The following is a 56670-nucleotide window of genomic DNA, read 5'->3' as shown; positions in this document are numbered from 1 at the left end:
GCTCCGCGGGCGGCCAGTCGCCACATGGCCTGGCTGCCCATGCTGCCGGCACCGATCACGGCGACGCGCTTCGGAATGCGCATGAGATCGCTCCGCTCGATGGTGTGGTCTGGGTGGAAGTCGCCCCAGCACGCTGCGGATACCGCGCGGACCTTTGCAGTTCGGATCCTGCTGGGGATGGCGTTCACTTTCCGCCCCGCGGAACCCGCAGGTCAACCCACACTGTGTTCCGCTTCAAGGCCTTCTCGAGACGGTCTGTCACTGCGGACGACCGGACTGCCCAAATGACGGCCCGCCTCTTGTCACGATGAGTGGCCGGTGCGAAGGTGAGCCCGATTCCCTCGGATGAAAGACCCCCTATGCCGCCCAGACACCATGCAATCGGGCACTTCCCCACCCTTAGGGAGGTACTGGGCCTGCCCGTGCTCGTCGAGGGGATGCCTCGCGTGCTGGCAGGCGAGTCGCGACTGGACAGCCCGGTGCGCTGGGTGCATGTCACCGAGCTGCTCAACCCCGCGGACTTCCTGGAGGGCGGCGAGCTGATCCTGACGACCGGTGTGCCGCATCCAGAGGACGCCTCCGAGCTGCGCGGCTACGTCGACCAGCTCGCGGACGTCGGCGCAGCCGGCCTGGTCGTGGAGCTCGGTTACCGGTACCAGAAGGTGCCCCAGGAGCTGGTGGCGGCGTGCCGTGCCCGCGATGTGCCGCTGGTCGAGCTGGCCCGTGGCGTCCGGTTCATCGACGTCACGCAGACGGTGCACGCGCTCATCCTCGACGCCCAGGGGGCCCTGCTGCGCCGCGGGCGGGACATCCAGGACATCTTCACGGCCCTGACGCTGCGGGGCGCGGACCCCGAGGAACTGGTGCACACCACCGCGGAGCTCACCGGAGCCCCCGTGGTGCTGGAGGATCTCACCCACCGGGTCCTGATGTGCGAGCTGCTCGGCCGGCCGTACGAGCCGGTGGTGTCGGCCTGGTCTCGGCGTTCGCGGGCCGCCCCGACGCCGGAGAGGCTCACGCCGAGCGGCCCGGAGGGGTGGCTGATCGCGCCGGTGCAGGACCACCACGGCCCGTGGGGGCGGCTGGTCCTGCTGGAGGACCGGCTGAGCGCCGAGCCCGACCCGGAACACGTCCTGGTGCTGGAGCGTGCGGCGGTCGCGCTGACCATGGCGCGTCTGGCGGGGCAGGCCTGGTGGGAGCGCCGGGCCCACCGCTCCGTACTGCGGGACCTGTACGAACGGCGTTTCCGCTCCCCCGCGGACGCCCGCGCCCGCGCCGAGGCACTAGGACTGCCCACCCTCGGACACCGCCTGTTCGCCGTGGTCATCCGCCACCCGTACACCGGCGCCGAGGGGGAGCACCTGGACGAACGGATCGCGAAGGCGCTGACGCACACCGGTGTCCGCGCCCTGGTCGGCGAGACGGCCCCGGGCCGCATCGGTGTACTCATGGCTCTGGCACAGGCAAGCGCCTGGCAGCCGGTCGCCGAGCAGATCGGCCGTCTGACCCGGGAGGAGCTCGGACCGCGGGCCGTCGTCGCCGTCGGTCCCGGGGTGACCGACCTCGGCGGGATCGCCCGGTCGTGGCAGGAGGCGGAGCAGACGGCCGAGGCCATCACACCGGCCTCCCCGGAGCGGTGGTTCTACGTCCCCGCCGACGTCCGGCTGCCGGAGCTGCTGGGCGTCCTTCGGGAGGACACCCGTCTTCAGTGGTACGCGGAACGGCACCTGACCCGCCTCATCGAGCACGACGACCGCAACGGCGGCGATCTGCTCCAGGCACTGCGCGCCTATCTGGCGGCAGCCGGGAACAAGTCGGTCGCGGCGAAACGCGCCGGCATGTCCCGGCAGGCGTACTACCAGCGCCTGCACACCATCGAGCGGCTCCTCGGCTGCGACCTGGAGTCAGGTCTGGAGCGCACGTCCCTGCACGTCGCGGTGCTGGTTCTGGACGCGGGAGAAGCAGCTGCAGAGGGCGCGCGGGGATGACTGGTGGGCGGCGTCGTCCCTGCCGCCCACCGCGGAAGAACATGGCTCAGAGGAACTCGATCAGCCTGTCGGTGAACTCGGCGGTGGTCGCGGTTCCGCCCAGGTCACGGGTGCGGGTATCGGTCTTGGCCAGGACCGAGGCGATCGCATCCGTGATGTCCATGGCCGCGGCCGGATGGCCGAGGTGGTCGAGCATCATGGCCGCGGACCAGATCGCGCCCAACGGGTTGGCTATGCCCTGGCCTGCGATGTCGGGTGCTGAGCCGTGCACGGGCTCGAACATCGAGGGGAAGTCACCCTCGGGGTTGAGGTTGGCCGCCGGGGCGATACCGATGGATCCGGCGACCGCGGCCGCGAGGTCGCTGAGGATGTCACCGAAGAGGTTGGAGGCGACGACGACGTCGAAGCGGGCGGGGTCGAGGACGAACTTGGCCGCCAACGCGTCGATGTGCTCCTGGTCCCAGGTGACGCCGGGGTGTTCGGCGGCCCGCTCGGCGATCAGCTCGTCCCAGAACGGCATGGTGTGGATGATGCCGTTGGACTTGGTGGCGGAGGTGAGCTTCCCTCGGCGGCGGGCGGCGAGCGAGAACGCGTAGTCGGCGATACGGGTGACCCCGGCCCGGGTGAACACCGCTTCTTGGACGGCCAACTCCTCGGGCGTGCCCTGGTTCAGCCGTCCGCCGATCTCGCTGTACTCGCCCTCGGCGTTCTCCCGCACGACGACGAGATCGACCTCGCCCGGCTGTGCGCCGCGCACCGGACTGTCGATGCCTGCGAAGACACGGACGGGCCGGAGGTTGACGTACTGGCGGAAGCTGCGCCGTATCGGGATCAGCAATCCCCACAGCGAGACGTGGTCCGGCACCCCCGGGTAGCCGACGGCGCCCAGCAGGATCGCGTCCTTGTCGCGCAGCTGGTCGATCCCGTCGGCGGGCATCATCGCGCCCTCCCGCAGGTACCGCTCGCACGACCAGTCGTACGACGTGTAGGACAGGCTGAAGCCGTGGCGGCGGCCGAGAACATCGAGCACCTGCTGTGCTGGGGGCAGTACCTCGGCGCCGATGCCGTCGCCGGGGATCAGGGCAATGCGGTGGTTGGTTGTCATACCGTCGATTGCAGCAAGGCGGTCCGCGGGGCGTCCAAGACGCAAAGCGGATCTCCCTTATAAGCGGCGCCTATCAGCTGCCGGCGGCCGAGAGGGCGGCCGTGACGAACGCGGCAGCCGCCGGCGACAGGCTGCCGCGGCGGCTGACGAGAGCGATGTCCAAGGTGCTCTCCGGCTCGATGTCCAGGACGCGGGCGCCCAGCTGCCGCGCGAGGTCCCGCCAGGAATCCATGACCACCGCGAGCCCGACCCCGGCCAGCACCAGGGGCATGAGCGACACCCGGTGCTCGGTCTCGGCGGCGACGGTGAATTCGATGCCCTGTTCCCGCAGCGCGTCGACGTAGGCGCGCATCCCGGTACCCGGCTGCCCGACGATCAGCCGTTGTCCCGCAAGCTCCTGGCACTGCACCGCCGTCCGATCAGCGAACGGGCCGTCGGCCGGCACCATCAGCACAAAGCGCTGCCGCCCCAGCGCATGGCAGACGACCTCCTTGTCGGAGAGCGGCCGGGCGGACGCCAAGAGCCCCAGTTCCACGGCACCCGTGCGCACCATGTCGATCACATCACGCGAGGTGAACGCCGCTTTGATGGCCACGGAGACGCCGGGATACCGGTGGCTGAAGGCACTCACCAGACTCGTCAGCGGCTCCACCGCCTGCGAGGGCACGGACGCCACGTCCAGGCGCCCCTCACGCAGCTCATGCACCGCCGCGACACTCGCCCGCGCCGTCTCCAGACTCCGCACGGCCTCTCGGGCGGGCTCGATCAGAGCCCTTCCGGCCTCCGTCAGCACTGCCCTACGCCCGATGCGATGGAACAACTCGGAACCGAGATCACGCTCCAGTGCCCGCACGGCCTGCGACAGTGACGGCTGCGACACGTACAAGGCCGAGGCCGCACGGTTGAATCCCCCACGATCAACGATCGCAAGGAAGTACTCCAGCTGCCGAATGTCCATTGCGCACCCTCTGCCCCTCAGCAAAGCAGCCGACGACTCGATGGTCCCGACCATGGTTGCGTGAAGGACAGCCTCGACGAAGCACGGACCCCCGATGCGGTGACCGTTTCTGTCACCGAAGCGCGGTGACAGCTGGTTGAGGCGCTCGTCGCCACCATGCGGGCCCGTTGCGGCTCGGACTCCGTCACTGGCCTCCCCGAGGGCCGTGCCTGGTGGTATGTCGAGTTCGACTGCGACGACGCGGACGCGGTGAAGGCCCGCGCCTCCGGCGCTGCTGGACGTACGGCAGCGCCGGAGAACCCGGCTGCTCACCTGCGCGACTTCGCAAGCTCCTGACTCAAGACGCGAGGGAGCGGTGTTGAAGCCTGTGGGGTCGCCACCAGGCGGACCGTTGCCGCGGTGACGACCGCACAGGAACCCTCGGTGCGCGCAGGCCGGTGCTGCCGGATAAGGACGGCACCCCGGCCCGACAACGTCATCGCCGCGCCGCTCCCGATGTGCCGGCCTCCACCGCGGCCGCCCATGCCTGGAGTCCCTGGTCCACCGCCGTCTCGTCGATCACCAGGGCCGGGATCATCCGCACGACCTGGTTCCAGGCACCGCACAGAAGCAGGAGCAGGCCCTGGTCGACAGCGGCGCGCTGCACACGGGCGGCAGTCTCGGGGTCCGGACTGCCGTCCTCGGTGACGAACTCCGTGGCGAGCATGAGCCCGAGGCCGCGTACGTCGCCGATGCCTGCGGTCCGGTCGGCCACGGCCTCCAGGCCCTGGCGAAGGCGCTTGCCCATCGCCTCGGCGTTCTCGACGAGCCTCTCGTCGCGGACAACGTCGAGGGTGGCGCAGGCCGCGGCGCAGGCGACGGCGTTGGCGCCGTACGTACCGCCCTGCGAGCCGGGCCACGCCTTGGTCATCAGCTCCTCGGAGGCGGCGATTCCTGACAGCGGGAAGCCGCTGGCCAGGCCCTTGGCGGTGACGAGGATGTCGGGCGTGACGCCGAAGTGGTCGTGACCCCAGAAGCGACCGGTGCGGCCGACGCCCGTCTGTACCTCGTCGAGGATCAGCAGGAAGCCGTGGCGGTCTGCCCGCTCCCGCAGGCCCTGCATGAAGGCGCGGTTGGCGGGGACGTATCCACCCTCGCCGAGCACCGGCTCGACGATGATCGCGGCCGTGTCGGCGGGCGAGGAGATCGTCTGGAGCGTGTAGTCCAGCTCCTTCAGGGCGAAGCGGGTCGCGGTCTCCTCGTCCCAGCCGTACCGGTACGCAGACGGGAACGGAGTGACGACGACACCGCTCATCAGCGGGGAGAAGCCGGACCGGAAGCGGGTGCCGGAGGTCGTCATGGAAGCGGCGGCGACCGTACGGCCGTGGAAGCCACCGTGGCAGACCAGGATGTTCGGCCGACTGGTGGCTTGCCGGGCCAACCGCAGCGCCGCCTCCACCGCCTCGCTGCCGGAGTTGGTGAAGAACAGGCTGTCGAGCCCCTCGGGCAAGACCTCGCCCAGCTTGTCGACCAGCCGCTGCAGCGGCTGGTGCATGACTGTCGTGTACTGGCCGTGGACGAGGGTGCCCACCTGTTCCTGGGCGGCCGCTACGACCTTGGGGTGGCAGTGCCCGGTGCTGGTCACGCCGATGCCGGCGGTGAAGTCGAGGTAGCGGCGGCCGTCATCACCGTAGAGGTGGACGCCCTCTCCCCGGACCGCCACCACGGGCGTGGCCTGGCGAAGGTGCGGCGACAGTGCAGTCATGTTCGTCTCCCGGCGGGTCGTCGGTCTGGCTCCGGTCCGGTCGAGCATCTCCGCGTACCTCGATGACGCCAATGCTCGATCTGTCCGCCCGCGCCCCGGCATCTGGACGTTGTGTCAGCCGCACCGGGCATCACGCCCCGCTCGCCCTGCTCACAGCAGCCCTTTGAGAGCTCTTGCGCAGGTCAGTGAGGATTGTCAGGGTGACGGAGCACCCAGGGAGGTCCCATGAGCGAGAAGCACCACACGGCCGCAAGGTCCGTCACCGACGGTCCTGACGCCTCCGTGGCCGGCCCGGGCATGGCCACCGCCGGCCATCCGCTCACCGTGGCCGACGTTGTGACCCTTCCCGTCCTCGCCGCCGGGCAGCCGCAGGTCGTCACCGGAGCAGACCTGCTCGACCGCCCCGTCCGCTGGGTTCACATGACCGAGCTGACCGACCCTGCCTCGTTCCTCAAGGGCGGCGAGCTCGTCCTGACCACCGGTATGCCCCTGCCCGACGAGCCGGCCGGTGTACGCCGCTACGTGAACGAACTCGCCGACATCGGCGCGGCGGCCTTGGTCATCGAGCTGGTCCGCCGTTATCACCGCCCGCCGGACGCCCTGGTCCATGCCTGCGAGGCCCGCGGACTCCCCCTCGTGACCCTGGCCAAGGACGTCAACTTCCTTGAGGTCACACAGGTAGTCCACGCTCTCATCCTCGGCAACCAGGCCGAGGAGCTGCGCCGGACCCAGCGCATTCACGAGGCGTTCACCGCCCTCACCTTGCGCGGCGCTGTGCCCGAGGAGGTCGTACGTGCCGCCGCTGAGATGAGCGGCCACACCGTCGTACTGGAGAACCTGGCCCACCAGGCACTGATCTGCGCGCCCTCCGCAGGCACGGTCGAAGCAGCGCTCAGCGACTGGGAACGGCGCTCACGAGCGACACCTTCCGCCGGCCGCACATCCGTGTCCGGACCCGACGGCTGGCTCGTGACATCTGTGGAGTACCAGGGCGAAAGATGGGGCCGGGTGGTCATGTTGTCCGCCCCGTCACGCCGGCCCACTCCCTCGATATTCGGCCCCACCGCTGTGACGGTCCTGGAGAGAGCTGCGATGGCCCTCACCATCGCCCGCGTCATCCACCCCGTGCCCTGGGAACGCACGGCACACCGCAATCTCCTGCGCGACCTCGTCGGACAACGCCACCACTCCCCTACGGACGCCGAGGCCCGGGTCGCCGCACTGGGTCTGTCCACCAAGGACTGCAGCTTCATGGCCGTGCTCGCGGACTTTCCTCAAGAGACCGACGCGACGAAAAGCGAAGCGCTCCTCTGCGAAGAGCTGAGGAAGCAAGGGACACAGGCACTCGTCGGCGTTCTCAGCCCGACGCGCCTCGGCATCCTCCTGTCCCTGCGCCCCGGCCAGCCCTGCCCACCCGTGGTCGAACACCTGAGCCGCACCGTACTCGAGTTGGCGCCGGGGGCCACCGTCAGCGCAGGCAGCGAGGCGACGGACCTCTTCGATGTCGCCCGATCCTTCCGCGAGGCGACCCGCGTCACCGAAGCCACCGAACCCGGCCGGCCGCTCCCGCCGGGACGCTCATACCACAAGCCATCCGACATCGGCCTGCGCCGCCTGCTCTTCGCGCTCCGGGAGGATACCCAGATCCAGGACTTCACCGAGCGCCGACTAAGCCGGCTCCTCGACCATGATGCCCGCCACGGGACGGACTTGCTGACGACCTTGCGCCACTACCTTGACGCCGCAGGCAACAAGACCCTGGCAGCCCGCTCCGGCCGTCTGTCCCGCGAGACCGTCTACCAACGTCTGCGCAGCATCGAGCGGATACTCGACTGCGATCTCGAGTCCGGCGAACACCGCACCGAACTGCACGTGGCACTCACAGCGCTCGACGTCCTACGAGCCGGGTGAGCCGGAAGCCAGCCACTGCACGCACTCCCATATGGCGTCGGGAGCGTGACCCGGTGCCTGCGTACGGACGGGCAGCCTGCCCCCCGTCCTGCTGTCCTTCCTCCCGCCGCGCCTCCCGGACTTCCGGTGACCATGGCGGCACTGGCTGGTCAGCGTATGCCGCCGAGCGCAGGTTCGGGTGTCCGCCTGACCCCGGCAGGGGAGGCCTTCGCCGGGCAGGCACGCCTGATCGTTCGCGAGATGGAGACAGGCCGCGCCGTGGTGAAAGCCGTATCCGGGCTCGTCACAGGACGACTGGACCTCATCGCGCTGCCCGGCGTACTGCTCGACCCTCTCGCCGCGGTGATCGGGCAGTTTCGGTCGCGTCATCCTCAGGTCCGGGTCCGCGTCACCTCGGCTGAGCGCCCCGAAGAAGTCCGCGAGGCGGTTCGCTCCGGCGCCGTCGAACTCGGCCTGACGGACCGCCTCGACCCCACCGAACGAGACCTGACCGGCGAGCTCGTCACCGAGCAGGACATGGTGCTCGCCCTGCCGCCCGGCAGCACCCCGCCTCCGGGTGGCGTCGTGGGCGTGCCCGACCTGCTCGACCTCGAAATGGTCACCGGTGTCCGTGACATGGTGGTCGACATGCTGGCCGGGGCGGGCGTCGACAGCGCTGCCGCGTTCACACCCGCCGTGGAGACCGAGTTGCGCGGATCCTCTCTCTACCTGGTCCTCGCCGGTGCGGGTGCCGCCGTCCTCCCCCGCACACTCGCCGAACTCGGCCGCGCGGGCGGGGTCGTCATCGTCCCCTTCGACCCGCCCCAGAGCCGCCACTCGTACGTCCTGCGCCGCGCCGCGCCCCTGTCCCCGGCGGCGCAGGCCCTGCACGGCCTGCTGCGCCGAGGGAACGACCGCAGCGGCGGGACGGTGTGATCGCGCGAGCCAGAGCGGCGCCGTGACAACCGCAGCAGGACGCACTGGTCGCCGCAGTGATCCCGCCGGCCACGGGCAGCCGGGCTCCCGGCACCACCAGCGACGCTTGTGCCAGCGGAACTCAGGTCCGCTCTCGCCGTACGGCCGATCGCGGGGCAAGGTGGTCGCGGAGCCCTTCACCCGGGTGGCGAAGACTCCGCAGGCCGGGCAGGCCCGGGCCGTCTCATCGGCGGTGACCAAGTGGACTCGGCGTGTCCCATCCGCCAGCCGCTCGACCCGGGCGACGGACACCCCGTCGAGACCGAGCAGCACCGTCGTATCGTCTAAAGCGGGGGTCGCAGGTTCGAAACGTGCCGGGGGCACAGAGAAACACCTGGTCATGGGCCCTTCCGTCCGACGGACGGGAGGGCCCTCGTACTCGCAGTACACATCAGTCCGCCGACAGCCGCGGTTCCTCCCAGTATCTGGAGGAAGCGGCGCCGACTGGCTCCGGAGTGAGCCGCTGCCTGCTGCAGGGGTTGGTGAGGACAGGACACATGCGGAGGGTTCTTCCTGGTGGCGGGGTCAGCTGTGGGGGACGGAGAGCGCCATTCCCACCTCCGGTTCGGTGCGCTCGCGGACGTCCGAGGGAGACACGTCAGGAGCGAGTTCGACCAGAGACAGGCCGTCGGCCGTGATGTCGAGGACGGCGAGGTCGGTGATGATCCGGTGGACGCAGGCGCGCCCGGTCAGCGGGAGCGTGCACTCGTCGACGATCTTCGGTGAGCCGTCCTTGGCGGTGTGCTCCATGAGGACGATGACCTTGCGGGCACCGTGCACCAGGTCCATGGCACCGCCCATGCCCTTGATCATCTTGCCGGGTACGGTCCAGTTGGCAAGGTCACCGGCTGCGGAGACCTGCATGCCGCCCAGTACGGCGACGTCGATGCGGCCGCCGCGGATGATCCCGAAGGACCGTGCGGAGTCGAAGAAGGAGGCACCGGGCAGCACGGTGACGGTCTCCTTGCCCGCGTTGATCAGGTCGGGGTCGACCTCGTCGTCGTACGGGTACGGGCCGGTGCCCAGGACGCCGTTCTCCGAGTGCAGCACCACGTGGACGCCGGGCGGGAGGTGGCCCGGGATGAGGGTGGGCAGTCCGATGCCCAGGTTGACGTAGGAGCCGTCGGGCAGTTCGCGGGCGGCGCGGGCCGCCATCTGGTCGCGGGTCCAGGTCATCAGTGCCGCTCCTGACGCGTGCGGACGGTGCGCTTCTCGATGCCCTTGTCGTCGGCGGGGACGGGGCCCACGACCCGGTCGACGTAGATGCCGGGCAGGTGGACGGCGTCGGGGTCGATGGCGCCGGGTTCGACGAGTTCCTCGACCTCGGCGATGGTGGTCCGGCCGGCCATGGCTGCGAGGGGGTTGAAGTTGGCGGCACTGCGGTGGAAGACGAGGTTGCCGTGCCGGTCGCCGCGGGAGGCCCGTACCAGGGCGAAGTCGGTGGTAATGGCCTCCTCCAGGACGTACGCCCGGCCGCGGAAGGTACGTGTGGCTTTGTTCACGAGAAGCGACAGCAGATATTCACCATTTCCGGAGGCGGTCACGAGGGCTGCAGCGTTCGAATTGTTCACGAGCTGCGGCAGCGCCATTGCCGATCCTCAGTGGCGGTACGCGGCTGTCGCGATCTTGATGAATGATCGGGTCAACGGGTTGGTGTCTCCTTCGTTACACACCGCCACCACTCGGCTCGGCGCCATGTCGATCAGCGGCACCACGGTGAACTCCGCGGGCAGGTCGTGTCCGAGCGGGGCCAGGCCGACCGTGCCGTTCCACAGCACAGCCTGCAGGCATTCCTGGACGGCGCGCACCACTGGTCCCTCCCGCGGCCTGCCACCGTTCCAGTACGACTGCCAGATGGGGTCTGTGCCCTGCGGGAACTGGAACCACCGGCGGTCGCGCAGCTCGGCCAGCCGCAGCTCATCGCGGCGGGCCAGCGGATCGTCGGCACGCAGGACCACGCCGACCGGATCGGTCCGCAGCGCACGCACCGTCAGTGCGGTCTCGTCGAACGGTGCCCGGGTGAGGGCGACGTCGACCAGTCCAGCGCGCAGTCCGCACGTCGGGTCAGTCAGATCGGTGTCGCGGATGCGGATGTCGACTCCGGGGTGGTTTCGGCGGTAGGCCGCGGCCAGCCTGGCCACTCCCGGGTCGGTGCCGTCGCCCAAGATGCCGACGGTGATAGTCGCGACGCCGACTGCTGCGCTCACACGTACCCGGACGCGGTCGGCGTGGTCGAGTAGGGCTCGCGCCTCGTCGAGCAGCACCGCGCCCACTGGAGTGAGCGTGACGCCGGTGGTCGAGCGGGCGAAGAGCAGGGCCCCGACCTCGGCTTCCAACTGCTTGATCGCCCGGCTCAGCGGCGGCTGACTCATATGCAGTCGGGTGGCGGCCCGGCCGAAGTGGAGTTCCTCGGCGACCGCCACGAAGTAGCGCAAGGTCCGTAGCTCCACGCTGCAACGATACCCATGAGGTATCGGCTCTGCTGAATGGGTCTTGGACACCGGCGAGGTCCCGGCGGTGCACTCGTGACCATGACCGAAAAAGCGAAGACCAGCGAGCCGCAGGCCGACCCCGCCGTATCGGTGGTGGGTCCCCACGAGGGCGAGACGATCGTTCTGGGCGCCACACGCATGCGCGTTCTGGAGGACGGCAGCCACACCGGGCACCGCCTCGCGATCGCCGAGTCCGTCCTCGCCCCGCACACGCAGGGCCCGCCGCAGCACCGCCATGGCCAACACGACGAGGGTTTCTATGTCCTCTCCGGCACCGTGCGGTTCACCGTCGGGGACGAGGACTACGACGCCGCCGCGGGGACGCTCGTCATGGTTCCGCCCGGCACCCCGCACACCTTCGCCAACCTGACCGACCAACCCGCCGTCATGCTCAGCACATTCACACCCGACCTGTATGTGCAGTACTTCCGAGACCTTCATGAGGTGCTCGCATCCGGACAGCCGCTGACGCCACAGGCCAACATCGACACAATGAGCCGCTACGCGACACAGCCCGCGACCGACCTCGCCTGAAGTCGGCGGGACGGAACGGCCCGGCCGCCCTCCTTTCGGCCTCTGGGGCCGTGGCGCTCCCGCCTTTCGCGTCCGAACCCTCGGACGACGGACCGGCCGTCTCCAGGGGCTTCCCTGGCACTCGACGCAATCGACAGGACCCCGCGAACCGGGGCCCCCGTGAACGGAAACCATGAACATCGCCTACTGGATCGTCGCGGGACTGCTCGCGCTCTTCTACTTCTACGCAGGCACGCTGAAGGTGATCCGCAGCCGCGATCAACTCCGACCGATGATGGCTTGGGTCGACCGTATTCCCCTGCCCGCCCTCAGGGCGCTGGGGGCGGTCGAAATACTCGGCGCGGCCGGTCTGGTCCTGCCACCGCTGACCGGTACCGCTCCTTGGCTGGCGTCGGCCGCAGCCATCGGCTTCGTACTTCTGCAGACCGGTGCGATCGCCGTTCACCTGACCGGAGAAGACCGCCGGATCACACTCAATGTCGCACTCACCGCCACCGCGGCCGTGACCGTCTGGTTGGCCACCAGGCCGTGACCGTGGCGCAGTCCTCGACCGGCGGAGGCGACTGCTCGGCCAGCCGCCTCACGGCCGCTGTCACTTCTCATGAACATCGAACACGCCGCCGTCCACGCGCTGCGCGGTGAGGCGTACATCTGCTGTCGAAACTCGTGAACAAAGCCAGTACGTGTCTCCTTGGGCGGCGAGGCCACCGCGACGCTGCCGTCGGGGTCGTAGCGCCAGGGCAGGCCACTGTCGGCGACCTGAGTGCCGACCCCGGCCGGGGTGTAAAAGGATGGGATGCCGGTGCCGCCTGCGCGCAGTCGTTCGGCGAGGGTGCCCTGCGGGGTGAGTTCCACCTCCAGTTCACCGGCGAGGTACTGGCGGGCGAACTCCTTGTTCTCGCCGACGTAGGAGCCGGCCACTCGGGCGATTCGGCCGGCCGCCAGCAGGACACCGAGGCCCTGGCCGTCCACGCCGCAGTTGTTGGAGACCACGCGCAGTCCGCCGGCGCCCTGGGCGTGCAGGGCGTCGATGAGCACGGTGGGTATGCCGCACAGCCCGAAGCCGCCCACCGCCGGCGACGCCCCTTCCGGTATGTCGGCGACGGCCTCGGCGGCCGAGGCCATGACCTTGTCCACGTTGTTCATGCCTTCCGGCTGCCTCCGCTTCGACTACGAACTCGAAGTGGCCGCCGTCATCGTGGTCAGCGCTGCACGCCGGCCGCGCCCAACCCCCCGTGACCGACCAACCGGTCAGCGTCCAGGACTACCCGTGTACGGCACCCGCTTCGGCGCCTCCGGCCGGTCGGTGAGCCGAAGCCGCCGAAAACCCGGTTCCTGCGCCTGTCGCGTGCGCAGTGCTTCGCGCACAGGAACGGGACCACCACGACACCGCCCCATCAACTCACTCGAAGGAGACCATCGTGACCACCGGCGGCCACCAGCCGACGCCCTCCCAACCGGCGGCCGGGAATTGGAGGGCCGCCGGCCCAGCGCGTGGGGAGTGCGGGGCCGGGCGGCACCGGTCGGCGGTCAGGCTCCGGGGTGCAGTCCGAGCCAGCCCGGTGAGGGGTCTCCCTTGACCTCGCCGAAGTACAGGGCGAAGGTCTGCTTCCAGCGCTCGATCGCCGCGCGGTCGGCCATGAAGCGCGGGAAGCCGTCGAGGTTGCCGTTGGGGTACTCCCAGACGGGCTTCAGCCCGGTCGGCGGGGTGACGTCGGTGCGGACCGACCAGCCGTTGGTGGCGGCCTTCTGCTGCTCGACGGAGAGCCGCCAGTTCAGGTACAGCTTGGCGGCGGTGGGGTTCTCGGCCTGCTTGAGGATCGCGGCCCGCTGTCCCCAGGACATGAACGGCGCCTCCTCGGGCAGCACCCACTTGACCGACCCGGTGGACAGCGGCGCGCCGGATCCGCCGATGCCGATGGCCTTCTGGCCGCTGGTGACGGCCGCGCTCGGGGTGTAGCTGCCGCGGGCGAACTGAAGGTCCTGGGTGGCCAGTCGAGCGAGCCAATCCCAGCCGTACTTCTCCACGTAGAGGGTGTAGAGGTAGAGGACCGCGTCGTCGTCGTGCGGGTAGGAGGAGGCGATCTTCCCCTTCCAGCGGGCGTCGGCCAGGTCGAGCGGGCCGCTGGGGATGTCGGAGCCGACCGCGGCGGGACCGTACATGTAGCTGAAGGCACTCACCTGGACGGCGACCCACGCGCCGTGCGGGTCCTTGAAGGGAGCGTAGAGCTTGGAGAAACCGGCCGGCTTGTAGGCGAGCAGGCGGCCCTGCTCCTTCCAGCGCACGAAGTCCTGAACGGTCTGGAGCTGTACGACGTCGGGTATCAGGGTGTCGGTCGCGAACTGGTTGTCGACGCGGACGTCGTGGTACTTGCTGTAGTCGACGACCACTGTCAGGTCGATGTCCGGGAACCGGCTCTTGAAGCCGTTGCGGATTCCGTCCGCCTGAGTGGAGATGTCACCACCGGCGTAGAGCACGAGCTTGCCGCCCTCCGCGAGGGCCGCCTGGTAGAGCTCGTCAAGAGTCCGCTTCTCCTCGCCGCCGCCCGTCCACGCGCCCCGCAGAGGCTTGGCCGGTGGCGGCCTGAGCGGGGGTGACGGAGGCAGTGGCGACACCGAGACCGAGAGCGGCACCCGCTCCGGTGGCAAGCAGGCGGCGTCGGCTGGGAAGGCTGGTCATGGTGGGGGGAGCCTCTCTATCCGTTCTGTTCTGTTCGGTTGTCTGTGTGGTGCGGCTGGACCACGGCAGCGGAGCAGCACGGCGCCCGGGTACGGCACCCGTGCCGTACCCGGGCGCCGTGCTGCTGCTGTGGGGTCAGAACATGGTGTTGTCGTTGGCGCTCTTCTCGGGCACCTCCTGGATCACGTCCCAGTGCTCGACGATCTTTCCGTCGGCGACGCGCCAGAAGTCCGCTACGGCCATGCCCCGGTCGCCGGGCTTGAGGTGCAGGTTGCTGTGGGTGACCACCAAGTCCCCTTCGGCGATCACACGCTTGATGTCCAGGCGCAGGTCGGGGAACTGCCCGCGCAGCCAGTGCACATAGCCGACGAAGGCACCCGGGCCGTCCTGCGCCTCGGGGTTGTGCTGGGTGTAGCTCTCGCCGAGGTGTGCGGTGGCGGCCGCCTCGGGCTGATAGTCGTTGAACGCCTGCTCGTAGAAGGCAGTCACGAGTGCCTTGTTGTCCGCAGCGGACATCTCTGTCTCCTGCCTCTCGGTGGGTGCGGTACGACTCAGTCGGCCATGGCCTCGCGGACGAGCGCCGTGTCGACGAACTGTTCGAAGCGGACGATGAGTCCGCCGCGTACGACGAAGTGGTGCGCCACACGGACGTCGATCGGCTTGCCGGTGGCCTTGTTGACGGCGGTGTAGCGGGCGAGGACGACGACGTTCTCGCCGTCGACGACGTAGGTGTCGTCGTGGGCGGCCCAGCCGTCCCACTCCTTGCCGAGCTGCTCCATGACGTTCAAGGTGACGCCCTCGGGCGTGCGATAGGTCCCGGCCAGCGGGAAGCCGGCCATCTCCGTCCACTCCACGTCGGGGGCGAGGGTGGCGCGCAGGGCGTCCAGGTCGCCGGCGGCCGAGGCCAGGTACTGGCGGCGCACGACGTCGGCGGGCGCGGTGGAGGGGGCGAACTCGCTCATGGTCAGCCCCACTTCATCTCGCCCTTGGCGACCTTCGAGCCGATCTGGGCGGCGGTCACGATCCGGCACAGGTCGGCCCAGCCCCGGGCGCCGTCGCGGGCGAGGAAGGTGACACGGGGGGTCGACTCGTCGACGAAGGCGCCGCCGCGCACGGGCGGGCGGTGCCGGTCCCGGCGTACGTCGCTGTCCTGCCGCGCGGACCCGGCGGCGACCGCCAGGTCCACCCCGAACAGCGGCCGCACACCCGCCTTCGCGCAGGCCTTGGCGAAGCGGACCGTGCCGGCGGGGGTGTCGCGGTCGGTGAGGGCGAGGGCGTCCATGCCCCGCTCAAAGGCGCGCTCGGCCAGCCGGTCCGGGTGCGAGGCGCCGTAGCGCAGGGAGAACCCGGAGACGGTGTGCAGATGCGTGAACCCTGGCACACGCACCTCCCGCGATCCCACTCTCGAACATCAGTTCCCTAAATCCCTCACCCCTCACCATAGACCCATTCTCGAACATCTGTACGACAGTCGTTCGAACCCCTCTCACCTGCGCAAACGCCGGCCGACTCCGCCGGGTGCAGCGATCGCGAGGAGTGCGGTGCGCGCGGACTCGCACAGTTCGTCGCCCCCGGGACAAAGCGAGTCCGCCCGGTGGGCACCGCCCCGTTCGGCGAACGGCGCGATCGCCCGGACGGGGCGCGCGGGGCGTCAGCCGATCTGTGTGCCGGTCGCCGACAGGGCCTCGGTCACCGGCTGGAAGAACGTCTCTCCGCCGGAGGTGCAGTCGCCGCTGCCGCCCGAGGTCAGGCCGATGGCGCTGCTGCCCGAGAAGAGCGAGCCGCCGCTGTCGCCGGGCTCGGCGCAGACGTCGGTCTGGATCAGACCGTTGACGATGTCCCCGTTGCCGTAGTTCACCGTGGCGTCCAGTCCGGTGACCGTGCCCGAGTGGACGTGGGTGGTCGAGCCGCTGCGGGTGACCTTCATGCCGACGGTGGCCCCGGCGGCGCCGGTGATCCGCTGGGCCGAGCCGTTGTAGAGGTCGACCTCGCTCGGGTGGTCGACGTCGGCGGTGTACTTGACCAGGCCGTAGTCGTTGCCCGGGAAGCTGGAGACCTCGTTGGCGCCGAGCTGCGCGCCGGAGGAGTCCGACCAGGTGGAGATGGCGTCGGTGCAGTGCCCCGCGGTCAGGAAGTACGGCTCGCCGCCCTTGACCACGTTGAAGCCGAGCGAGCAGCGCCCGCTGCCGCCGGTGATGGCGTCGCCGCCGGCGATGAAGGGTTTGAACTCCCCCTTGGTGCGCTGGAGTTCGGCCACCTTGCCGAGTCCGTCGACGACCTTGGTGAGCTTGGCCCACGCGGCGTCGGAGACGGTGCGGTCGGCGGTCACGACGACCTTGTTGGCGGTCGGGTCGGTCACCACGGCGGTGCCCGGGACGGTCGCGTCCGCCTTGAGCGTCGTACGGGCTCCGGTCAGTTCGGCGAGGGAGTTCTCGACGAGTCTGGCCTTGGCGCCGGCCGCCTCGACGGTCTTCGCGGCGCTCTCGTCGAGGACGTTCACCACGAGGCTCTTGCTCTGGGCGTCGTAGTACGTGCCCGCCGCGTCGACGCCGAGGGCCTCGCCGAGCGTCGAGGCGAGCTTTCCGGCCGCGAGGACCGAGAGGGTGGCGGGCTGCGGGGTCTTCGCAGGTTCGCCGGCGTTCGCAGTCTGGAAGCTGACTCCCGCCGCGACGAGCGCGGCGACACCCGCTCCCGCCATGACCGTCCGCCGCCTGGGTATACGTCGGTGCTTCAACTCGCGTCCTCCTGTGGGGGTCGGCCCGGACGGTTGTGGGGACCGCGCGGGGCCGGAAGGCTGGTTGGCGGGCGCCTACTCTTCCGAACGGCACAGGGAGCACACAAGGTCGCCTTCGGGACGCGCACAGGGTGAGCACCGCGCGCCCTTCGCGCCTTCACCACCCCGGCGCCACAGAAGAACCCACAGGAGGGTTGAGGATTCGCACTGCAAATGCTACGTGCGAGTAATCGCGTACGGACGGGCGAGGTCTAGTCCTGACCGGATTTCATCTCCGGTGCGGCTGGCCCGGATGCGGCCGGCCCGGATGCGGGCGTTCCCGGTGCGGGCGGCGCGGGCAGCGGCTGCTGGGCCCGTTCCAGGAACCGCAGCAACTCCACCGGGAACGGCAGCACCAGAGTCGAGTTCTTCTCGGCGGCCACCGCCACCACCGTCTGCAGCAGCCTCAGTTGGAGGGCGGCCGGCTGCTCGGACATCTCCTTGGCGGCCTCGGCGAGCTTCTTCGACGCCTGGAGTTCGGCGTCGGCGTTGATGACCCGGGCCCGTCGCTCACGGTCGGCCTCGGCCTGCCGGGCCATGGACCGCTTCATCGTCTCGGGCAGGGAGACGTCCTTGATCTCGACCCGGTCGATGGTCACGCCCCATTCCACCGCCGGGCTGTCGATCATCAACTCCAGTCCCTGGTTGAGCTTTTCGCGGTCGGCGAGCAGATCGTCCAGCTCGCTCTTGCCGATGATGGACCGAAGGGAGGTCTGGGCCATCTGGGAGACCGCGAAGCGGTAGTCCTCCACCCGGACGACCGCCTCGGCGGCGAGGTCACCTTGAATTGAAGTGCTCTCCCGGCTGAGGCCGGGAGATTCCCACCTACCTTGCGGTGGCGGGCTTGACGCTAGGTGCGCGCCTGGCGACTGCCCTCCCGGCAGCCGGGATCGCCACGAGGCCGATCCGGTACAGGTGCAAGATGTTGCGGGCCGCGTTCCAGTCGGCGTTCGCCTCGAAGCCGCAGCCGGGATTCTTGCACACGAACGTGGCCTGGTCCTCCCGGCTGCCAGGCGTGGTGACGCCGCAGGCGGAGCAGCGCAGGGAGGTGCCGGGGGCGGGGACCTTGTGCAGGGTGCCGCCGCGCTGGGCGAGCTTGTACGCCAGCATCGTGACCGTGCGGCCCCACGCCTCCTGGCTGATGGAACGGTTCAGCCCGGCCTTTTGCGCGACATTCTTCCCCGGTTCCCCGATGCTGCCCCGGGCGGACTTGACCATGCTCGTGATGTTGAGATGTTCGACCACCACGGTGCCGTACTGGTTGGCGATGCGAGTGGTGGTCTTGTGCTGCCAGTCAACGGCCCGGCGCGTGGCTGTTGCGCGGAGCTGTTTGATCTGGTCGTAGGTGCTCCGCAGGCGGTTGGAGGTGTGCTCGCCCCGTTTGCGGAGGCTCTTGCGGTGTGCGGCGCGCTGCTCTAGGCGCAGGAGTGTGGCCTTCTCGTGTTGGTTCAACCATTTGTCGCGGTCGGCTGCTTTGTCAGGGCGGCGCGCGGCGCGGCCGTGGTCGAAGTGGTTGCCGTCGGAGAGGGCCAGCGGCAGGTTCACCCCTGCGTCGATGCCGACCTCAGCCCCCCGATGCGGTTCCGGCTTGGATTCGATGGTCTGCACGCGGAAGGCGATGTGCCAGCCCAGTGCATCCTTCACCAGCCGCGCGCCGGTGATCCGGTTGCCCTTGTCGGCCCTCTTGCCCGCCGGGAGGTCCTTGGTCCAGCGGAAGCGGACCCGGCCGACCTTGGGGAGGTTGACCATGCCCCAGCGGCGGTGCACACGGACGACGTTCAGGTCCCGGCCCTGGGGGATGTCCACCGACATGACGGAGCGGATGCGGGACTTGAAGTTCGGTGCGCCGGCACGTTTGTCCCAGCAGTTGCGCCACGCATGGAAGTACGTCTTCAGGACCGCCTGGGCTGCCTGCGCGGGCAGGACGGCGAGCCAGGTGAGGTCCTTGCGGGCCTGCCGGATCGCGGCATCGGCAGCGACCAGCGAGCGCTTGTCGCTCGGCAGCATCGTCCACCAGTCGTGCAGCAGGTTCCACATGGTGCGGGCCGCATGCGCCTGGTCGTCGACGGCCCGGACCTGCGCGGGGGTCAGCGCAAGCCGGGCCCTATGCCCGAACTGCCGCTTCACCCATGCGCTTTCCGTAGTCACGTGATTACTATACGGTTCGAGGCCGTGCCACCCCGGTGGAATCCAAATCCCGCCGTACCGACTGACCGTCGCGTCGTCCACACCCTTCATGCCCAATTGGCTTTCGTCACCAGGAACCGGCGCGGCGTGTTCACCGATGTCATGCTCACCAGGTGCAAAGAGATCATGCGCGACGTGTGCACGGACTTCGAAGCGGAGCTGAAGGAGTTCAGCGGCGAACAGGACCACGTACACCTGTTCGCGCACTACCCGCCCAAGGTCCAGCTCTCCAAGCTGGTCAACAGCCTCAAGGTGTTGAGCAGACGCTTCTGGTCCGGCTCGTACGTCGCAGGAAGCTGCGGCGGCGCGCCGCTGACCATCGTCAAGCAGTACATCGAGCAGCAGCAGCGCCCCGTGACCTGAGGTCAACAGCGCGGACCCGTGCTCACGCGTGGACGGAGCGGTCTTGAGATGCGCTTCACCTCCGCTCTGAAGGACTCTTGACGTTGTCCCGGGTGATGCCCTCCTGCACCGGCACCGGCACCGTGACGATCTGCATTGGCCTTCCGGAGCCGGTCCACGCCCGAAACGATCAAGGTGAGCCTGGGTCCGCGCACCTCGGATCCTGTACTCCGGACGGTAACTCCGCCCCACGGACAAGAGCGAGCCCCCGCACGCCGGTTGCGTACGGGGGCCCGCCCCTCAATCGCGAAGCTCGTGGAACCTGTGGAACTCGGGCGACACGCCGGCCGGGACCGTCAGCCGACGCTCACGCCGTAGTAGCTCAGCGCCTCGGTGACCGGCTGGAAGAAGGTCGTGCCGCCGGAGCTGCAGTTGCCGCTGCCGCCGGAGGTCAGACCGTAGGCCACGCTGCCCCCGTACAGCGGGCCGCCGCTGTCGCCGCCCTCGGCGCAGACCGTGGTCTGGATCATGCCGTAGACGACGTCGCCGCCGCCGTAGTTGACGGTGGCGTTCAGGGCGGTGACCCGGCCGCTGTGGGTGCCCGTCGTGGAACCGCGGCGGTAGACCGTGGTGCCGACGCTCGGGGTGGCCGCGCTGGAGATCGTCTGGCTGCCGACCGAGCTCGGGTGGGCCACCGACGAGTTGGTGTACCGCACCAGGGCGAAGTCGTTGGTCGGGAAGCTGTAGCTGACGTTCGTGCCCAGCGTCGAGCTCTGGCCCGAGTTGGAGTACCAGGTGGAGGCGACCTCACCGCAGTGACCGGCGGTCAGGAAGTAGTAGGTGCTCCCGCTGTGCACGTTGAAGCCGAGCGAGCAGCGGTAGCCGCCGCCGTAGATGGCGTCGCCGCCGGTGATCAGCTTCTTGAACTGGCCCGGCGTGTGCTTGATCGTGAGCGCGCCGGCGTTGCTGCCCGCCTGCTCCTTGATCTTCGCGATCTCGGCCTGCGACACCGTACTGTCGACGGTGACCACGAGCCGGTTGGTCTTGCTGTCGACGGCCCAGGCGGTGCCCGGGACGTCCGCGTTGAGCACCGAGGTGCTCGCGCTCTTGAGCTGCGCGGTGCTGAAGGTGGCGGTGTCGGCCGCGTTCGCGTTGGGGATCGCGATGGCGGCCGCGGCCACGAGTCCGGTCGCTACGGCGGTCAGCCGGATCCGTCTCGAGATGCCGCTCGTGGGGGTGGTGGGGGTGGTGCGCTTGATCCTCACGTTTCGTTCCCTCCCAGGGGAAGTCGGGGGCCCGTCGTGTGGGGTCGGGGCCCGTGAGGCGCAGCCAGGACCGACGTTCGTCCGGATTCCGGACACGCCGTGACCCTGACAAGCGCTGAGGGGGAGTATTCGGCCGAACGGCCGGTCGGCGCAAGGGCGCCTTTCGGCCGTCAGACCTTGAACGAACTGCGTGAGTTGAGTCCACTCGCCGCCCTCCTGCAGCCCTCTTGCCCCAGCTCAGACGGGGTTGCGCTCTCCTGCCTCGACCACCACGTCACAGGTGTTCCCCGGCGACGGGGCGGCACAGCCCAATGGGACGGCAAGGCGCACGGAGGCAGTACAGAAGGTTGACGCCCGCCCTCGCGCATCCGTCCGTGTCGGGTGCGCCGGGGCGCGCGGCGCCGGATGTCCGGAAGTCGACCGTCCGGATAGCTCTCCGGGCGGGACCGGCGCCGGGACGATCTCGGGCAGCGGCCCGACCTCATGGCGCTCCTCCCACGTACTGGTGGGCGGGCCGAATCAGCCCCAGGTGCTCGCGGAGCGTGCTGCCCGGATAGAAGGTGCGGAACAGGCCACGGTGTTGCAGCAGCCCCACCGTGCCGTTGACCAGGCGCTCCAGGTCGCGGCGCGGTTCGACGGGGGCGAGGTGGAAGCCGTCGACGGTGCCGTCCTGGTGCCAGGAGGCGATCAGGTCGGCGAGGTCGACCGGGCCGCCGCGGTAGAGCGGGCCCCGCGCGGTCGGCCGGGGGCCGCCTCCGCCGTGGCCGGGTTCGGCGGCGTGCTCGCCGTCGCCGAGGTCGATCAGCAGGCTAGCCGTACAGCGAGAGTACGGGGGTGTTTCCCCTCACTGTCAAGGCTGCCCGAACGGTGAGCGTTACGTCTCAGCTCAGTTGACGGGTAATCGGAGACCTGTTCCACATGGCCCATGCATCCGCAGCAGTGGCTGGTCACCCGCTCCCACATCGACTTCGGTCGCGTGTGGTCCTGTTCCTGTTGAGCTGACCCACTGCGCGCCCGGTTTCCGGGCGCCTCTTCGCGTTCCCGCCTCGCCAGTTCCGCCTTCACCCACGCGCCACTCCTGCCTCACCCTCCCCTCATCCTCATCCTCGCCCTCCCCTCATCCTCGCGCCACCACAGCCCGACGCCGGGGCGCGGCCCGCGCCCCGATCACCCGATCCATCAACGCGCCCAGCACATCGCGCACGGACCCCCGCTCCCGCGCGTCGCACTCCAGCACGGGAACGTCCGCACCGAGCCCCAACGCCTCCCGCACCTCCTCCAGTTCGAACCGTTCGGCGCCGTCGAAGCGGTTCACCGCGAGGACGAACGGCGCGCCGTGGGCCTCGAAGTAGTCGAGCGCGGGGAAACACTCCTCGATGCGCCGGGTGTCCGCGAGGACGACCGTTCCCAGCGCGCCCTCCACCAGGTCGTCCCACAGGAACGAGAAGCGGTCCTGTCCGGGCGTCCCGAACAGATACAGCGCGATGGTCGGATCGAGTCTGATCCGCCCGAAGTCCAGCGCGACGGTGGTCGTCGTCTTGGACTCCACGCCCTCGAGCGAGTCGACCCCCACCGACACCTGGGTCATCGCCGCTTCCGTGTCGAGCGGCTCGATCTCGGAGACGGCCCCGATGAAGGTGGTCTTGCCGACCCCGAGGCCCCCGCTCACCACTATCTTCACGGCGAGCGGAACGGTCTTGTCAGAGCGCCCGGGCATGGTCCCTGGTCCTTTCGAGCGTCCGCGTCCTTGGCGGGAGATACGTCCCGGGGATGCTCACTGCTCACCGTGACGGCATCCGCGACGGACGATGAGCACCCGCACACGGGACGTGACGCCACGTCAGCACGAGCAGTCGCAGGCACAGCACTCACAGCATTCGCACGCCTCACAGCAGCCGCAGCCGCAGTCGCAGCCGTCGCGGCACCATCCGTCGTGCTTCTTCCGCGACCACGGCCCCTCGAACTCGTCGGCGCAGCACACCTTGCAGGTGCAGCACAGGCCGAGCGCGACCGCGCATCCGGCCCAGAAGCCCCGCTTGTCGGGGCGCGGCGGCTCACCGCCGAAGGGGTTGCCGTGGGGAGGGCCGTAGGGGTTGCCGGGGGCGTTCGGATCCGCCGGCCCCTGGGGGGCGTACGGGCCGATGGGCGGGCCGAAGGCTTGCTGCGGGCCGTGCGCGTGCCCGCAGGAGGAGGTGCCGAACGCCCGGTCCACCGACCGTCCCAGCTCGTGCGCGAGCAGCAGATGCGCCAGCCTGCCGTCGGTGAACTCCACGTCGCGCAGGGCGAGCCGGATGCCGTGCAGGGCGTCGTCGGCGAGCCGGCGGGCCTCGGGGAGCGGGGTGGCCGTGGCCGTCAGCGGGTTCCAGGCGCCGGCCGCCGCATCCGCCGTCCGGTCCTCGACGGCGTCCAGCAGATGCGCCAGCCGTCCGAAGAGACGGCCGGCCTCGGCGAGCGGCGCGGCGTTGCCCGGCCGGCCCGCCAGGACCGCGGTGTGCGCGAACGCGGCGGCGGTGGCGGTCTCGGTGGGCTCGGTGACGGCCAGCAGCGAGGTGCCCGGCCCGGCGAGCGCCTCGATGCCGACCTGCCGGTCCACCGCGTCGAGGAGGACGGCGGTGTCGAACCCTACGGCGGCCCCGCCGCGTTCCCCGGCCCGCCCCCAGCTCGCGGCGACCCGGCGCGCGGCGACGGCGACCGGCCGCCGCGCCAGCAGCCCGTCCCCGTCGGCGATGTGGTCGCGCACCTTGGCCGAGGCGAGCACCAGCGAGACGGCGGCCGCGAGCCGGGCGCCCTCACCCTGCGCGACGGACGCGGTGCGCATCCCGCGCAGCGGACACGGTCCCGCCGTCCGCCGCCATCCACCGCTGACGACCCGCTCGGCCTGAGCCTCCGTCAGAACCGATATGAGCAGACCGTCGTAGTTGGTGACCACCCGCGCGAACTGTCCGTGGTCGCCGCGCAGTGCGAGACAGAGCCCGCACAGGTGCGCCATCCACTGGGCCTTGAGGCTCTCTCCGAGCCGGTGACTGCACGGCCTGACAATTCCGAACACGACAACCCCCGTCGTCTTTGGGACATTGAGCTGCCGCATGCTATCGGCATGCCATCGACCGATTGTCATGTCGGATCGGGGGCACTCGGTTCACCCGGACGCACCGTGCGTCACCCATCCGCCACGAAGAATCATATTTCACTCACAGTCAGCAGCCGTATGCGGTACGACCCTTGGGAGACGCGGGCTCTCGACGGATTCGCTGTGCACCAGTACCGTCACAAACCCCCCGCGCGGCGTCTATCCACTTGGCGCGACATCCGCATCATGGACGACCATGGGGAATGCGGAATGCAGAAAGACCGCTGTGAGAGGAGGCGTCCATGGGATCGGTGCGCAAGGCGAGTGCCTGGCTTGGCCTCGTCGACGACAACGATGACGAGCGTTACTACGACGACGACTATTCCGAGGGGACCGACTCCGGGGACGCCTGGGTCACCGACCCCCGTGTGAAGGTGGCCACGGACACGGCCGAGGAGAAGGGCCGCCGGATCGGCACCGTCACCCCGGACAGTTTCCGGGACGCGCGGGCGATCGGTGAGCTGTTCCGCGAGGGTGTGCCGGTCATCATGAACCTCACGGCCATGGAGCCCGGCGACGCCAAGCGTGTCGTCGACTTCGCGGCCGGGCTGATCTTCGGCCTGCGGGGTTCGATCGAGCGGGTCTCCACCCGGGTGTTCCTGCTGACCCCGTCCAACACGGAGATCGTGAACGGCGATCCGGCCGGACGCCGGACGGACGGTTTCTTCAACCAGAGCTGAGGCAGGGCCGCTCACCGGCCCTGCCCCGGCCCCTGGGGTCGGGTCAGCGGAAGGCGTCGAGTCCGGTGAGCGCCTTGCCCAGCACGAGCTGGTGCATCTCGACGGTGCCCTCGTAGGTGAGCACCGACTCGAGGTTGGTGGCGTGCCGCATGACGGGGTATTCGAGCGAGATCCCGTTGGCGCCGAGGATGGTACGGGCGGTCCGGCAGATCTCGATCGCCTCCCGTACGTTGTTGAGCTTGCCGAAGCTGACCTGCTCGGGACGCAGGCGGCCGGCGTCCATGCGCCGCCCCAGATGATGGGCGAGCAGAATCCCCTTGTGCAGCTCGACCGCCATGTCGGCGAGCTTGGCCTGGGTGAGCTGGAACCCCCCGATGGGCCGCCCGAACTGCTCCCGGGTCTTCGCGTACTCGACGGCGGTCTCGAAGCACGACCGCGCCGCACCCATCGCGCCCCAGACGATCCCGTAGCGCGCGTGGGACAGACAGCTGAGCGGGCCGCGCAGCCCGGTGACCTCCGGCAGGACGGCGTCGGCGGGCAGCCGTACGTCGTCGAGGACGAGTTCGCTGGTCACACTGGCCCGCAGGGACCACTTGTGCTTGATCTCGGGGGCGGCGAACCCGGGGGCGTCGGTGGGCACGACGAACCCGCGGATCCCTTCCTCGGTCTGCGCCCACACGACGGCGACGCCGGCGACGGACCCGTTGGTGATCCACATCTTGCGCCCGCTGAGCACCCAGTCCCCGCCGTCGCGCTTGGCGTACGTCCGCATGCCGGCGGGGTCGGACCCGTGATCGGGTTCGGTGAGCCCGAAGCACCCGATGACCTCGCCGGCGGCCATCCGGGGCAGCCACTGCTGCTTCTGCGCCTCGGAGCCGAACCGGTGGACGGCGTACATGGCGAGGGATCCCTGCACGGACACGAGGGACCGGATGCCGGAGTCGGCGGCTTCGAGTTCGAGACAGGCGAGGCCGTACTGCACGGCGCCGGCGCCCGCACATCCGTACCCGGTGAGCGACATCCCGAGCGCGCCGATCCCGCCGAGCTCGCGTGCGAGCTCCCGGATGACCGGCAGCTCCCCGCGCTCGTACCACTCGGCGACATGGGGCAGCACCCGGTCCGCCGCCCAGCGCCGCACGGTGTCACGGACCGCGAGATCCTCCGGCTCCAGCAGATCGTCGATCCCGAGCGGGTCGGCGGGGTCGAAGGGCGGCAACGTCGAGGACGCGGACATGAGAAAGCCTCCGAAAAACTAGCACCGCTAGTCACACCATCCCCCGAGACGTTACGACCCAGCCCCCCACAAGTCCACCCCACGCCCCACCCACCAGCCAGGACCACCCACGGCCCTGCGGCGGCCGATGGTGGGCGAGTCCCGCGGGCGACGTTCTCTACACGGAGACGCGGGACTCCGCGACTTCCCTGGGCTTGGGCAGCTCCACCGCAGGGACCTCGCACTGCATGACCCGCGGCAACCGCAACGCCATCACAGCCCCCAGCAACAACAACCCCGCGCTCACCCACAACGTGACATGCAGCCCGTGCACAAAGCTGTCCCTCGCGACCCGCCGCAGCGCAACCCCGGCCGGCCCGCCCAACTGTCCGGCGACCTCATACGCCTCGCCCAGCGAATGCCCGGCCGCCGCCGACGCGGACGCCGGCACCCCGGGCACGGACGCCAACCCGGGCGAATACGCCGCGTTCATCACGCTTCCGAGCAGCGCGATCCCGATCCCCGCCCCCAACTGGTACGACGTCTCCCCGATCGCCGCCGCGCCGCCCGCCTGCTCCGACGGAGCCTCGCTCAGCATCGACTCGTACGCCGCGAACAACGTCGTCTCCAGCCCGAAGCCCAGCAGCACGAACCCGGCCAGCAGCAGTCCCGCGTTGTCCGACCCGCCCATCGCGGTGAGCGTCAGCACCGCGACCGCGGTGAGCACGAACCCCCCGCACACCATCCGCCGTGGCCCGAACCGCCGCAGCAGCCGCGCCCCGGCCAGCCCCGCCGCCATCGCGGCGAAGGTCAGCGGCAGCAGCCGTAGCCCTGTCTCCAGCGGGGACAGTCCCAGCACCAGCTGCAGGTACTGCGCCGCGATCAGCTCCAGCCCCACCAGCGCCAACATCGCCAACACGATGCACCCCACCGACGTACTGAACGCCGGCCGCCCGAACATCCGCAGGTCCACCAGCGGATGGACGCGACGCCGCTGACGTCGTACGAACCACACGAGCAGCATCGCGCCCACCGCCAGCGGCAGCACGGTGAACGGACCCACTTCGCCGGCGCCGAGCCGCTTCACGCCCAGGACGACGGCGAACAGCCCGGCAGCCGCCGTCAGCGCGCCGACGACGTCCCACGGGCCGTCCCCCGGGCCCCGCGACTCGGGCAGCAGCAGCCTCCCCACCGGCAGGCTGACCAGCATCAACGGGATATTGACGAGGAAGACCGAGCCCCACCAGAAGTGTTCGAGCAGGAAGCCGCCGAGCAGCGGACCCACCGCCGCGCCCACCGCCGCCACCGCGCTCCAGATGCCTATCGCGAGCGCGCGCTCACGCCGGTCCGGGAACACCTGCCGCAGGATCGACAGCGTCGCCGGCATGATCATCGCGCCGCCGACGCCCAGCAGCGCCCGCGCCAGGATCAGCACCTGCGCACCCCCGGCGAACGCCGCCAGTGCGGAGGCGACGCCGAACAGGGCGTACCCGAGCAGCAGGATCCGTCTGCGGCCGACCTTGTCGCCGAGCGTGCCGAAGAGGATCAGCAGCGAGGCGCAGACCAGCGGATACGTGTCGACGATCCAGAGCAGTTCGATGCCGTCGGGACGCAGGTCCTCGGTGACGGCGGGCACCGCCACGTGCAGCACGGTCGCATCGACGGCGACCAGGAGCAGGCTGACGCACAGCACCACCAGGACGACCCAGCGGTTGGCACCGGCCCCGGCCGCCCGCCGGCGCAGCGCAGCGGCGGCCGTGGTCGTCCCGGACATGTACGTACCTCCCAGGTGATCCCTCGGTCCGGCGGGCTCACGGGGTGGGGACTCCCCGCGACTCGGCCGGAGAGGAGCGGTGGTCTCCGGCCCGCGCAAACGAACACGAGTGGAACGCAGCGTACGCGAGTTCGCGCCACGGCCACGTGGCGGACCTCTCACCGTCCACGGCCAACCATGTGGCGTACGCCACTCTCCGTCCCCTCTCCCGCTCCCTCTCCGTCCCCTCTCCCGCTCCCTCTCCGCTCCACTCCTCGCGCCGCTTTCCGCGCCGGCCCGCGCGCCCCGGCGGTCCCCGGCACCGAGCACGCCGTCGATAATCGAGCCCGTGACCGATCTTGCGACGCGCGTGACGCCCCCCGGCTCCGCGACCCTGCGCCGGGCGGCCCCCGCCCTCGTGGGGTACGTGGCCGTACGCGCCCTGGGTCTGCTGGCCCTCGCCCTGTGGAGCTCCGCCGGCGACAAGAACGCGTACACGCTGCTGACCGCCCGCTGGGACGCCCTCTGGTACACGAGGGTCGCCGAGCTGGGGTACGGCTACGAGGTCCGCCTCCCGAACGGCGACGTCCACTCCAACCTCGCGTTCTTCCCGCTGCTGCCCTGGCTGGAAAGACTTCTGCACGCGGCGACCCCGTTGTCGTACGCCGACGCCGGTTTCGTCGTGTCCCTGCTCGCCTCGCTCGCCGCGGCCGGGGGGATCTTCGCGGTCGCCGACCACGTGTACGGCCGCCGGGCCGGGGTGTGCGCGGTGCTGGTGTGGGCCGTCCTGCCCGTCGGGATCGTGCAGTCGATGGCATACAGCGAGTCGCTCTTCACCGCGCTGGCCGCCTGGTCGCTGTACGCGGTACTCACCGGCCGCTGGGTGACCGCGGGCGCGCTCGCGTCGTTGTCCGGACTGACCCGCCCGGTGGGGCTCGCGGTGGTCGCGGCGGTGTGGGTCTCGGCGGCGGTCTCGTTCGCGCGAACCCGCAGCACGGCGCTCGAACCGGGCGCGCACGCCGCCCGCCGCGCCCTCGGCGTGCTGCTCGCCCCCCTCGGCGCCGTCGGGTACGTCCTGTGGGTCGGCCACCGCACCGGAAAGGGCCCGCTCGGCTACCTCGACGTCCAGGCGGGCTGGCGCAACGGCTTCGACGGCGGGTACGCCTTCGCCCGCTTCGTCGCCGACAAGTTCACGTCGTTCCCGTCGGCCCTCGCCGGTCTCGGACTGATCGTCGGCGTCGCCCTGCTGCTGTGGCTGTACGTCGTCTGTGTACGCCAGGCTCAGCCGCTCCCGCTGCTGGTGTACACGGGTGTCGTCCTCGCGCTCGCCCTGTGCGCGTCGAGCTACTTCGGCTCCAAGCCGCGCCTGCTGCTGCCCGCCTTCCCGCTGCTGTTGCCGCTCGCCCTGGCCCTCGCCCGGCTGCGGACGTCCAGGTCGGCGCTGGTGGTGGGGTGCGTCGCGGCGGCTTCGGCCGTGTACGGCGCGTGGTGGCTGAACGGCTCGGGTCCTCCGTAAGAGAAGTAAGAAAACTCCTGCTTTTCGGTGAATTCTTTCATGAGTTCCCTAAAGCCACCGCGTGGAATGATCAAAGGAATTACAGGGACGATGACCGGGCGATTAGTGATTCCAGAGGAATTAACACCCCTTTGAGAGCAATCCCACATCACATCGTCATCACAAACCGACGGAATCGGCCGGGTCTCGAGCTCACTCGCTGTAACGTCGTTTAGGTGCGTACCGAACAAAACCTCACCCGTCTGGACCGGGTGTTCGCGAGGCTCGACCGTGAGCCGGAACGACCGGCCCACATCGATGTGCCGAAGATGAGCAGGCACCGGGTCGCCCTGCTCGTCGCGACCCTGGCGTTCTATCTGGCGATCGTGTGGCTCGTGGTGATCACCTCGTGGCTGGTCCGCCTCGACTGGCAGGTCATGTTCTTCCGGCCGTACCAGCAGTGGCCGGAGATCCACGCGTTCCTCGACTACTACGTGGTCCTGGGCCAGCGCGGCCCGACCGCCGTGATGGTCGCCGCCTGGCTCGGCTGGAGATCCTGGCGTCAGCACACCCTGCGCCCCATGCTCACGCTGGGCGCCTCGCTGCTGCTGCTGAACATCACCGTCGGCGCCGCGAAGCTCGGCATGGGGCGGCTCGGACCGCACTACGCGACCACCATCGGCTCGAACGAGATGGGCCTGGGCGGCGATATATTCCCCAGCGGCCACACCGCCAACGCCGTGGTGACCTGGGGAATCCTGGCGTATCTGGCCTCCACGCCGAGGGCTCGCCGCTGGCTGTCCGCCACGTCCGCGGTGGTCTCGCTCGGCGTCGGCCTCACCACCGTCTACCTCGGTACGCACTGGCTGAGCGACGTGGTGCTGGGCTGGGCCGCGGGTCTGCTGGTCCTGCTGGCGCTGCCCTGGTGCGAGCCGCTGATCGCTCGCGCCGAGGTCTCGATCCTCGCCCTGCGCGACCGCCGGCGTGCGCGCCGCGCGGGCACGCTCCCGACTCCCCTTCCGGTTCCGGCGGCCCCTGCCCCCGTCGCCGTGTCCGTGCCGCTCAAGCCGCGCACCACGGTCCCGGACGAGCCGCCCGCGACGCACGAGCCGGTCGCTCCGGCGCGTGCGCCGCGCGCACCGGTCTACCTGGCGCCCGGCCCGCACACGACCCGCTCGGAACGCACCCCGGTCACCCCGGCCGGCAGCCGCCGCCCCCCGCACGCCGACCGCCTCCCGCGCGGCACGGCGGCCTCGGCGACGGCCGCCCGCCCCCTGACGGGCGGCTGACCTACGCGAACGCCGCCCCACGACGGCGGGACCCCGGTACGCACAACCCGGTCCCGCGCACGAAGGCCCCGGTTCCCAAGCCAGGAACCGGGGCCTTCGCCGTACCTCTCTCAGCGCTTCGCCGTACCTCTCTCAGCCCTTCCAGGCGCGGGTCACGTGGCCGTCGCTCACCTCGAAGTTCAGCCGCCCGAAGCGGTACTCCATGGTGACGATCGTGCCGGGCGCCAGCGAACGCACCGTCGACCACCCCCGTTCACGCGCGAGCCGCTCGGCGTGTGCCGCCTCGAGGCCGACGTACCCGTCCGGATTGTCCTGGGGCTCCGCTGGCGGAGTGGGATTCGGTGCCATACCGCCACGCTAGGCCGCCAGCCACGCTCCGGGAACCCCGGACCGGTGCCGTGGATCACTCCGGTCACACTTCTGTCACAGGATCACGACACGCGTTTCGACCGCCGGAACATGAGTTCCTGCGCGGCGGTCCATCACACCTACGGGCGGTTCCGTAGGCCTTCCGCGTGTATTCGAACGCAATTCCCGCGTGTCGTGCTGCCGCCGCGAATAACCCGGTGGAAAGCGCGCGGAGAACTGTCTGCGGACCCCGTCGCATTTCGCTTCCGGGCGGGATCCCGGAGCTGACTGCTCATAGGAAATACACGGTGTCCCCACACAGCCTCCGTACCCCGTCGCCGCCGCGCCGGACCAGCGCGCAGCACGGCCGTACAGCCGCGGTGGCCCCATCCGGTCGTCGAACCGGATGGGGCCGCCTGGTCCCGATGGGGGGGTCAGAGCACGAGGCGCTGTCCGGGCACGATCAGGTCGGGGTCGCCGCCGACGACGGCCTCGTTGGCGGCGTAGACCCGCTGCCAGGTGAGCCCGTGCCGGGCCGCGATGGTGCTGAGGGTGTCGCCCTGGCGGACGGTGTAGTGACCGCGGGACGTACCGCGCGAGGTCTGGCTAGTCGAGCGCTCCGCCGCCGTCGAGGAACGCGACGACTCCGACGAACCGGACTTCGAGGAGCCGGAGTAGGACTTCGAGGAACCCGACGACTTCGAGGAACCGGACCTGGAGGAGCTCGACTCGGCCGAACTCGACGTACCGGAGGACGAACCGTTGGACGGAGCGCTGCCGGACGCTCCGGCGCGCGCCGAACACGTCGGCCATGCGCCCCAGCCCTGTGCCTTCTGCACCTTGGCCGCGACGGAGATCTGCTGTGCCTTGCCGGCCTTGTCGGCGGTGGACGCGTAGGCGGTTCCGCCGTACGCGGCCCAGGTGGAGGCGGAGAACTGCAGACCGCCGTAGTACCCGTTGCCGGTGTTGATGTGCCAGTTGCCGCCGCTCTCGCACTGGGCGATGCGGTCCCACACCCCGCTGTCGGCCGCCGCGGCGTTGCCGGTCGCGGACAGCAGTCCGAGGGGGGCGAGCAGGACCGCCCCGGCGAGGACCGCCGTCTTGAGCGACGACTTGCGGGTGTGGTTATCGGCACATTCGGACATGTAGATCCCTCTCTACGGACCCGGGCTTCCCCCTGACCGGAGCGCATCGGCCGCGCAAGGACGCGGTCGTCGCACTCCGTCCCGTCCGCCGACGGTCGTGCTGCGCGTTGTCTGGCTCTGCGCGGCCGGCGGACGTACCCGAGCGGTGCTCGTTGCACACGGCGGAGCAATCTAGGGACCCTGACGACCCGTTATCAACCAACTCCCTGTCGTCCCAGGCCAGTTGATGGTTACCGCCGGTAGCGGCCAATTCCGGCCACCTACTTCATTCGCTCATTTCGTGATTTGTCGACCAGGCACTCGAACAAACTGTGAGTCAGTTCACCGGGCCAAGTTCCGTAACCTCGCCGTTACTTGACATGGAGTAATGGATTCCGTACACGATGTGACCAGTCGTGCAAGATGGTTCGATTCCGTTCGCCGTGCAGCGTGACTCCCGCCACAGATCTCCCGTTGTCTTCTTCATGAGCCGGGGGTCGACCCGGACCACGAGCCGGAGCCACCCGGCCTCGCCCACGCACCGCATCCGAGGGAGCCACCCGTGCCGCGCATGCTCGACGTCAGCGACGAGGTACGCGCCGAGATCGGCGACGAAGAAGCCGACCGGCTGCTCGCCGGAGACAACGCCCCTGGCAGTTACGACTGCACGTCCTGCCGCACCCCGGGCGACTCCGAGAACGAGCGCACCAGCACCGTCCTGTTCATCGGGGACGAGACCGCCGTCCTCGCCTTCGCCCACGCGACCTGCCTGCCCTCGCAGGTCGTCCAGGTCACCGAGGCGCAGCTCCAGGGCGCGGTCCGCTCCATCAGCGGCGACACCGTCGACCTGGACCCGGACAAGGTCGTACCCGAGCAGGCCGTGCTCGGCGTGACCAGCGGACTCGTCCTGATCGCCGGGGAGTTGCACCCCGCCCTGGTCGTCGAGCCGACCGCGCCCATCGTGCGGCCCGGCACGACCGGCGCCGGCGACGACTTCCTGCCCCTCCTCATCGAGCAGGGTTTCATGCCGCTGAGCGAGCTGACCGAGGTGCCGCCGGTGCAGCACGGCTGGTCCGTGCTGCTGGCGATGGGGCAGCTGCACGCCGTCCTCCAGCCCTCGGCGACCGGCGGGCAGCCGGTCGCCTGGTGGCAGGCGCACCAGCCGCTGCAGGTGACGCAGGGGTGGCGGGCCGCCGCCAACAAGCACCAGCAGGTGCTGATGTTCGCGGCGCCGGTCGGCTCGATCGGGCGCCAGCCCAGGGAGGACCTGCTGCGGGACGCGCTCGACAAGGCCGCGGCGAACGGGCAGTTGGTGGGAGCGGCTCTTCCTCTCGCCGGTACCTGAGTCCGCCCACGGGGCGGGGACCGGGCGGGGGCTGCGCACGCACGGCGGCTGAAAGGCCGTCCAAACCGCAGCCCCGCACCCCTTCGGGTGCACCGCACAACCGCATCTCTTCACGTCACGCGTCGTTTGGACATACGTGCACACCTACGACGTTCCCCGCCGCCCGTCCTACCAGTCGATCCCGTCCGCACGACCGGCTCAGGACTCCCAGGGCGGCCCATCGGCCACGCCGATCTACGACGCTCTCTACGCCGAGTACGTCAAGACGTTCCGCTCGCTGCCGGGTGACCGCAGCGGCGAGGACGATCTGGGGTTCACCGCCTTCGGGAACATCCCGCACGGCACGGGCTCGTACGCGCCGCCCCGCCCGGGATCGTTCAGCAGCTCGTACAGCGCCTACAGCGCGGGGGCGCAGAGCGCCCGGCACGGCATCGGGCAGCAGTCCCAGTGGCAGCGGGTCGGGCAGATCGGCCAGCAGCCCACGCCCACCGCGATGCACCACGTCCCGGCGGCTCTCCCGCCGGCCCCGAGAAAGACCTTCTGACAAGGCCCTACCAGGGCCTACCAGATCGTTCGGGGCCTTGCGGGTCCGTGCGGTCCGAACGTGGGGGGGGGGGGGGGGGGGGGGGGGGGGGGGGGGGGGGCGGCGCCCGGGGGCCCGCGGCCCCCCCCCCCCCCCCCCCCCCCCCCCCCCCCCCCCCCCCCCCACGTCACCGCTACTTCTTCTTGTTGCCGCCACGCTTCTCGCGCACCCGCACCGAGATATGGATCGGCGTCCCCTCGAAGCCGAACTCCTCGCGCAGCCGGCGCTCGATGAAGCGCCGGTAGCCCGCCTCGATGAAGCCGGAGGCGAAGAACACGAACCGCGGCGGCTTGGTGCCGGCCTGGGTGCCGAAGAGGATGCGCGGCTGCTTGCCGCCCCGGATCGGGTGCGGGTGGGCGGCGACCAGCTCGCCGAGGAAGGCGTTGAGCCGGCCCGTCGGGACGCGGGTCTCCCAGCCGGCCAGGGCGGTCTCGATCGCCGGGACCAGCTTCTCCATGTGCCGCCCGGTGCGCGCCGAGACGTTCACCCGGGGCGCCCACGCCACCTGGCCGAGCTCAGTCTCGATCTCGCGCTCCAGGTAGTAGCGGCGCTCCTCGTCGAGGGTGTCCCACTTGTTGTAGGCGACGACGATCGCGCGGCCCGCGTCGACGGCCATGGTGACGATCCGCTGGTCCTGGACCGAGATGGACTCGGAGCCGTCGATCAGAATGACCGCCACCTCGGCCTTCTCGACGGCGGCCGCGGTACGCAGCGAGGCGTAGTAGTCGGCGCCCTGCTGGAGGTGGACGCGCTTGCGGATGCCCGCCGTGTCGACGAACTTCCAGGTGACGCCGCCGAGTTCGATCAGCTCGTCGACCGGGTCCCGAGTGGTGCCCGCCATCTCGTTGACGACGACCCGCTCCTCGCCCGCCACCTTGTTCAGCAGCGAGGACTTGCCGACGTTCGGACGGCCGATGAGCGCGATGCGGCGCGGCCCGCCGACCGCGGTGCCGAAGCTCTGCTCGGGCGCCTCGGGCAGCGCCTCCAGGACGGCGTCCAGCATGTCGCCGGTGCCGCGGCCGTGCAGCGCGGAGACGGGGTGCGGCTCGCCGAGACCGAGCGACCACAGGTAGGCCGCGTCGGCCTCGCCGCTCGGGCCGTCGACCTTGTTGGCGGCGAGCACGACGGGCTTGCCGGCCTTGCGCAGCAGCCGGACCACCGCCTCGTCGGTGTCGGTGGCGCCGACCTTGGCGTCCACGACGAAAACGACGGCGTCGGCCGCCTCGATCGCGTACTCGGCCTGCGCGGCCACGGAGGCGTCGATGCCGAGGACGTCCTGCTCCCAGCCGCCGGTGTCGACGACCTTGAAACGACGGCCCGCCCACTCGGCCTCGTACGTGACCCGGTCGCGGGTGACGCCCGGCTTGTCCTCGACGACCGCCTCGCGCCGCCCGATGATCCGGTTGACGAGGGTCGACTTGCCGACATTCGGGCGGCCGACGACGGCGAGGACCGGCAGCGGCCCGTGGCCGGCGGCCTCGATCGCCCCCTCGACGTCCTCCAGGTCGAAGCCCTCGATCGCGGCGAGCTCCATGAACTCCGCGTACTCGGCGTCGCCGAGCGCCCCGTGATCGTGCTCGAAGCCGTCCGAGCCGTCGGGCTGGGTGTGGTCGTTCATGAAGTCCGTACCTCGTCGTTCATTCGTGGTGATCGGTGGAGCACCCGTTTCGTTCGGGTTGATCCACTACTCGGTATTCAGTGTCGCTCAGCGCCCGGTGAGGCGCCTGGCGTTTTCCAGGTGAGCGGCCAGCTGCTTCTGGATGCGTTCGGTGGCCTCGTCCAGCGCCTTGCGGGTACGCCGTCCGCTGCCGTCGCCCGCGTCGAACGGGTCGCCGAAGACGACGTCGACGCGGGAGCGCAGCGGGGGCAGCGCCTTTATCAACCGTCCGCGCCGCTCGGAACTTCCCAGCACGGCGACGGGCACGATCGGCGCGCCGCTGCGGACGGCGAAGTAGGCGAGCCCGGCGCGCAGGGCGGCGAAGTCGCCCTCGCCCCGGGTGCCCTCGGGGAAGATCCCGAGGACCCCGCCGTTCTCCAGCACACCCAGCGCGTGGGTGATGGCCGTGCGATCGGTGGTGCCGCGGTCGACCTTGATCTGGCCGACGCGGGTCATGAACGGGCCGAGCGGGCCGACGAACGCTTCCTTCTTGACCAGGAAGTGCGACGCCCGGGGCGCCACGCCGATGACCATCGGGCCGTCGACGATGTGGGAGTGGTTGACCGCGAAGATCACCGGGCCGCTCGTGGGTACCTTCCAGGCGCCCAGCACGCGCGGCTTCCACAGCCCGTACATCAGGCCGACGCCGATCCGCCGCCCGATCTCGGCGCCCCTCTCGGTGGGCAGTTTGCTCACTTCGCGGCCCGCTTCTCCTCGACGAGGGTGACAACGCACTCGATGACCTGGGTCAGCGTCAGCTCGGTGGTGTCCACCTCGACGGCGTCGTCCGCCTTGGCGAGCGGGGAGGTCCTGCGGGAGGAGTCGGCCGCGTCCCGCCGGATCAGCGCCTCACGGGTGCTGTGGACGTCCGCGCCCTTCAGCTCGCCGCTGCGGCGGGCGGCGCGGGCCTCCGGCGAGGCGGTGAGGAAGATCTTCAGGTCGGCGTCGGGCAGCACGGTCGTACCGATGTCCCGACCCTCGACGACTATCCCGCGGTCGGCGGAGGCCGCCAGCGAACGCTGCAGCTCGGTGATCCGGGCCCGCACCTCCGGCACGGCGCTCACCGCGCTGACCTTGGCGGTGACCTCCTGGGTGCGGATGGGCGCGGCCACATCCGTGCCGTCGACCGTGATGGTCGGGGCGGCCGGATCGGTCCCGGAGACGATCTCGGCCTTGCCGGCGACGGCGGCGATCGCCGTGGGGTCCTCGATGTCGATCCCGTTGTTCACCATCCACCACGTGATCGCCCGGTACTGAGCGCCGGTGTCCAGGTAGCTCAGCCCGAGCCGAGCGGCCACGGCCTTGGACGTGCTCGACTTGCCCGTGCCGGAGGGGCCGTCGATGGCGACAATCACGGGCTGGGCGGCGCCGTTTTCCACGGGGGGACACCTTCCTGGTGCGAGGCGGTGGAGGTACGGGGCGCGACTGTGCCCCGCACAAGGTTACCGGCCACGGGTCACTCGTCCGGCCGCGGCTTCTTGCCACCGCCCGACGCCACCCGACGCCGCCGACCCGTCTGCCACTTCTCGACGCCGGTCCGGCACCACCGGGCGCCTACTGCCGGATCGCCCAGCCCCTCTCCCGCAACGCCGCCGTGAGAACCGGCGCCGACCTCGGCTCGACCATCAGCTGCACCAGGCCCGCCTGCTGCCCGGTCGCGTGCTCGATACGTACGTCCTCGATGTTGACGCCCGCCTGCCCCGCGTCCGCGAAGATACGGGCCAGCTGACCCGGCTGGTCGTCGATCAGCACCGCGACCACCTCGTACACCCGCGGAGCGGCCCCGTGCTTGCCGGGGACCCGGACCTGGCCCGCGTTGCCGCGGCGCAGGACGTCCTCGATGCCGCCGGCGCCCTCGCGGCGCTCGGCGTCGTCGGAGGACTGCAGGGCGCGCAGGGCCTGCACCGTCTCCTCCAGGTCGGCGGCGACGTCGGTGAGCAGGTCGGCGACCGGCCCGGGGTTCGCGGACAGGATGTCGATCCACATCCCGGGGTCGGAGGCGGCGATCCGGGTGACGTCCCTGATGCCCTGCCCGCACAGCCGTACGGCGGCCTCCTCGGCGTGCTCCAGGCGCGCGGCGACCATGCTGGAGACCAGATGGGGCATGTGGGAGACGAGGGCCACCGCGCGGTCGTGGGCGTCCGCGTCCATGACCACCGGCACGGCCCGGCAGTGCGAGACGAGCTCCAGGGCGAGGTTCAGCACCTCGGTGTCGGTGTCCCGGGTCGGGGTCAGCACCCAGGGCCGGCCCTCGAAGAGGTCGCCGGTCGCGGCCAGCGGTCCGGACTTCTCCCGCCCCGACATGGGGTGCGTGCCGATGTACGCCGACAGGTCGAGGCCGAGCGCCTCCAGCTCACGGCGCGGCCCGCCCTTGACGCTGGCCACGTCCAGGTAGCCGCGGGCCACCCCGCGGCGCATCGCGTCGGCGAGGACCCCGGCGACATGGGCGGGCGGGGCGGCGACGATCGCGAGGTCGACCGGGCCCTCGGGCTGCTCGTCGGTGCCGGCGCCGAGCGCGGCGGCCGTGCGGGCCTGCTCGGGGTCGTGGTCGGCGAGGTGGACGACGACGCCCCGCTGGGCGAGAGCCAGCGCGGCGGACGTGCCGATCAGCCCCGTACCGAGGACGAGCGCGGTCCTCACTGGGCGATGTCCTTGCGCAGGGCGCCCGCGGCGCCGAGGTAGACGTGGTGGATGTCGGCGCGCGGCCGGTCGGACTCGATGTGCGCGAGGATGCGGACGACCCGTGGCATGGCGCCCTCGATGTCGAGTTCCTGGGCGCAGATCAGCGGCACGTCGACGATGCCGAGCCCCCGGGCCGCGGCTGCCGGGAAGTCGCTGTGCAGGTCGGGCGTGGCCGTGAACCAGATGCTGATCAGGTCGTCGGCGCTGAGCGAGTTCCGCTCCAGGACGGCGGTCAGCAGGGCCGCGACCTGCTCGTCCATGTGCCCGGCCTCGTCGCGCTGAAGTTGGACGGCTCCCCGGACCGCTCGTACCGCCACGGCGCTGCTCCTCGCTGAAGTGCTGATCTACGGCTCTTGGCACGTCCAGCCTAGTCAGCCCACGCGGGACCGGTGTGCGTCGCCCGACCGCTGAGACACTCGCCATGAAACGCGCGTCATATGGCGCTCCGTCCCGGGTTGCTTCACCTTCGGCGCCTTCGGTGCCAGGATGCTGCTGCTCCGTTCGGAGCGACTCCCGCCGGCCTCGGCCCTCTGCTCTTCCGCACCTTCGGAGTGACGACATGACTCTCCCCGCGACACGGCGCACGGTCCTCCTGGCGACGGGAGGCGCGACAGCGGCAGCAGCGCTCACGGCGGGCTGCGGCGGCAGCGGCTCGTCGTCCTCGCCCGGAAGGCCGTCGGCCACCGCCGGTCAGGAACTGGCGAAGACCACCGACATCCCCGTGGGCGGCGGCAAGATCTTCGCGGACGAGAAGGTCGTCGTCACCCAGCCGACGAAGGACGACTTCAAGGCCTTCTCCGCGATCTGCACCCACATGGGCTGCACGGTGACCACGGTCGCGGACGGCACCATCGACTGCCCGTGCCACGGCAGCAAATATCACATCGCCGACGGTTCGGTGGCCGGCGGTCCGGCGCCGAAGCCGCTGCCCACGGAGCAGATCACGGTCACGGGCGGGACGATCAAGCTGGCGTGATCACTGGTCCCAGAGCGCCCCGAGCGTCATCAGCTCCCCGTGGTACTCGATCCGGTCCGCCCACGCCGTCGGCCAGGCGTCGGCCCCGGCATAGGCGCCCGCGAACGCGCCCGCGAGACAGGCGATGGAGTCGGAGTCCCCGGACGAGCAGGCGGCCCGGCGCAGCGCGGTCACCGGTTCGTCGGGGAAGAGCAGGAAGCACAGCAGGCCGGCGGCCATCGCCTCCTCGGCGATCCACCCCTCCCCCGCGACCAGGCACGGATCGGTCTCTGGCGACGGATCGCGCAGCGCCTGCTCGAGGCGCTCCAGCACACCCAGGCAGTCGTCCCAGCCGCGCTCGATGAAGTGCTCCGGGCTCGGGTCCTGACTGCGGGTCCACAGGTCGCCGAGCCAGCGGTGGTGGTAGTGGGCGCGGTTGTCGAGGGCGTAGGTGCGCAGCAGTCCGAGCAGGGCGTCCGGGCCGACGCCGTGTGCGAGCAGCCGCACGGCGTGTGCGGTGAGGTCGGAGGCGGCGAGCGCGGTGGGGTGCCCGTGGGTGAGGGCGGACTGGAGCTGGGCGGCCCCGGCCCGCTGTTCGTCGCTGAGCCCGGGGGCGAGCCCGAGGGGGGCGACGCGCATGTTGGCGCCGCAGCCCTTGGAGCCGATCTGGCTGGCGTCCTGCCAGGGCAGCCCGCTCTGCAGGAGACCGCACGCCTGAAGGCAGGTGCGTCCGGGCGCGCGGTTGTTGTCGGGCGAGCGGTACCAGTCGACGAACTCCTTCCGCAGCGGCTGCGCCAGGCCCTCGGGGGTGAGCAGCCCGCGGTCCATGGCCGCACGCAGTCCGCGCCCCACCGCCAGCGTCATCTGGGTGTCGTCGGACACCAAGGCACGCGTGGGCAGTTCCATCTCCCGCCACGGCCCGCACTTGGCGAGGATCGACGGGACGTCGTTGAACTCGGTCGGAAACCCGAGCGCGTCCCCCAGGGCGAGCCCCAGCAGGGACCCTGTGGCACGCTTCCTGACGGTGGTGGAGGTGGTCATGCGGAACGTCCTTCCGGGGGCGGTCGCAGCAGGGGCGGATGGAGCGCGGTGGCGGTGCCCGCGCGGTAGAGGGCGGCGGGCTTGCCGCGTCCGCCGGTCAGACGTGCGGCGCCGGGCACGGCTTCGACGAAGCCCGGGGTGGCGAGCACCTTGCGCCGGAAGTTGGGCCGGTCGAGCCCGGTCCCCCACACCGTCTCGTAGACCTGCTGCAGCTCGCCGAGGGTGAACTCGGGCGGGCAGAAGGCGGTCGCGAGGCAGGTGTACTCGAACTTGGCGCCGACCCGGTCGTGGGCGTCGGCCAGGATCCGGTCGTGGTCGAAGGCGAGCGGTTCGACGGCGTCGTAGGGCAGCCAGCGCGCCTCGGCCGCGTCGCCGCCGCCGGTCGGCTCGGGGGCGTCGGGCAGCAGGGCCGCGAAGGCGACGGAGACGACCCGCATCCGAGGGTCTCGGTCGGGTTCGCTGTAGGTGCGCAGCTGCTCCAGGTGGAGCCCGGAGACGTCCTTCAGGCCGGTCTCCTCGGCGAGCTCGCGCCGGGCGGCCGTCTCCGCGGACTCGTCGGGCAGCACGAATCCCCCGGGCAGCGCCCACCGGCCGGCGTACGGCTCCTGTCCGCGCTCGACGAGCAGGACGTGCAGAAGGCCCGCGCGCAGGGTCAGGACGGCGAGGTCGACGGTGACGGCGAAGGGCTCGTGGGCGTGCTTGTCGTAGCCCGGCATGACGAACACCCCCTTTTAATAGTCACCACGACTATAAAAAGGGGGTGCGGTCACGCACAAGCCCTTGAAGCTTCAGGAGTCCCTAAAGGCCGTCTCAGAGGTCGGCTTAGAGGTCGACTTCCTTCATGAGCATGCCGACCTCGGTGTTGGACAGCCGGCGCAGCCAGCCCGACTTCTGGTCGCCCAGGGTGATCGGGCCGAAGGCGACGCGCACCAGCTTGTCGACCGGGAAGCCGGCCTCCGCCAGCATCCGGCGCACGATGTGCTTGCGGCCCTCGTGCAGGGTCACCTCGACCAGGTAGTTCTTGCCGGTCTGCTCGACGACCCGGAAGTGGTCCGCCTTGGCGTACCCGTCGTCCAGCTGGATGCCGTCCTTGAGCTTCTTGCCCAGGTCGCGCGGGATCGGGCCCACGATGTGCGCGAGGTAGACCTTCTTCACGCCGTACTTGGGGTGGGTCAGCCGGTGCGCCAGCTCGCCGTGGTTGGTGAGCAGGATGACGCCCTCGGTCTCGGTGTCCAGCCGGCCCACGTGGAACAGCCGCGTCTCGCGGTTGGTCACGTAGTCGCCGAGGCACTGACGGCCCTCGTTGTCCTCCATCGTGGAGACGACGCCGGCCGGCTTGTTCAGCGAGAAGAACTGGTACGACTGCGTCGCGACCGTCAGGCCGTCGACCTTGACCTCGTCGTTCTCCGGGTCGACCCGCTTGCCCTGCTCGAGCACGATCTCGCCGTTGACCTCGACGCGCGCCTGCTCGATCAGCTCTTCGCAGGCCCGCCGGGAGCCGTAGCCCGCGCGCGCGAGGATCTTCTGCAGCCGCTCGCCCTCCTGCTCGGCGCCCGGGAAGGTCTTGGGCAGCTTGACGTCCTTCTTGTTCGCGTACCGCTCGCGGTTGCGCTCCTCGGCCCGCGCCTCGTACTCGCGCGAAGTCGCCGGGACCGAACGGCCGCGCCCGGTGCCCTGGCCCTGCTTGGGCCCACCCTTCGCGCCGCCGCGCGCGGAGGCGCCGCGCCCGGACTTCGGCCCCTCGTGGGTGCCGCCCGGGCCGACGTCGTAGCGCCGCTCCTCGGGGCGGGGCTTCTTCGGCCGGCCGCCCTGCTGGTCGTCGCGGCCGTTGCCGGCGCCGCGGTAATTACCGCGGCCACCGCTGTTTCCGCCACGGCCACCGCCGCTCCCGCCGCGGCCGCCGCTGTTGCCACCACGGCTCCCGCCGTTGTTTCCGCTGCTGTTCCTGCCGCTGCTGCTTCGCATCAAAGTTCCGTCTTGTCGTCTGCGTCCTCGGAATCCGGAGCGTCCGGATCGAACGACGGCACGCCTTCCTGGGTCTCGGCCTCGATCGCCTCCGCCTCCGGGAGGAAGGGCGCGAGCTCCGGGAGCTCGTCCAGACCGCGCAGGCCCATCCGCTCCAGGAAGTAGTTCGTCGTCACGTACAGGATCGCACCTGTTTCGGGTTCCGCGCCCGCCTCCTCGACGAGACCGCGCTGGAGCAGCGTGCGCATGACGCCGTCGCAGTTGACTCCGCGCACCGCGGAGACCCTGCTGCGGCTGACCGGCTGGCGGTACGCGACGACCGCCAGGGTCTCCAGCGCGGCCTGCGTGAGCCGGGCCTGCTGCCCGTCCAGGACGAAGCCCTCGACGGCCGCGGCGTACTCGGGCCGGGTGTAGAACCGCCAGCCGCCCGCGATGAGCCTGAGCTCGAAGCCACGCCCCTGCACGGTGTACTCGTCGGCCAGCTCACGCAGCGCGTCGGCGATCTGCCGCCGGGGCCGCTGGAGGATCTTCGCGAGGTGCTCCTCGGTCGCGGGCTCGTCGACGACCATCAGGACGGCCTCCAGGGCCGGCTTGAGGTCCAGTGCGGCGACGGTCTCCTCGCTCACGGCTTCGTCTCCTTCTCAGGCTCCTCGGGCGGCCGGTCGAACTCGTCGGTGACCCTCGGCTGCACGTCGTCGTCCCCGCCGGTCCAGCGCACCAGCAGCTCCCCGAGCGCGGTCTCCTGGTCCAGGGCGACGGCCTTCTCCCGGTACAGCTCCAGCAGCGCCAGGAAGCGGGCCACGACGGTGAGGGTGTCGTCGGTGTCCTGGACGAGCACCCGGAAGCTGGCCTCGCCGAGCTCCCGCAGCCGGGCGACGACGATCTGGGCCTGCTCCTGCACGCTCACCAGCGGCGCGTGGATGTGGTCGACGTACACCTGCGGCTTGGCCCTGGGCTGCATCGCCTTGACCGCGAGCTTGGCGAACCCCTCCGCGCCGATGCTGATGACCACCTCGGGCAGCAGTTCGGCGTGGTGCGGTTCGAGGCCGACGGTACGGGGGTAGCGGCGGGCCTCGTGCTCCAGCCGGTGCGTGAAGATGTCGGCGACCTGCTTGTAGGCCCGGTACTGCAGCAGGCGGGCGAACAGCAGGTCCCTGGCCTCCAGCAGAGCCAGGTCGGCCTCGTCCTCGACCTCCGCGGCGGGCAGCAGCCGGGCCGCCTTCAGATCCAGCAGGGTGGCGGCCACGACCAGGAACTCGGTCGTCTGGTCGAGGTCCCAGTCCGGCCCCATGGCCCGGATGTGCGCCATGAACTCGTCGGTGACCTTGGACAGCGCGACCTCGGTGACGTCCAGCTTGTGCTTGGAGATCAGCTGGAGGAGCAGGTCGAAGGGCCCCTCGAAGTTGGCGAGCCGGACCTTGAAGACACCGTCGGGGGCTTCCCGGGGCTCGGAAGCTTCCCGGGGCTCGGAAGCTTCCCGGGGCTCGGAAGCTTCCCGGGGCTCGGAAGGGGGTGGCGGAGCAACCGTTTCCGCAGCATCGGCTACCAGCTCCTCCACCGGAACTGGCACCGGAGTCGGGGCCGGAACCGGGGCCGGGGCCGGATCAGGCGCCGTCCCCGGTCCCCGCCCCAGCGCACGCCGACGGCCGGCTGCTGCGCCGGGGCCGGGGGCTGGGACGTCGTTCGAGGTCATGGCCCCCGCAGGCTACCGCTAGCGCCCGCGCAGTCGTCGTACGAGGATGCTCGCGTCCCCGCGGCTCTCCAGGTCGGCGAGGACCACGGCGACCGCCTCGCGGACGATGCGCCCCCGGTCCACGGCCAGCCCGTGCTCACCGCGGAGCACCAGCCGGGCGTGCTCCAGGTCCATGAGCTCCTCGGCGGAGACATAGACGGTGATCTTCTCGTCGTGCCGCTCCCGGCCGCTGGGCCGCCGGGCGGCCGCCCGGCCCCCGCGCTTGCGCGGCTGCCCCTCGCCGGAGGCGTCCGCGGCAGAACCTTCCTGCGCACCCTGACGGCGCTCCGAGCGCTCCCCGGCGGCGCCCCGGGTACGGGACTCCCCGGCGTCGCTCTGGCCCGCCTCGGCCGCCGCGTGCTCGGCGCCCTCGCCGTCACCGCCCTGCGCGGGCACGGCCTGCGGCGCGTCCTGCGCACCGCCGGCCGCCACCCCGTCGCTCTCGCCGGCCGGCGCGGGCACCCGCGCCTCACCGTTGGCGGAGCGCCGGGGCGCGGACGGCTGGAGCGCCGTTCCCCCTGTCGTACGGAAGAGTTCGTCGGCCCCCGGCAGACTCACTCGGCGTGACACCGGGCGAGCACCTCCCTGGCGAGCTGACGGTAGGCGGCGGCGCCGACGGAGTTGGAGGCGTACGTGGTGATCGGCTCACCGGCGACCGTGGTCTCCGGGAAGCGGACCGTGCGCCCGATGACCGTGTGGTAGACGTGGTCGTCGAACGCCTCGACGACCCGCGCGAGCACCTCACGGCTGTGCACGGTGCGCGAGTCGTACATCGTGGCGAGGATCCCGTCGAGCTCCAGCTCCGGGTTGAGCCGCTCCTGGACCTTCTCGATGGTCTCGGTGAGCAGCGCCACACCCCGGAGGGCGAAGAACTCGCACTCCAGCGGCACGATCACCTTGTGCGCCGCCGTGAGGGCGTTGACGGTGAGCAGGCCGAGCGAGGGCTGACAGTCGATGACGATGTAGTCGTAGTCGTCCATCAGCGGCTTGAGCGCACGCTGGAGCGTGGACTCGCGCGCGACCTCGGAGACCAGCTGGACCTCGGCGGCCGACAGGTCGATGTTGCTGGGCAGCAGGTCCATGTTGGGGACCGCCGTCTTCAGGAGCACCTCGTCCGCCGCCATGCCCCGCTCCATGAGCAGGTTGTAGACGGTGAGGTCGAGCTCCATCGGATTGACACCGAGGCCCACCGACAGCGCGCCCTGCGGGTCGAAGTCCACGAGCAGCACACGACGGCCGTACTCCGCGAGCGCGGCACCCAGGTTGATGGTCGACGTCGTCTTGCCCACGCCGCCCTTCTGGTTGCACATCGCGATGATCGTCGCGGGGCCGTGATGGGTCAGCGGGCCCGGGATCGGGAAGTACGGCAGCGGGCGTCCGGTCGGACCGACGCGCTCACGGCGCTGTCGGGCCGCGTCGGGCGCGAGCGTGGCCGCGTACTCCGGGTCCGGCTCGTACTCGGCATCGGGATCGTAGAAGTGCCCGTCGGGCAGTTCGTCGTAGTCGGCGAAGTGGTTGTGGGGCGCGCCACTTCCGTCGCCGGCCATGGCGTTCACGTGATGGCCATCCATGCTCTGGGGTGCTGTCTGAGCCAATAGGGGGCTGGTCTGGCTCTGATGGGCTGCGAAGGTTCGGACAGCGACGGAGCCGACAGCCTCGAGCCCCGCGGAACCCGGGCCCCGCGTAAGCATTCCTGGATGACCACCCCCGGGAGAAAATGTCGACTCATTCACAAGTCGTCTTACCTCCTTGGTGACCAGGAAACTTCTAGACAAGGTCAGCGTGGCACCATGCCGACGGTTGGCGACTCTATGGCGTGTCGGGCGTCCGCAGCAACACAATCCGCCGGACCCGGCCCGATGTGTCGGCAATGAAACATCCCGCTGTCAAGGGCGTACGGCCGTCGCACGGCAGGTTTCACCGGTGTGCGAATCGGTCGAAGGGTTACGTTCGAGGCGAGTTGACCGAGAGCCGCAAAGTGACCATACACACATCGGGCCGGACCTTGTCGGGCAAGGTCCGGCCGGGTGCGCGAGGTTGACGGACTCTGTTGACGTATCGCTTTTTTCCAGCGCCGACTTGGCCGTTCGACGGGGTGGGCGGCTCAGCCGAGCAGGGTCTCCAGCTCCACGTGCTCCAGTCCGTGCGCCTCTGCGACCTCGCGGTAAACGACCTTGCCGTCATGGGTGTTGAGGCCCTTGGCCAGCGCGGGATCGCGGCGCAGCGCCTCCACCCAGCCCCGGTCGGCGAGTTCGACGATGTAGGGCAGCGTGGCGTTGGTGAGGGCGTAGGTGGAGGTGTTGGGGACCGCGCCGGGCATGTTGGCGACGCAGTAGAAGACCGAGTTGTGGACCGGGAAGGTCGGCTCGGCGTGAGTGGTCGGACGGGAGTCCTCGAAGCAACCGCCCTGATCGATCGCGATGTCGACAAGGACACTTCCCGGCTTCATCCGGGACACGAGCTCGTTGGTGACCAGCTTCGGGGCCTTGGCGCCCGGGATGAGGACGGCGCCGATGACGAGGTCGGCGTCCAGGACCGCCTTCTCGAGCTCGAAGGCGTTGGACATGATCGCCCGGACCTTGGTGCCGAAGACCTTGTCGGCCTCGCGCAGCTTGTTGATGTCACGGTCGAGCAGCGTGACATGGAAGCCCATGCCGACGGCGATCTGCGTGGCGTTCCAGCCGGAGACGCCGCCGCCGATGACGACGGCCCGCGCCGGCTGGGTGCCGGGGACGCCGCCGGGGAGCACACCGCGGCCGCCGACCGAGCGCATCAGGTGGTAGGCGCCGACCTGCGGGGCGAGCCGGCCCGCAACCTCGGACATCGGCGCGAGCAGCGGCAGGGCGCGGCTGGGGAGCTCGACGGTCTCGTAGGCGATCGCCGTGGTGCCGGACTGGATGAGCGCGTCGGTGCACTCCTTGGAGGCGGCCAGGTGCAGGTACGTGAAGAGCGTCTGGTCCTTGCGGAGGCGGTGGTACTCCTCGGCGATGGGCTCCTTGACCTTGAGCAGCAGGTCGGCGTCGGCCCAGACCTCGTCGGCGGTGTCCAGGATCCGAGCGCCCTCGGCGACGTACTCCTCGTCCGGGATCGACGAGCCGAGGCCGGCTCCCCGCTCGATGACGACCTGGTGGCCGTGGCGCACGAGCTCGTGCACACCGGCGGGGGTGATGGCCACCCGGAACTCGTTGTTCTTGACCTCGCGGGGGATGCCGACCTTCACGTCGATCACGGTCCTTGGCTCAGAGGGTGTGGGGGTACAGCGAAGACATACCCGGAGGTATAGGGCACACCGGGATGCACCGCAGGAGAACGTGCGGCAGAGCCAGTCTAATGAAGGTGTTCCCGCTGTCTAGCCTTTCATTGCATCAATCTCCAGCGGGTGTACTACGGATTTCGCAGGTGTTAGCGCCGTGTTCCAGCCGTTCCGGCTGTCCTGGCCGCTCCGGCCGCTCCGACTCCGGCTCCGGCTCGCGGTCCGGGAGCTCCTCTCCCAGGATGCGCTCGGCCGCGCCCCGGTGCAGGCGGGCCGCCACCGGGTCGCCGAGACGCTCCAGGGTGTCGGCCAGCCTCAGCTGCACGGCGGCCTGCAGCCGCGTGTCCTCGGCCCGCCGGGCCCACTCCACGGCCTCCTGACAGGTCCGCAGCGACTCCTCGGGGCGGCCGGCGTACTCCTGGACCCTCGCCAGCTCGCTCAGAACCCGGGCGTGCGCGCCCACGTCGCCGTTCTTGCGGTGCCCGGCCGCCGCGGCCCTCCAGGCCCGCTGCGCCTCGCCGTAGCGGCCCGCGTAGGTGTGCGCGGTGGCGATACGGCCGTAGAGGCGGGCGGCGTCCGCGCGCTCGTCGCGCGCCAGGCGCTGGGCAAGGGCCCGGCCGAACCAGTCGGCGGACCGGTCGTAGTCCCCGAGCTCCAGATGTGCGCCGCCCACGGATTCCATCGCGCGCCCGATCGCGTACGGGTCGTTCGCCTCGCGTCCGGCGTCCAGCGCGGCCCGGTAGCGCACCAGCGCCTCCGCGGTGCGGCCGGTCCTGGCGTCCACGTCGGCCAGGTTCAGCAGGGCGGCCGCCCGCTCCCGGGGCAGGCCGCGCCGCTCGGCGACGTCCAGGACGAGCTGGTGGATGCCGTACAGGTCGGGTGCTGAGCCCTGGGTGCCGAAGTGCGCGACCATCGCCCTGACCAGCTGGGACATCAGGCGGCGGGCAAGAGTGTCCAGCTCCCCGTCGGCGACCGCCAGACGGGCCGAGGCGAGCAGGGCCGGGCGGCGGGCCCGCAGCCAGTCGGCGGCCGCGCGCGGGGTGGGGAAGCGCAGGGCGCGGGGCATGCCCTGGAGCTTCTCGCGGGCCTGGGGGTTGTCGGTCTCGGTGACGGCCCGGCAGGACTGCAGCAGCCGCACCGTCCGCTCCAGCATGCGGGCGCGGGCCAGCTGGAGCTCGGCCGGGCGGTCATGGGTCTCGGCGGCGGCACGCAGCAGGGGGTACAGACAGCCGGGGATCTCGTACTGGGGCAGCGGGGAGTCCACGGCCCGCAGCAGGCCGAGCGCGGTGAGGTCGTCGAGGGCGGTGTGGGCGGCGCCCACCGAGCAGCCGGCGAGCGCGGAGGCGGTGTGCGGGTCGGCCAGGCCGGCCGGGGCGAGGCAGAGCAGGCGCAGTATCCGGGCGGCGGGGGCGGGCAGCGCGGCGTGCACGAGCCGGAAGACCCGGCTGAGCGGGGTGCCCTCGTCGCCCTCGGCGTTGAGCTGCTTGGCGAGGTCGGCGACAGCGGCCTGGGGGCGGGCGGCGAGCCAGCCGCCCGCCAGGATCAGCGCGGCGGGCTGGCCCTGGCAGGCCTCCACGAGGTGCTCGGCGGAGCGCGGGTCGACGGTGATGCGTACCGAGCCGGTGTATCCGGTCAGCAGATCGAGGGCGGACTTGGTGTCCAGGCCGCCCAGGGTGCAGGGGCGGACGTCCGCGATGCCGGTGAGCGGTCCGGCGGAGACGGCGACCAGCAGGCACTGAGGAGTGTCCGGAAGCAGTGCGTCGACCTGTTCGGCGCCGGTCGCGTCGTCGAGCAGGAGCAGCGCGCGGCGCTCGGCGAGGGCCTCGCGCAGCAGGGCCGCGAGGTCGTCCTCGTCGGCGCCGGGCGGGGCCGGCACGTCCAGCGCGGCGAGCAGTTCACGGGCGGCGCGCTCGACGGGCACGGGCGTGCCGTCGGGCTCGGCGAGGCGGGCGCGCAGCACGCCGTCCCGGTAGCGGCCGGCGACCTGCCGGACGAGCTCCTCGGCGAGCGCCGTACGCCCGGAGCCGGGCCGGCCGGCGATGAGCAGGACCCGCGCGCGCGGAGCCTTCTTCCCGGAGATGGTGTCCAGCCCGGCGCGTTCGATGTCGGCGCGCAGTTCCTTCAACTCCCGGGTGCGGCCCAGGAAATGGCCCTCTGGCGCAGCGTGTCCCGACAGCTGCACGCCGCCTGCGTCCACTGCCTGATCCGTCACGGGCCACACTCCCGTCCCACCGCACACGCAAGCCCGCCGGGACTCCGGATCGGGCGATTCCAGAGCCTAGTTCACGCTCTGCGACGTTTCGGGAGGAGCACGGCGGGCACGGCGGGGGCGTCCCCCGATCGGATCAGCCGATCGTCACACTGTCGACGATGGGGCGGGTTCCGGTCTCGGTGCGTTCAGGCCTCGAACGGACGCGCCGGCCAGGGCGCCTCCGCCGGGCGCAGCGCGTCGACGCCGTCGCCGGCGCGGGCGGCCGCCAGCGACAGCACGCCCACCACGAGGCAGTTGTTGTGCACGTCGCCCGCGAGAACCGCCCTGACCAGCTCGCCGACCGGCACCCGCGCGTGCTCCATGTCGGCCTCCTCGTCCTCCACCGCGAAACGGTCCCCGTCCGCCTCGGACAGGCCCCGGGCGAGAAAGATCCGCACGGACTCGTCACAGCCGCCGGGAGTCGTGTACACGTCGGTGAGCACCCGCCAGTCCTCGGCCTTGACGTGCGCCTCCTCGTACAGCTCGCGCTGGGCCGCGTGCAGCGGGTTCTCGCCGGGCACGTCGAGCAGACCCGCCGGGATCTCCCACAGCTTCTGCCGCACGGGGTGGCGGTACTGCTTGATGAGCAGCACCCGGTCCTCGTCGTCGAGGGCGAGGACGGCCACCGACCCGGGGTGGACCTGGTAGTCCCGGCGGACCACCGAGCCGTCGGGCATGACCACCTCGTCGGTGCGGACGGAGGTCTTGTTGCCCACGAAGGGGGTCTGGGTGGCCCGGATCTCCCACGCCTCGGGGGTGTCCTTGATCGTCATGCCGTGCGTCCTTCCACGTGCCACCTGCGCAAACGAAAACCGGGGCGCCAACCCTTGAAGGTTTGCACCCCGGCCACCGTACAACCGGTGTGTTACTTCGAAGCCTTCCCCGCCTCGACCGTCCGCTGGACCGCCGCCTTCACCAGGCCGGCGAACAGCGGGTGCGGACGCGTGGGCCGCGAGCGCAGCTCGGGGTGCGCCTGCGTGGCGACCAGGTAGGGGTGGACGTCGCGCGGGTACTCGACGTACTCGACGAGCTTGCCGTCCGGCGAGGTGCCGGAGAACAGGATGCCCGCCTTCTTCTCGAGCTCGGCGCGGTAGGCGTTGTTCACCTCGTAACGGTGCCGGTGCCGCTCCTCGACGTACTCCTTGCCGTCGTACACCTCACGCACGATGGAGCCCTCGGCCAGCTTGGCCGGATACATGCCCAGGCGCATCGTTCCGCCCATGTCGCCCTCGCCGGCGACGATGTCGAGCTGTTCGGCCATGGTGGAGATGACCGGGTGGCCGGTGGCCGGGTCGAACTCGGTGGAGTTGGCGTCGGGGATGTCGGCCAGGTTGCGCGCGGCCTCGATCACGATGCACTGCAGTCCCAGGCAGAGGCCGAGCAGCGGGATCTTGTTCTCGCGGGCGTACCTGATCGCGCCGACCTTGCCGAGCACACCGCGGTCGCCGAAGCCGCCCGGGATGCAGATCCCGTCGACGTCCTGGAGCTGCGCCTTGGCGCCCGCCGGGGTCTTGCAGTCGTCCGACGTGACCCACTTGATCTTCACGCGGGCCTTGTTGGCGAAGCCGCCGGCGCGCAGCGCCTCGGTGACCGAGAGGTAGGCGTCGGGCAGGTCGATGTACTTGCCGACCAGCGCGAGGGTGATCTCGTGGTCCGGGTTGTGGACGCGGTCGAGCAGGTCGTCCCAGGTCGTCCAGTCCACATCGCGGAACGGCAGGTCCAGCTTGCGGACGACATAGGCGTCCAGGCCCTCGCTGTGCACGGTCTTGGGGATGTCGTAGATCGAGCGGGCGTCGGGGCAGGCGACCACGGCGGCCTCGTCGACGTCGCACATCAGCGAGATCTTGCGCTTGATCGCGGTCGGCACCTCGCGGTCGCAGCGCAGCACGATCGCGTCCGGCTGGATACCGATGTTCCGCAGGGCCGCGACCGAGTGCTGGGTCGGCTTCGTCTTCAGCTCACCGGACGGGCCGATGTAGGGAAGGAGAGAGATATGGACCACGAACACGTTGTCCCGGCCGACCTCGTGCCTGACCTGGCGGACGGTCTCCAGGAACGGCAGCGACTCGATGTCGCCGACCGTGCCGCCGACCTCGGTGATGACGACGTCCACCTCGTCCGTCGCCATGCGGCGGATGCGGTGCTTGATCTCGTTGGTGATGTGCGGGATGACCTGCACGGTGTCGCCCAGGTACTCGCCGCGCCGCTCCTTGGCGATCACCGTGTTGTAGACCTGGCCGGTCGTGACGTTGGCCGAGCCGTCGAGATCGCGGTCGAGGAAGCGCTCGTAGTGGCCGATGTCCAGGTCGGTCTCGGCGCCGTCGTTCGTGACGAACACCTCACCGTGCTGGAAGGGGTTCATCGTGCCCGGGTCGACGTTCAGATACGGGTCGAGCTTCTGCATCACGACGCGCAGACCCCGGGCCTTGAGCAGCATGCCGAGGCTGGAGGCCGTCAGGCCCTTGCCGAGAGAGGAGGCGACACCCCCGGTGACGAAGATGTGCTTGGTCGTCGTGGCTGTGCTGTTTCGAAAAGCAGCGGGCTGCATGGCCAAGAGGGGGCTCCCGTGGTCGCGATTTGGGGGTGCGGTTCGGGGGCTTCGAGACCACCGGTCCACGGGCTACCAGGGTATCAGCGCCTCGGAGACCCGGCTTCCGGCCACGCTCCGCGCACGCACCGACACGCGCGGACGTTTCCGCACCGGTTCCTCACCCGTTGCTCACCCGTTCGGCCCACCCGCGTTGTCCGGAGCGGCACGCAGATCATCTACGTGCGTCGTATCCTGCTCGGACACTCGCTGACGAGCCGGGCCGGACAAGACGGCACACCCCCGCCCGTATCCCCCGGAACAACGAGAGCTCGTCAGTTCGTTGAGCAGTAATTGGCGTTTTGCCTGTACGGGTGAGCGACTGCTTTGCTTCACCGCTCAACGACGCATTACAACGACCCCTTGACCGCAATAAGCGACAGCCCCCCGTGTTCGTGGGGGGTGACGTGGCCGTTCGACTGGAGTTGCACGTGGCCGGGCGCATCGAAGACTACGCACTCATCGGAGACATGCAGACCGCTGCCCTGGTCTGCCGTGACGGGACAGTGGACTGGCTGTGCCTGCCCCGCTTCGACTCGCACGCGATCTTCGCCGGTCTGCTCGGCACGGAGGAACACGGATTCTGGCGGCTCGGCCCCGCGCACGCCTCCGACGCGCAGCCGCCGCGCGCCGCCCGGCGCACCTACCGGGGCGACTCGCTGATCCTGGAGTCCGAGTGGGACACCCCGCGCGGCACGGTCCGGGTGACCGACTTCATGCCCCCACGTGACGGCGCGCCCCAGCTGATCCGCATCGTCGAGGGCGTCTCGGGCCGCGTCCCCATGCGCTCGACCCTGCGGATGCGGTTCTCCTACGGCCGGATCGTCCCGTGGGTGCACAAGCACGAGGGCCGTACGGTGGCCGTCGCGGGCCCGGACTCGGTGTGGTTCGACACCGACTGCGAGACGTACGGCAAGTCGCTCACGACGTACGCCGACTTCACGGTCGCCCCCGGCGACCGGGTCGCGTTCACCATCTCGTGGGAGCCCTCGCACAAGCAGCCGCCCGCGCTTCCGGAGCCGGAGCAGTCGCTGCAGGCCACGGAGGACTTCTGGCGCGAGTGGGTCGAGCACTGCACGTACCACGGCCCCTACCGCGAGGCCGTGATCCGCTCGCTGATCACGCTGAAGGCCCTGACGTACGCGCCGACCGGCGGCATCGTCGCCGCGCCGACCACCTCGCTGCCCGAGGACATCGGCGGCGTCCGCAACTGGGACTATCGCTACACCTGGCTGCGCGACGCGGCGATCACCCTGTCCTCGCTGCTGCGCACCGGCTACCGCGAGGAGGCCCGCGCCTGGCGCGAGTGGCTGCTGCGCGCGGTCGCCGGCGACCCCGAGAACCTGCAGATCATGTACGGCATCGCGGGCGAGCGCGAGCTGGGCGAGGCCGAACTCGACTGGCTGCCCGGCTACGAGAGCTCCGGCCCGGTCCGGGTCGGCAACGGCGCCGCGCACCAGCTCCAGCTGGACGTGTACGGCGAGGTCACCGAGGCCCTGCACCTGGGCCACATGACGGGCCTGGCCCGCAACGACTACGCCTCCCTGCTCCAGCTCAAGCTGATCCGTTACCTGGAGCAGCACTGGGACGAGCCGGACGAGGGCATCTGGGAGGTGCGCGGCCCGCGCCGCCACTTCGTGCACTCCAAGGTCATGGCCTGGGTCGCCGTCGACCGCACGATCAAGCTGATCGAGTCCGGCGACGCGGACGGCCCGCTGGAGAAGTGGCGCGAGCTGCGCGACGACATCCACCGGGACGTGTGCGAGAAGGGCTACGACAAGGAACGCAACACGTTCACGCAGTCCTACGGCTCGAGGGAGCTGGACGCGTCGCTGCTGCTCATCCCGCAGATGGGCTTCCTGCCGCCGGACGACAAGCGGGTGATCGGCACCATCGAGGCGATCCAGCGCGAGCTGTCCACCCCGGACGGCTTCATCCTGCGCTACCCGACCTCGGGCGGCGACGAGGGCGTCGACGGCCTGCCCGGCGACGAGGGGGCCTTCCTCGCCTGCTCGTTCTGGATGGCGGACGACCTGGCGATGATCGGCCGGGTGGACGAGGCCCGCAAGCTGTTCGAGAAGCTGCTGTCCCTGCGCAACGACCTCGGGCTGCTCGCCGAGGAGTGGGACCCGCGCCTCAAGCGCCAGGTCGGCAACTTCCCGCAGGCCTTCAGCCACGTCCCCCTGATCGACACGGCCCTGCGGCTGACGGCCTCGGGCGCCTACGGCGGCTGAACAGGACCGACGACCCGCGCCCGCCTACGCTGGGGGGACCAGCCCCTGCACGGAAGGGGGCGCCCCATGGCCTCCCCATCGAAGGCGGGCGCGGCCCTCGCCGCGCTGCGCGAGGATCTGGTCGGCGACGTGTTCGCCCCGGGGGATGCGGGCTACGACGAGACCCGCGCGGTGTTCAACGCGATGATCGACCGCCGTCCGGCCGTGATCGCCCAGTGCGTCGACGAGTCCGACGTGGTGCGGGCCGTGCGTTTCGCCCGTGACCTGGACCTGCACATCGCGGTGCGCGGCGGCGGGCACAGCGTCGCCGGCCAGGCGCTGGGCGACGGGGCCGTGGTGGTCGACCTGCGGCACATGCGCGCGGTCATGGTCGATCCCGCGGACGAGGCGGTACGGGTCGCGGGCGGCGCCCTGATGGCCGACCTGGACCGTGCCTGCCGGCCCCACGGCCTGGCCACGACCGGCGGCCGGGCCTCCACCACCGGCGTCGGCGGCTTCGTCCTGGGCGGCGGCACCGGCTGGCTGGACCGGTGCTGCGGGCTGGCCGCCGACAACCTCCTCGGCGTCGAACTCGTCACCGCCGACGCCCGCCGGGTGCACGCCAGTGCCGACGAGAACCCCGACCTGTTCTGGGCCCTGCACGGCGGCGGCGGAAACTTCGGCATCGCCACCTCCCTCACCCTGAAGCTGTACGAGCTGCCCGAGTTCTCCATCGCGTTGGTCCTGTACCGGCCCGAGCACGGCCGCGAGGTCGTCCGCACCTACCGCGACGTCATCGAGTCGGGCCCCGACGAGGCGGCCGGGGGCGTCCTGTTCTTCACCGGCCCGCCCGAGGAGTTCGTGCCGCCGCACCTGGTCGGCACGCTGGTGTGCGGTGCGCTGCTGACGTACGCGGGCGCCGAGGAGGACATGCGCAAGCTCGCCGAACCGCTGCTGGCGCTGCCGCACGAGTCGGAGATCGTCGGGGCGATGCCGTACGCCGATGTGCAGTGCATGCTCGACGATCCGCCGGGGATGCGGAACTACTGGTCGGCCGAGTATCTGACGGGCGTGCCCGACGGCCTTGTGGAGGTCTTCTGCGCCCGCGCGGACACCCTGCCCGTGGGGACGGGCACCCAGCACGTGCTGTGGCCGCAGGGCGGCGCGGTCGCGGCCGGCCCGGCCGAGTACCCGGTGCCCTTCCGCAGCGCCCCGTGGGCGGTCCACCCGTTCGGCATCTGGGAGGACCCTGCGGACGACGAGGCGTGCGTGCGCTGGGTGCGCGACGTGCGCGCCGACGTCCGCCCGTGGAGCACCGGGGACGTGTACCTGAACTTCATCGGCGACGAGGGCGCCGACCGGGTCGTGGCGGGCCTGGGCGCCGAGAACACCCCGCGCCTCGCGGACCTGAAGCGGCGCTACGACCCCGACAACGTGTTCCGCTTCAACCACAACATCAGGCCGGCCTGAGCGCCGTCAGCGTCCGCTCCCCCGCCGGATCACCGGCCGTCGCCGGGACCAGCGCGATCTCGTCGAGCCCCGCCTCGGCATAGGCGTCGATCCGAGCGCGTACGGCGGCCAGGTCGCCCACCAGGCCGACGGTGTCCGCGGCCGCCGGGGGCAGGGCGCGGACCAGGACGGCGCGGTCGGCGCCGGCCGCGGCGAGTTCGACGGCCGCGGCGAAACCGGCCTCGGCGAACACCTCGCGGTATCCGGGCGCGGTCAGGTATCCGGCGATGCTGCCCAGGACCTGGGTGAGCGAGGCGGGTTCCGGGTCGACGGCCGCGGGCAGCCAGGCGGCCAGCACCGGCGGCGTACGGCCCGCCTCGTGGGCCGCCGCGTCCAGCTTGCCGCGCAGCTCGCGCACCTGCTGCGGGGAGACGACGTCCAGCAGCATCCGGTCGGCGTGCGCGGCGGCCGCGGCGATCGCACGGTCCGCGAACGCGGCCACGGTGAGCCGCCCGCCCGGCGGCGGGAGCCGGCGCCGGAAGGCGCTGCCGGGCACCACCGGCTCACCGGGCAGGGCGTGCAGCAGCGCCCGCAGGGCTGCCGCGGTCTCGTCGAGGACGGCGGCGGGGCGCGTCCGGGGCCGCCCGTGCACGCCCTCCACCACCCGCTTGCTGGACGTGCCCAGCGCAACGCCGACGGCCCGTCCGCCGGTGAGAGCCTGTGTCATATCCCCGGTCGGATCAGCGTGCGGCGTCATGGGGGTCCCCCGCTCGAGCGAAGCCGAGAGTGGGGGAGGAGTCACGTGGGCGTTTCGGCAACGCGGCTGGGGGTCCCCCCTCTGGGGGAGTGCGTGCCAGGCGTCGCACGCCCGGCCGGGGATATGACACAGGCTCTGACCTTGTTCTTTATCTACCAGGATCTGCCAGGGCGGCCGATGGCCTTGAGGGTCTCGGGGCGTTTGACGGTCTTGCCGACGTCGTAGCGGGGTGCCC

General features: G+C 70.8%; 50 protein-coding genes and 8 pseudogenes (1 of these 58 only partly in view). 16 read left to right on the top strand and 42 right to left on the bottom strand.

Going from position 1 to position 56670, the window contains the following annotated elements:
* Positions 1-83, bottom strand: partial view of an N-methyl-L-tryptophan oxidase gene (gene solA / locus ACIBTS_RS00290; protein WP_399315643.1) — the beginning only. 1054 nt of this gene lie to the left of the window's left edge; 83 of the gene's 1137 nt are visible here — the first part of the coding sequence; its start codon is at positions 81-83; the stop codon falls past the left edge of the window.
* A 276-nt stretch (positions 84-359) separates the two neighbouring features.
* On the opposite strand from solA, the gene ACIBTS_RS00285 reads away from it, so the two are divergent.
* Positions 360-1988: a PucR family transcriptional regulator gene (locus tag ACIBTS_RS00285; protein ID WP_399315642.1), complete on the top strand. Its 1629-nt coding sequence runs from the start codon at positions 360-362 to the stop codon at positions 1986-1988.
* 46 nt (positions 1989-2034) lie between these two features.
* Here ACIBTS_RS00285 and ACIBTS_RS00280 read toward each other — a convergent pair whose 3' ends face one another.
* Complete coding sequence (locus tag ACIBTS_RS00280) at positions 2035-3093, bottom strand: tartrate dehydrogenase (protein WP_399315641.1); 1059 nt, start codon at positions 3091-3093, stop codon at positions 2035-2037.
* Positions 3094-3166: 73 nt separating this feature from the next.
* Positions 3167-4051, bottom strand: a complete 885-nt coding sequence (locus ACIBTS_RS00275; protein WP_399315640.1) for a LysR family transcriptional regulator — start codon at positions 4049-4051, stop codon at positions 3167-3169.
* Between the two features lie 156 nt (positions 4052-4207).
* Here ACIBTS_RS00275 and ACIBTS_RS00270 point away from each other — a divergent pair, with 156 nt between their 5' ends.
* Positions 4208-4387 carry a hypothetical protein gene (locus ACIBTS_RS00270; RefSeq protein WP_399315639.1) on the top strand — a complete coding sequence of 60 codons (180 nt, stop codon included), beginning with the start codon at positions 4208-4210 and terminating at the stop codon, positions 4385-4387.
* A gap of 139 nt (positions 4388-4526) precedes the next feature.
* Here ACIBTS_RS00270 and ACIBTS_RS00265 read toward each other — a convergent pair whose 3' ends face one another.
* On the bottom strand, positions 4527-5795 hold the full coding sequence (locus tag ACIBTS_RS00265; RefSeq protein WP_399315638.1) for an aspartate aminotransferase family protein: 1269 nt from the start codon (positions 5793-5795) through the stop codon (positions 4527-4529).
* Between the two features lie 225 nt (positions 5796-6020).
* Between ACIBTS_RS00265 and ACIBTS_RS00260 the strand changes: the two genes are divergently transcribed.
* Both ACIBTS_RS00260 and ACIBTS_RS00255 read left to right on the top strand, forming a co-directional pair.
* Positions 6021-7706: a PucR family transcriptional regulator gene (locus tag ACIBTS_RS00260; RefSeq protein WP_399315637.1), complete on the top strand. Its 1686-nt coding sequence runs from the start codon at positions 6021-6023 to the stop codon at positions 7704-7706.
* A 240-nt stretch (positions 7707-7946) separates the two neighbouring features.
* Complete coding sequence (locus ACIBTS_RS00255; protein ID WP_399315636.1) at positions 7947-8621, top strand: LysR family transcriptional regulator substrate-binding protein; 675 nt, start codon at positions 7947-7949, stop codon at positions 8619-8621.
* A gap of 87 nt (positions 8622-8708) precedes the next feature.
* On the opposite strand, the pseudogene ACIBTS_RS00250 reads toward ACIBTS_RS00255, so the two are convergent.
* From ACIBTS_RS00250 to ACIBTS_RS00235, 4 genes and pseudogenes are all read right to left on the bottom strand, one after another.
* Positions 8709-9002 (bottom strand): annotated as a pseudogene (locus ACIBTS_RS00250) (transposase family protein); the annotation flags it as partial.
* A 183-nt stretch (positions 9003-9185) separates the two neighbouring features.
* The gene (locus ACIBTS_RS00245; RefSeq protein WP_399315635.1) at positions 9186-9836 is read right to left on the bottom strand and encodes a CoA transferase subunit B; all 651 of its coding nucleotides are present in this window, start codon (positions 9834-9836) and stop codon (positions 9186-9188) included.
* Positions 9836-10156, bottom strand: a pseudogene (locus ACIBTS_RS00240) (CoA transferase subunit A); the annotation flags it as partial. The pseudogene ACIBTS_RS00240 and the gene ACIBTS_RS00245, both read right to left, overlap by 1 nt.
* Before the next feature lie 102 nt (positions 10157-10258).
* The gene (locus ACIBTS_RS00235; RefSeq protein ID WP_399315634.1) at positions 10259-11110 is read right to left on the bottom strand and encodes a LysR substrate-binding domain-containing protein; all 852 of its coding nucleotides are present in this window, start codon (positions 11108-11110) and stop codon (positions 10259-10261) included.
* A gap of 81 nt (positions 11111-11191) precedes the next feature.
* Between ACIBTS_RS00235 and ACIBTS_RS00230 the strand changes: the two genes are divergently transcribed.
* Together ACIBTS_RS00230 and ACIBTS_RS00225 are read left to right on the top strand one after the other, a co-directional pair.
* Complete coding sequence (locus ACIBTS_RS00230; protein WP_399315633.1) at positions 11192-11686, top strand: cupin domain-containing protein; 495 nt, start codon at positions 11192-11194, stop codon at positions 11684-11686.
* 172 nt (positions 11687-11858) lie between these two features.
* Complete coding sequence (locus ACIBTS_RS00225; protein WP_108999129.1) at positions 11859-12218, top strand: DoxX family protein; 360 nt, start codon at positions 11859-11861, stop codon at positions 12216-12218.
* On the opposite strand, the gene ACIBTS_RS00220 is transcribed toward ACIBTS_RS00225, so the two are convergent.
* From ACIBTS_RS00220 to ACIBTS_RS00185, 8 genes and pseudogenes are all read right to left on the bottom strand, one after another.
* On the bottom strand, positions 12128-12823 hold the full coding sequence (locus ACIBTS_RS00220) for a CoA transferase subunit A (RefSeq protein WP_399315929.1): 696 nt from the start codon (positions 12821-12823) through the stop codon (positions 12128-12130). The genes ACIBTS_RS00225 and ACIBTS_RS00220 overlap by 91 nt on opposite strands.
* Positions 12824-13216: 393 nt before the next feature.
* Positions 13217-14366: pseudogene (locus ACIBTS_RS00215) on the bottom strand (ABC transporter substrate-binding protein).
* A 135-nt stretch (positions 14367-14501) separates the two neighbouring features.
* On the bottom strand, positions 14502-14882 hold the full coding sequence (locus tag ACIBTS_RS00210) for a nuclear transport factor 2 family protein (protein WP_352178932.1): 381 nt from the start codon (positions 14880-14882) through the stop codon (positions 14502-14504).
* 35 nt (positions 14883-14917) lie between these two features.
* The gene (locus ACIBTS_RS00205) at positions 14918-15328 is read right to left on the bottom strand and encodes a nuclear transport factor 2 family protein (RefSeq protein ID WP_399315632.1); all 411 of its coding nucleotides are present in this window, start codon (positions 15326-15328) and stop codon (positions 14918-14920) included.
* Positions 15329-15375: 47 nt separating this feature from the next.
* Positions 15376-15747, bottom strand: a pseudogene (locus ACIBTS_RS00200) (PHP domain-containing protein); the annotation flags it as partial.
* A gap of 270 nt (positions 15748-16017) precedes the next feature.
* Complete coding sequence (locus tag ACIBTS_RS00195; RefSeq protein WP_399315631.1) at positions 16018-17100, bottom strand: S1 family peptidase; 1083 nt, start codon at positions 17098-17100, stop codon at positions 16018-16020.
* A gap of 251 nt (positions 17101-17351) precedes the next feature.
* Positions 17352-17912: pseudogene (locus ACIBTS_RS00190) on the bottom strand (SPFH domain-containing protein); the annotation flags it as partial.
* Positions 17913-17964: 52 nt separating this feature from the next.
* The gene (locus ACIBTS_RS00185; protein ID WP_399315630.1) at positions 17965-19287 is read right to left on the bottom strand and encodes an RNA-guided endonuclease InsQ/TnpB family protein; all 1323 of its coding nucleotides are present in this window, start codon (positions 19285-19287) and stop codon (positions 17965-17967) included.
* Positions 19288-19311: 24 nt separating this feature from the next.
* Here ACIBTS_RS00185 and tnpA point away from each other — a divergent pair, with 24 nt between their 5' ends.
* Entirely contained in the window at positions 19312-19689 is a 378-nt protein-coding gene (gene tnpA, locus ACIBTS_RS00180) for an IS200/IS605 family transposase (protein WP_399315928.1), read from the top strand.
* A gap of 79 nt (positions 19690-19768) precedes the next feature.
* On the opposite strand, the pseudogene ACIBTS_RS00175 reads toward tnpA, so the two are convergent.
* From ACIBTS_RS00175 to ACIBTS_RS00155, 5 genes and pseudogenes are all read right to left on the bottom strand, one after another.
* Positions 19769-19973 (bottom strand): annotated as a pseudogene (locus ACIBTS_RS00175) (hypothetical protein); the annotation flags it as partial.
* A gap of 51 nt (positions 19974-20024) precedes the next feature.
* The gene (locus ACIBTS_RS00170) at positions 20025-20933 is read right to left on the bottom strand and encodes a S1 family peptidase (protein WP_319675358.1); all 909 of its coding nucleotides are present in this window, start codon (positions 20931-20933) and stop codon (positions 20025-20027) included.
* Between the two features lie 481 nt (positions 20934-21414).
* Positions 21415-21750 (bottom strand): annotated as a pseudogene (locus ACIBTS_RS00165) (FMNH2-dependent monooxygenase); the annotation flags it as partial.
* A gap of 300 nt (positions 21751-22050) precedes the next feature.
* Positions 22051-22650 carry an ATP/GTP-binding protein gene (locus ACIBTS_RS00160; protein WP_319335486.1) on the bottom strand — a complete coding sequence of 200 codons (600 nt, stop codon included), beginning with the start codon at positions 22648-22650 and terminating at the stop codon, positions 22051-22053.
* 123 nt (positions 22651-22773) lie between these two features.
* A complete protein-coding gene (locus ACIBTS_RS00155) occupies positions 22774-23982 on the bottom strand; it encodes a DUF5685 family protein (RefSeq protein WP_399315629.1) in 1209 nt (402 codons plus the stop codon).
* A 323-nt stretch (positions 23983-24305) separates the two neighbouring features.
* Between ACIBTS_RS00155 and ACIBTS_RS00150 the strand changes: the two genes are divergently transcribed.
* Positions 24306-24743, top strand: a complete 438-nt coding sequence (locus ACIBTS_RS00150) for a cell division protein SepF (protein WP_079663254.1) — start codon at positions 24306-24308, stop codon at positions 24741-24743.
* A 43-nt stretch (positions 24744-24786) separates the two neighbouring features.
* On the opposite strand, the gene ACIBTS_RS00145 is transcribed toward ACIBTS_RS00150, so the two are convergent.
* Complete coding sequence (locus ACIBTS_RS00145; RefSeq protein WP_399315628.1) at positions 24787-25977, bottom strand: acyl-CoA dehydrogenase family protein; 1191 nt, start codon at positions 25975-25977, stop codon at positions 24787-24789.
* A 157-nt stretch (positions 25978-26134) separates the two neighbouring features.
* Positions 26135-27730: an MFS transporter gene (locus ACIBTS_RS00140; RefSeq protein ID WP_399315627.1), complete on the bottom strand. Its 1596-nt coding sequence runs from the start codon at positions 27728-27730 to the stop codon at positions 26135-26137.
* A 328-nt stretch (positions 27731-28058) separates the two neighbouring features.
* On the opposite strand from ACIBTS_RS00140, the gene ACIBTS_RS00135 reads away from it, so the two are divergent.
* Entirely contained in the window at positions 28059-29225 is a 1167-nt protein-coding gene (locus ACIBTS_RS00135) for a mannosyltransferase family protein (protein ID WP_399315626.1), read from the top strand.
* A 215-nt stretch (positions 29226-29440) separates the two neighbouring features.
* A complete protein-coding gene (locus ACIBTS_RS00130) occupies positions 29441-30493 on the top strand; it encodes a phosphatase PAP2 family protein (protein WP_399315625.1) in 1053 nt (350 codons plus the stop codon).
* Between the two features lie 132 nt (positions 30494-30625).
* Here the strand turns inward: ACIBTS_RS00130 and ACIBTS_RS00125 are convergent, their stop codons facing one another.
* Both ACIBTS_RS00125 and ACIBTS_RS00120 read right to left on the bottom strand, forming a co-directional pair.
* Positions 30626-30841: an I78 family peptidase inhibitor gene (locus ACIBTS_RS00125; RefSeq protein WP_319672023.1), complete on the bottom strand. Its 216-nt coding sequence runs from the start codon at positions 30839-30841 to the stop codon at positions 30626-30628.
* A 434-nt stretch (positions 30842-31275) separates the two neighbouring features.
* The gene (locus ACIBTS_RS00120; protein ID WP_399315624.1) at positions 31276-31986 is read right to left on the bottom strand and encodes a transglycosylase family protein; all 711 of its coding nucleotides are present in this window, start codon (positions 31984-31986) and stop codon (positions 31276-31278) included.
* A 541-nt stretch (positions 31987-32527) separates the two neighbouring features.
* Between ACIBTS_RS00120 and ACIBTS_RS00115 the strand changes: the two genes are divergently transcribed.
* Positions 32528-33310, top strand: a complete 783-nt coding sequence (locus ACIBTS_RS00115) for a hypothetical protein (RefSeq protein ID WP_399315623.1) — start codon at positions 32528-32530, stop codon at positions 33308-33310.
* Between the two features lie 136 nt (positions 33311-33446).
* Positions 33447-33854 carry a hypothetical protein gene (locus ACIBTS_RS00110; protein WP_319672020.1) on the top strand — a complete coding sequence of 136 codons (408 nt, stop codon included), beginning with the start codon at positions 33447-33449 and terminating at the stop codon, positions 33852-33854.
* Between the two features lie 172 nt (positions 33855-34026).
* On the opposite strand, the gene der is transcribed toward ACIBTS_RS00110, so the two are convergent.
* The 5 genes from der to aroH form a co-directional block, all read right to left on the bottom strand.
* Entirely contained in the window at positions 34027-35511 is a 1485-nt protein-coding gene (gene der, locus ACIBTS_RS00105) for a ribosome biogenesis GTPase Der (RefSeq protein ID WP_399315622.1), read from the bottom strand.
* A gap of 87 nt (positions 35512-35598) precedes the next feature.
* Entirely contained in the window at positions 35599-36186 is a 588-nt protein-coding gene (locus ACIBTS_RS00100; protein ID WP_399315927.1) for a lysophospholipid acyltransferase family protein, read from the bottom strand.
* Positions 36187-36242: 56 nt separating this feature from the next.
* Positions 36243-36929, bottom strand: a complete 687-nt coding sequence (gene cmk / locus ACIBTS_RS00095) for a (d)CMP kinase (RefSeq protein ID WP_399315621.1) — start codon at positions 36927-36929, stop codon at positions 36243-36245.
* Positions 36930-37104: 175 nt separating this feature from the next.
* A complete protein-coding gene (locus ACIBTS_RS00090) occupies positions 37105-38190 on the bottom strand; it encodes a prephenate dehydrogenase (protein WP_399315620.1) in 1086 nt (361 codons plus the stop codon).
* Positions 38187-38549: a chorismate mutase gene (gene aroH, locus ACIBTS_RS00085; RefSeq protein ID WP_079663241.1), complete on the bottom strand. Its 363-nt coding sequence runs from the start codon at positions 38547-38549 to the stop codon at positions 38187-38189. Before aroH ends, ACIBTS_RS00090 begins: the two co-directional genes overlap by 4 nt.
* A gap of 103 nt (positions 38550-38652) precedes the next feature.
* Here aroH and ACIBTS_RS00080 point away from each other — a divergent pair.
* Together ACIBTS_RS00080 and ACIBTS_RS00075 are read left to right on the top strand one after the other, a co-directional pair.
* Positions 38653-38748: pseudogene (locus ACIBTS_RS00080) on the top strand (DUF6529 family protein); the annotation flags it as partial.
* A 43-nt stretch (positions 38749-38791) separates the two neighbouring features.
* Positions 38792-39208, top strand: coding sequence for a Rieske (2Fe-2S) protein (locus ACIBTS_RS00075; RefSeq protein WP_399315619.1), 417 nt, complete (start codon positions 38792-38794; stop codon positions 39206-39208).
* On the opposite strand, the gene ACIBTS_RS00070 is transcribed toward ACIBTS_RS00075, so the two are convergent.
* The 11 genes from ACIBTS_RS00070 to ACIBTS_RS00020 all read right to left on the bottom strand — a co-directional run bounded on the left by ACIBTS_RS00070 (position 39209) and on the right by ACIBTS_RS00020 (position 51977).
* Complete coding sequence (locus tag ACIBTS_RS00070) at positions 39209-40228, bottom strand: ADP-ribosylglycohydrolase family protein (protein ID WP_399315618.1); 1020 nt, start codon at positions 40226-40228, stop codon at positions 39209-39211. It abuts the gene before it with no gap.
* On the bottom strand, positions 40225-40944 hold the full coding sequence (locus ACIBTS_RS00065; RefSeq protein ID WP_399315925.1) for an NUDIX hydrolase: 720 nt from the start codon (positions 40942-40944) through the stop codon (positions 40225-40227). The genes ACIBTS_RS00070 and ACIBTS_RS00065 overlap by 4 nt, the downstream gene beginning before the upstream one ends.
* Before the next feature lie 106 nt (positions 40945-41050).
* Positions 41051-42193, bottom strand: a complete 1143-nt coding sequence (locus tag ACIBTS_RS00060; RefSeq protein WP_319672012.1) for a pseudouridine synthase — start codon at positions 42191-42193, stop codon at positions 41051-41053.
* Positions 42193-42762, bottom strand: a complete 570-nt coding sequence (gene scpB / locus ACIBTS_RS00055) for an SMC-Scp complex subunit ScpB (RefSeq protein WP_231976495.1) — start codon at positions 42760-42762, stop codon at positions 42193-42195. The genes ACIBTS_RS00060 and scpB overlap by 1 nt, the downstream gene beginning before the upstream one ends.
* Positions 42763-42815: 53 nt before the next feature.
* Complete coding sequence (locus ACIBTS_RS00050) at positions 42816-43886, bottom strand: segregation and condensation protein A (protein ID WP_399315617.1); 1071 nt, start codon at positions 43884-43886, stop codon at positions 42816-42818.
* Positions 43887-43904: 18 nt separating this feature from the next.
* Positions 43905-44495 (bottom strand): hypothetical protein, encoded by a 591-nt coding sequence (locus ACIBTS_RS00045; RefSeq protein WP_319672010.1) that lies wholly within the window; start codon positions 44493-44495, stop codon positions 43905-43907.
* On the bottom strand, positions 44480-45616 hold the full coding sequence (locus ACIBTS_RS00040; RefSeq protein ID WP_399315616.1) for a ParA family protein: 1137 nt from the start codon (positions 45614-45616) through the stop codon (positions 44480-44482). The genes ACIBTS_RS00045 and ACIBTS_RS00040 overlap by 16 nt, the downstream gene beginning before the upstream one ends.
* Positions 45617-46029: 413 nt before the next feature.
* Positions 46030-47145, bottom strand: a complete 1116-nt coding sequence (gene ald / locus ACIBTS_RS00035; RefSeq protein WP_319672030.1) for an alanine dehydrogenase — start codon at positions 47143-47145, stop codon at positions 46030-46032.
* A gap of 145 nt (positions 47146-47290) precedes the next feature.
* Positions 47291-49390 carry a tetratricopeptide repeat protein gene (locus ACIBTS_RS00030; protein WP_399315615.1) on the bottom strand — a complete coding sequence of 700 codons (2100 nt, stop codon included), beginning with the start codon at positions 49388-49390 and terminating at the stop codon, positions 47291-47293.
* Between the two features lie 185 nt (positions 49391-49575).
* Positions 49576-50202 carry an NUDIX domain-containing protein gene (locus ACIBTS_RS00025; RefSeq protein WP_399315614.1) on the bottom strand — a complete coding sequence of 209 codons (627 nt, stop codon included), beginning with the start codon at positions 50200-50202 and terminating at the stop codon, positions 49576-49578.
* Between the two features lie 92 nt (positions 50203-50294).
* Entirely contained in the window at positions 50295-51977 is a 1683-nt protein-coding gene (locus ACIBTS_RS00020) for a CTP synthase (protein WP_399315924.1), read from the bottom strand.
* 470 nt (positions 51978-52447) lie between these two features.
* Between ACIBTS_RS00020 and ACIBTS_RS00015 the strand changes: the two genes are divergently transcribed.
* Positions 52448-54250 (top strand): glycoside hydrolase family 15 protein, encoded by a 1803-nt coding sequence (locus tag ACIBTS_RS00015; RefSeq protein ID WP_319672028.1) that lies wholly within the window; start codon positions 52448-52450, stop codon positions 54248-54250.
* A gap of 66 nt (positions 54251-54316) precedes the next feature.
* Positions 54317-55699 (top strand): FAD-binding protein, encoded by a 1383-nt coding sequence (locus ACIBTS_RS00010; protein WP_399315613.1) that lies wholly within the window; start codon positions 54317-54319, stop codon positions 55697-55699.
* Here ACIBTS_RS00010 and ACIBTS_RS00005 read toward each other — a convergent pair.
* Positions 55686-56405 (bottom strand): LLM class flavin-dependent oxidoreductase, encoded by a 720-nt coding sequence (locus ACIBTS_RS00005; RefSeq protein ID WP_399315612.1) that lies wholly within the window; start codon positions 56403-56405, stop codon positions 55686-55688. The genes ACIBTS_RS00010 and ACIBTS_RS00005 overlap by 14 nt on opposite strands.
* Between the last annotated feature and the right edge of the window lie 265 nt (positions 56406-56670).

The sequence above is a fragment of the Streptomyces sp. NPDC050121 genome (assembly GCF_044460385.1).
In the GTDB taxonomy this organism is placed as follows: Bacteria; Actinomycetota; Actinomycetes; order Streptomycetales; family Streptomycetaceae; genus Streptomyces; species Streptomyces soliscabiei.
The sequence above is the reverse complement of the archived record's forward strand: the minus strand, read 5'-3'. Positions and strand labels throughout refer to the sequence as shown.

What these genes read in the sequence shown, in the direction of transcription:
- ACIBTS_RS00285 (WP_399315642.1), top strand. Translation starts at nt 360, where the DNA reads ATGCCGCCCAGACACCATGCAATCGGGCACTTCCCCACCCTTAGGGAG.
- ACIBTS_RS00280 (WP_399315641.1), bottom strand. Translation starts at nt 3,093, where the DNA reads ATGACAACCAACCACCGCATTGCCCTGATCCCCGGCGACGGCATCGGC.
- ACIBTS_RS00275 (WP_399315640.1), bottom strand. Translation starts at nt 4,051, where the DNA reads ATGGACATTCGGCAGCTGGAGTACTTCCTTGCGATCGTTGATCGTGGG.
- ACIBTS_RS00270 (WP_399315639.1), top strand. Translation starts at nt 4,208, where the DNA reads ATGCGGGCCCGTTGCGGCTCGGACTCCGTCACTGGCCTCCCCGAGGGC.
- ACIBTS_RS00265 (WP_399315638.1), bottom strand. Translation starts at nt 5,795, where the DNA reads ATGACTGCACTGTCGCCGCACCTTCGCCAGGCCACGCCCGTGGTGGCG.
- ACIBTS_RS00260 (WP_399315637.1), top strand. Translation starts at nt 6,021, where the DNA reads ATGAGCGAGAAGCACCACACGGCCGCAAGGTCCGTCACCGACGGTCCT.
- ACIBTS_RS00255 (WP_399315636.1), top strand. Translation starts at nt 7,947, where the DNA reads ATGGAGACAGGCCGCGCCGTGGTGAAAGCCGTATCCGGGCTCGTCACA.
- ACIBTS_RS00245 (WP_399315635.1), bottom strand. Translation starts at nt 9,836, where the DNA reads ATGACCTGGACCCGCGACCAGATGGCGGCCCGCGCCGCCCGCGAACTG.
- ACIBTS_RS00230 (WP_399315633.1), top strand. Translation starts at nt 11,192, where the DNA reads ATGACCGAAAAAGCGAAGACCAGCGAGCCGCAGGCCGACCCCGCCGTA.
- ACIBTS_RS00225 (WP_108999129.1), top strand. Translation starts at nt 11,859, where the DNA reads ATGAACATCGCCTACTGGATCGTCGCGGGACTGCTCGCGCTCTTCTAC.
- ACIBTS_RS00210 (WP_352178932.1), bottom strand. Translation starts at nt 14,882, where the DNA reads ATGTCCGCTGCGGACAACAAGGCACTCGTGACTGCCTTCTACGAGCAG.
- ACIBTS_RS00205 (WP_399315632.1), bottom strand. Translation starts at nt 15,328, where the DNA reads ATGAGCGAGTTCGCCCCCTCCACCGCGCCCGCCGACGTCGTGCGCCGC.
- ACIBTS_RS00160 (WP_319335486.1), bottom strand. Translation starts at nt 22,650, where the DNA reads ATGCCCGGGCGCTCTGACAAGACCGTTCCGCTCGCCGTGAAGATAGTG.
- ACIBTS_RS00150 (WP_079663254.1), top strand. Translation starts at nt 24,306, where the DNA reads ATGGGATCGGTGCGCAAGGCGAGTGCCTGGCTTGGCCTCGTCGACGAC.
- ACIBTS_RS00145 (WP_399315628.1), bottom strand. Translation starts at nt 25,977, where the DNA reads ATGTCCGCGTCCTCGACGTTGCCGCCCTTCGACCCCGCCGACCCGCTC.
- ACIBTS_RS00140 (WP_399315627.1), bottom strand. Translation starts at nt 27,730, where the DNA reads ATGTCCGGGACGACCACGGCCGCCGCTGCGCTGCGCCGGCGGGCGGCC.
- ACIBTS_RS00125 (WP_319672023.1), bottom strand. Translation starts at nt 30,841, where the DNA reads ATGGCACCGAATCCCACTCCGCCAGCGGAGCCCCAGGACAATCCGGAC.
- ACIBTS_RS00120 (WP_399315624.1), bottom strand. Translation starts at nt 31,986, where the DNA reads ATGTCCGAATGTGCCGATAACCACACCCGCAAGTCGTCGCTCAAGACG.
- der (WP_399315622.1), bottom strand. Translation starts at nt 35,511, where the DNA reads ATGAACGACCACACCCAGCCCGACGGCTCGGACGGCTTCGAGCACGAT.
- ACIBTS_RS00100 (WP_399315927.1), bottom strand. Translation starts at nt 36,186, where the DNA reads ATGTACGGGCTGTGGAAGCCGCGCGTGCTGGGCGCCTGGAAGGTACCC.
- ACIBTS_RS00075 (WP_399315619.1), top strand. Translation starts at nt 38,792, where the DNA reads ATGACTCTCCCCGCGACACGGCGCACGGTCCTCCTGGCGACGGGAGGC.
- ACIBTS_RS00070 (WP_399315618.1), bottom strand. Translation starts at nt 40,228, where the DNA reads ATGACCACCTCCACCACCGTCAGGAAGCGTGCCACAGGGTCCCTGCTG.
- ACIBTS_RS00065 (WP_399315925.1), bottom strand. Translation starts at nt 40,944, where the DNA reads ATGCCGGGCTACGACAAGCACGCCCACGAGCCCTTCGCCGTCACCGTC.
- ACIBTS_RS00060 (WP_319672012.1), bottom strand. Translation starts at nt 42,193, where the DNA reads ATGCGAAGCAGCAGCGGCAGGAACAGCAGCGGAAACAACGGCGGGAGC.
- scpB (WP_231976495.1), bottom strand. Translation starts at nt 42,762, where the DNA reads ATGGTCGTCGACGAGCCCGCGACCGAGGAGCACCTCGCGAAGATCCTC.
- ACIBTS_RS00050 (WP_399315617.1), bottom strand. Translation starts at nt 43,886, where the DNA reads ATGACCTCGAACGACGTCCCAGCCCCCGGCCCCGGCGCAGCAGCCGGC.
- ACIBTS_RS00040 (WP_399315616.1), bottom strand. Translation starts at nt 45,616, where the DNA reads ATGCTTACGCGGGGCCCGGGTTCCGCGGGGCTCGAGGCTGTCGGCTCC.
- ACIBTS_RS00025 (WP_399315614.1), bottom strand. Translation starts at nt 50,202, where the DNA reads ATGACGATCAAGGACACCCCCGAGGCGTGGGAGATCCGGGCCACCCAG.
- ACIBTS_RS00020 (WP_399315924.1), bottom strand. Translation starts at nt 51,977, where the DNA reads ATGCAGCCCGCTGCTTTTCGAAACAGCACAGCCACGACGACCAAGCAC.
- ACIBTS_RS00010 (WP_399315613.1), top strand. Translation starts at nt 54,317, where the DNA reads ATGGCCTCCCCATCGAAGGCGGGCGCGGCCCTCGCCGCGCTGCGCGAG.
- ACIBTS_RS00005 (WP_399315612.1), bottom strand. Translation starts at nt 56,405, where the DNA reads ATGACACAGGCTCTCACCGGCGGACGGGCCGTCGGCGTTGCGCTGGGC.